The sequence below is a fragment of the Pseudomonas sp. AC112 genome (genome assembly GCF_979253545.1).
In genome coordinates this window covers 1,294,294-1,350,242 of the sequence record NZ_CEEDCM010000001.1, presented here as the reverse complement: position 1 = coordinate 1,350,242, position 55,949 = coordinate 1,294,294, and the positions used below count along the sequence as shown (strand labels likewise).

Sequence of the window (55,949 nt, the reverse complement as noted above, 5' to 3'; positions counted from 1 at the left end):
TACGCTCGCTCAAAGCGATCGAAGACACCCAGTTCGTCCCGGCCTGGGGCCAGGCGCGCCTGCACTCGATGATCGCCAACCGTCCGGACTGGTGCATCTCCCGCCAGCGTAACTGGGGCGTGCCGATCCCGTTCTTCCTGAACAAGGAAAGCGGCGAGCTGCACCCACGCACCGTCGAACTGATGGAAGTCGTGGCCCAGCGCGTTGAACAGGAAGGCATCGAAGCCTGGTTCAAGCTGGACGCCGCCGAACTGCTGGGCGACGAAGCGCCGCAGTACGACAAGATCAGCGACACCCTCGACGTGTGGTTCGACTCCGGCACCACTCACTGGCACGTGCTGCGCGGCTCGCACCCGATGGGTCACGAATCCGGTCCGCGTGCCGACCTGTACCTGGAAGGCTCGGACCAACACCGTGGCTGGTTCCACTCGTCGTTGCTGACCGGTTGCGCCATCGACAACCACGCGCCGTACCGCGAGCTGCTGACCCACGGCTTCACCGTCGACGAGACGGGCCGCAAGATGTCGAAGTCGCTGAAGAACGTGATCGAGCCGAAAAAGATCAACGACACCCTGGGCGCCGACATCATGCGTCTGTGGGTTGCGTCGACCGACTATTCGGGCGAAATCGCCGTGTCGGACCAGATCCTGGCCCGCAGCGCCGATGCCTACCGCCGCATCCGTAATACCGCGCGCTTCCTGCTGTCGAACCTGACCGGTTTCAACCCGGCCACCGACATCCTGGCGGCTGAGGACATGCTCGCCCTCGACCGTTGGGCCGTGGACCGTACCCTGTTGCTGCAACGCGAGTTGCAGGAAAACTACGGCGAGTATCGCTTCTGGAACGTGTACTCGAAGATCCACAACTTCTGCGTGCAGGAGCTGGGTGGTTTCTATCTCGACATCATCAAGGACCGCCAGTACACCACCGGCGCCAACAGCAAGGCGCGCCGCTCGGCGCAGACCGCGCTGTTCCACATCTCCGAAGCGCTGGTGCGCTGGATCGCACCGATCCTGGCCTTCACCGCCGACGAACTGTGGGAATACCTGCCGGGCGAGCGCAACGAGTCCGTGATGCTCAACACCTGGTACGAAGGCCTGACCGAACTGCCGGCCGACTTCGAACTGGGCCGCGAGTACTGGGAAGGTGTGATGGCCGTTAAGGTTGCGGTGAACAAGGAGCTGGAAGTGCAGCGTGCGGCCAAGGCCGTCGGTGGCAACCTGCAAGCCGAAGTCACCCTGTTTGCCGAGGAAGGCCTGACCGCCGACCTGGCCAAGCTGAGCAACGAACTGCGCTTCGTGCTGATCACCTCTACCGCGAGCCTGGCACCGTTTGCCCAGGCCCCGGCGGACGCAGTCGCCACTGAAGTGCCGGGCCTCAAGCTCAAAGTGGTCAAGTCGGCCTTCCCTAAGTGCGCCCGTTGCTGGCACTGCCGTGAAGATGTTGGCGTGAACCCTGAGCATCCGGAGATCTGTGGTCGTTGCGTCGACAACATCTCGGGTGCTGGTGAGGTTCGCCACTATGCCTAATGCAGCCAGTCGCTTTGGACGTCTGGGCTGGCTCGTATTGAGCGTGCTGGTCCTGGTCATCGACCAGGTCAGCAAGGCTCACTTCGAAGGCTCCCTGGAGATGTTCCAGCAGATCGTGGTGATCCCGGATTACTTCAGCTGGACCCTTGCCTACAACACCGGCGCTGCTTTCAGCTTCCTGGCGGATGGCGGCGGCTGGCAGCGCTGGCTGTTCGCGCTGATCGCCGTGGTGGTCAGCGCGGTGCTGGTGGTGTGGCTCAAGCGCCTCGGTCGCGATGACACCTGGCTGGCGATCGCTTTGGCCCTCGTACTGGGCGGCGCGCTGGGCAACCTGTACGACCGCATTGCCCTGGGCCATGTGATCGACTTCATTCTGGTGCATTGGCAGAACCGCTGGTACTTCCCGGCGTTCAACTTTGCCGACAGCGCCATCACCGTCGGTGCAATCATGCTGGCGTTGGACATGTTTAAAAGTAAGAAAACCGGAGAGACCGTCAATGACTGATCAGGTATTGGCTGAGCAACGCATCGGCCAGAACACGGAAGTCACTTTGCATTTCGCATTGCGCCTGGAGAATGGCGACACGGTCGACAGCACGTTCGACAAGGCACCGGCCACCTTCAAGGTCGGTGATGGCAACCTGCTGCCGGGTTTCGAGGCGGCCCTGTTCGGCTTCAAGGCTGGCGACAAGCGTACCCTGCAGATCCTGCCGGAAAACGCCTTTGGCCAACCCAACCCGCAAAACGTGCAGATCATCCCGCGTTCGCAGTTCCAGGACATGGACTTGTCGGAAGGCTTGTTGGTGATCTTCAACGATGCGGCGAATACAGAACTGCCCGGTGTGGTAAAAACCTTCGATGACGCGCAAGTGACCATCGACTTCAACCACCCGTTGGCCGGTAAAACCTTGACCTTTGATGTTGAAATCATCGACGTTAAAGCGATCTAACAGATGAAACCGGCGCCTGCGAGCGCTGGCCTGTGTAGGAGCCGGCTTGCCGGCGATGCAGACGCCTCGGTGTATCGTCGACACCGCGGTGATGTTATCGCCGGCAAGCCGGCTCCTACAGGACTCGGCGCTCGCAAGGGCCCGAGTTGATCCATTTTCTTGCCGAGCAAGACACGAGGCACAGCATGCAAATCAAACTCGCCAACCCCCGTGGCTTCTGCGCCGGTGTGGACCGGGCGATCGAAATCGTCAACCGCGCCTTGGAGGTCTTCGGGCCGCCGATCTACGTGCGCCATGAAGTCGTCCACAACAAGTTCGTGGTCGAAGACCTGCGCGCACGCGGTGCCATCTTTGTCGAAGAGCTGGACCAGGTGCCGGACGACGTCATCGTCATCTTCAGTGCCCACGGTGTCTCCCAGGCAGTGCGCACCGAAGCGGCAGGCCGTGGCCTGAAAGTGTTCGATGCTACCTGCCCGCTGGTTACCAAGGTACACATCGAAGTCGCGCGCTATAGCCGTGACGGTCGCGAGTGCATCCTCATCGGCCATGCCGGTCACCCTGAAGTCGAAGGTACCATGGGGCAGTACGACGCCAGCAATGGTGGGGCGATCTATCTGGTGGAGGACGAAAAAGACGTCGCCAACCTGCAGGTGCAGAACCCCGAGCGCCTGGCATTCGTGACCCAGACCACCTTGTCCATGGACGACACCAGCCGCGTGATCGACGCGCTGCGCAGCCGCTTCCCGGCCATTGGTGGGCCGCGCAAGGACGACATCTGCTACGCCACCCAGAATCGGCAGGACGCGGTCAAGCAATTGGCCGATGAATGCGATGTGGTGCTGGTTGTCGGCAGCCCCAACAGCTCAAACTCCAACCGCCTGCGTGAGCTCGCTGAGCGCATGGCCACACCGGCATACCTGATCGACGGTGCCGAAGACATGCAGCGCAGTTGGTTCGATGGCGTCGAGCGCATTGGCATCACGGCAGGTGCTTCGGCCCCGGAAGTGCTGGTACGTGGGGTTATCCAGCAACTGCACGCCTGGGGCGCTACCGGTGCCGATGAGCTGGCAGGTCGCGAGGAAAACATCACGTTTTCCATGCCCAAGGAGCTGCGGGTTCGCTCGTTGCTCTGAGTGCCGGGTTGCCGGAGCCACTCCGGCACAACGCCTGCTCGGCACTGTCGCTGCGCAGGCTGATGCGCCCGCTGGGCGCCAGCACGATCTGATGCAGGCTCTGCGCCTGATCCCTGGCACACACATGCACGGTGCCGGCACGGAAACCTCCCCCTGAAAATATCGGCTCGCCCAGCCCACTGAAGCGCACCTGGCTCTTGAGCGGCCCATTGCCCACGATCAAGCCATGGCCACTGTCCTGGTGAGTCAGCAATACGGGGTTGTCGTCGTCCAGGTGGCCGCGTCCGCTGGCATCCACGATGACGCGCCAGCCCAGGCTCCAATCATCGTTCAATGCGTGAATGACCACCGCTCGATTGCGTGCAATGGCTTCGGTGCGTGCGTAGCGCAGGCCTGCCGCCAATGTTTGCGCCGCGCTGTGGCGTTGCTGTGAGTCCAGCAGGCTCTTGAAGCTCGGCACTGCCAGGGTCGCCAGAATGCTGCTCAGGGTCAGTCCGAGCAGCAATTCGATCAGGGTAAAACCGTGTTGGTGCATGTGCCTTTCCTCCGTGGATAGGGATGTCATCCTAGGTATAGCGTCCAGGCTGAGGCGCTGGATGATGGCCTTTATGTCCAAAGTATTTCCCTTTGTTCCCGGCGCAGCGTGGGTGAAAAACCGGCGCTAGTCTTGAGCCGCACAGCAGGTTCTACCTGCTCATTTTCGGACCTCGACACGGATGGCGACGGTAATGCTTGCCTGCACGAATACCTGTATTTCTCCTGTTTTATCCCCACGCCAGACCGGAATGACGCTGATCGAAGTGCTCGTCGCCGTGCTGATCCTTGCCATTGGCCTGCTGGGTGCGGCAGTGATCCAGCTCAACGCGCTCAAGTACACCGACAGCTCAAGGATGACCAGCCAGGCCAGCTTCATTGCCTACGACATGCTCGACCGGATCCGCGCCAATTCTGGCGCCGACTACGCCTGGGGTCGGGGTGAGCGTGCCCCTGCCAGTGGCGCTACTGGCAGCGTGCGCGATCTGGACCTGCATGATTTCGAGGCCAATATCCTCGGCTTTGCCGGGGAGAGCGCCAAAGGCTCGGTGTCGATCAGCGGAAGTGAGGTAACGGTCAGTATCAGCTGGGATGACAGCCGGGGGACCAACACACCAGGTGCCCGGGAAACCTTCACCCTGACCAGCCGTATCAGCGATGAGCTGGGGGTGGCGCAATGAGGCGTCGTGCTCGCGGTTTCAGTCTGGTGGAGTTACTGCTGGCGTTGGCCATGGGCTTGGTGCTGGTGCTTGGGGGCAGCCAGGTGGTGATTGATTCCAGAGCTACCCACGCCAGCCAGCAGGCGGCCATGTCGCTGCAGGATGATGCGCGGTTCGTGCTGGGTAAAATCATTCAGGACATCCGCCAGGCGGGCATGTTTGGTTGTTTGGCCACAGGCTTTATCGAGAATGCGCCACCGGCTTTTGATCGGCCCGTCAGTTGGAGTGGTGGGGCGGGCGCCAAGTCGCTGACGTTGGTGACTGCAGATGCCGGCAATGAAAGCGGCAAGCCTGATTGGACCGTATTGTCCGATTGCACGGGTAGCGCCCAGGCTTACATTGGAAACTCCCCTGCGCCTGCTCCGGGCGAGATCCGTTTTGCATTGCGCCAAGTAACCTACACCTTCGAAGCGGGCCAGCTTAAAGTCAGCACCCCCGCAGCACCCGCCAAGGCCGTGCTGGTGGATAACGTGCAGGCGTTCGAGCTTGGCTTTGGCCTGGCCGCCAAGCCCGCATCACTGCAGGTCGTGCGTTACGACGCCGCGCCAGCCGACGCCGCCCTGATACGCAGCGTGCGCATCCAGATGACGCTGCAAGACCCTTCTGGCCGGGTAAAAGCTCAAACCTACAGCGTCGTGGCGGCGTTGCGAAACCAGCTGGGGTAGGGCGGCCATGGTGTTTACCGAGAGTAATCGTCTGCGGCAGGCAGGCATGGTGCTGCTGATCAGCCTGGTGTTCCTGTTGCTGGTGTCGCTGGTCGGCTTGTCCTCGATGCAAGGTGCACTCATCCAGCAAAAGATCGCCGGCAGCGTCTGGCAGCGCAATCAATCGCTGCAACGTGCTGAAAGTGGCTTGAGGCTCGGGGAGTCGGCGGTACAGCGGTCATTTGCGACGCTGCCGTTGTGTCAGTCGATCGCCCGATGTGCGCCGCCGCAGGCTGCATTTTCGGTGTTCGGCCCCGGCGCGGACCCTGTTTCAGGCGTTAGCTGGGTGGCGCTGAAAGGCGGTGTATACGGCCTTCAATCCCTTGGGTCGGCGGTCGGGGTTGCGCATTTACCGCCGCACATGCCGGCTTCGGTGTATCGAGTGACGGCTGTTGGCCTCAGTGGCCAATTGCGCACGGTGCTGGAGAGCGTCTATGCGCGAGTGGAGGAGGAGGGCGGCTCGCGTTTTCGGCGAGTGGCGTGGCGGCAACTTCAATAAGGAGCACTGCAATGGGCATGGACAGCCAGGGGTTTACCTTGATCGAGTTACTGATCGCGGTTGCGATCATCACGGTGTTGGCGGGGATTGCTTACCCCGGATACACCGGCCATATGAAAAAAGTGTATCGCGCTGAAATCGTGGCGCTGTTGACCGGGCAGGCTCAACATCTGGAGCGCTTTTATACGAGGAACGGTACTTTTATTGATGCAAGCGGCGTCAGTGCGGGCAATGATCGCTATAGAATCAGCGCTGCGTTGAACCCTCAGGATTTCCAGTTGGTGGCGACGCCTGCTATCGGCTCGATGATGGCTGGTGACCCTTGCGGTGATTTCGTCCTGACCAACACCGGCACGCGCAGCAACCCCGGTGCAATGCCAGAAATGTCGCGCAGGCTGTGCTGGGGGCAATGATGAGGGTGCTGGACGACTGGGCGCCGGGCGCGCTTGTTCCTATTTATCGGCTGGATCAAATGATGGCAGAGCAACAGCAGGTAGTGATTGTCGGTGGCGGTGTCATCGGCTTGTTGACGGCGTTCAACCTGGCGACCCAAGGGCAAGCGGTGGTGCTATTGGAGCGCGCGGGTTTGGGGCAGGAGTCGTCCTGGGCGGGCGGCGGCATTGTCTCGCCCCTGTATCCGTGGCGCTACAGCCCGGCAGTCACCGCACTCGCCCATTGGTCCCAGGATTTTTATCCACAGTTGGCGGAGCGTCTGTTTGCTGCGACGGGCGTCGATCCGGAGGTTCACACCACAGGCCTGTACTGGCTGGACCTGGAGGATGAGGCCGAAGCCCTGGCGTGGGCTGCACGTGAGGGCCGCCCATTGAGCAAAGTCGACGTGTCGGCCGCCCATGACGCCGTTCCGGTGCTGGGCGGCGGGTACTCCCAGGCGATCTACATGGCCAACGTCGCCAATGTGCGCAACCCACGCTTGGTCAAATCCCTCAAGGCCGCACTGCTGGCGCTGCCCGGCGTAACCCTTCATGAGCATTGCGAAGTGACCGGGTTTGTTCTGGAGGCTGGCAATGTCGTGGGCGTGGACACTGCTGATGGCCCGATTTTTGGCGATCAGGTTGTATTGGCGGCGGGCGCCTGGAGTGGTGAGTTGCTCGGCACATTAGGCCTGTCATTGCCGGTGGAGCCGGTCAAGGGCCAGATGATTTTGTACAAGTGCGCCTCGGACTTCCTATCGAGCATGGTGCTGGCCAAGGGGCGCTATGCGATCCCGCGGCGTGACGGGCATATCCTGATCGGCAGTACCCTGGAGCACGAAGGTTTCGACAAGACCCCGACCCAGAACGCACTGGAAAGCCTCAAGGCATCAGCGGTGGAGTTGATTCCCGCCCTGGCGGACGCTGAAGTGGTGGGGCACTGGGCCGGACTGCGCCCCGGGTCTCCGGAAGGTATTCCGTATATCGGCCAAGTGCCAGGCTTCAAGGGCTTGTGGCTCAACTGCGGGCATTACCGCAATGGCCTGGTGCTTGCGCCGGCCTCCTGCCAGTTGTTTGCCGATTTGCTGCTGGCACGTGCGCCGATCATCGACCCGGCGCCGTATGCACCCGAAGGTCGGATCAACGCTGGATAGACTTCGGCCCCTGCTCCAGATGGGCCTGGGTGCAATACCACTCTTGGCGCAAGCTTAAGGCGCGATCCTGCGGCAAGTGCACGCCGCAGTGGGCGCAGCGCACCATCAGGGCCGCGCCAGGCTCGCTGGCGCGTTGCTGTTTGGCGGCCGGGCTTTTGAATTTGCGCCAGAACCATACTGCGGCGGCAATGACGGCAATCCAGAACAATAGACGAAGCATGATGGGCAGTTTCTCGACAGGGAATGCGCCAGTTTAGCCAAGGACGTGCCAGGCGCACAGCGCAATGATACCGCCCACAAAAAAGGAGCCTCGAAAGGCTCCTTTTTGATGACGCCGGTGTAATCAGTCGAACACACCAAAGGTCATGTAGCTGAACCACGAGCGATCCTGATTGTTGCCCAAGGCCTGCGGTTCTTCCTCTTCGATCACGTCGCCGTTCTCGTCGTGGGGCTTGAGGTCCGAAGGAATGGCATCCTTGGCGTCCTGGTACTGCTTGATCACGTCCTGGTTGGCGCGGGTTTCGCCCGGCGGCAGCGGTGGACGGGACTCGATCAGGCCCAGGGTGTACTTGCTCAGCCACGAACGGTTGTCGGCTTCGTCAACCTGAGGCACGAACTGGCCGTCTTTCAGGCTTGGGTGGTCCGGGTAGTTGAGCTTGAGGGTTTCCAGGCTGGTGCTGGCCAGCTCGTCCAGGTGCAGGCGCTGGTAAGCCTCGGTCATCACCGCCAGGCCGTCACCCACGGATGGGGTTTCCTGGAAGTTCTCAACCACATAACGGCCACGGTTGGCGGAAGCTACGTAAGCCTGACGGGTCAGGTAGTAGTGGGCTACGTGGATCTCGTAGGACGCCAGCAGGTTGCGCAGGTAGATCATGCGCTGCTTGGCGTCCGGCGCGTAGCGGCTGTTGGGGTAGCGGCTGGTCAGCTGGGCGAACTCGTTGTAGGAGTCGCGGGCGGCACCCGGGTCACGCTTGGTCATGTCCAGCGGCAGGAAGCGCGCCAGCAGGCCGACGTCCTGGTCGAACGAGGTCAGGCCCTTCATGTAGTAGGCGTAGTCCACGTTCGGGTGCTGCGGGTGCAAGCGGATGAAACGCTCGGCGGCGGACTTGGCAGCTTCCGGCTCGGCGTTCTTGTAGTTGGCGTAGATCAGCTCGAGCTGGGCCTGGTCGGCGTAGCGCCCGAACGGATAGCGCGACTCCAGTGCCTTCAGCTTCGCTGTGGCGCTGGTGTAGCTATTATTGTCCAAGTCTTTCTGAGCCAGTTGATACAACTCGACTTCGCTCAGGTTTTCGTCGACGACTTCCTTTGTTGACGAGCAAGCAGCAGTCATGGCGAGGATGGCGATCAGCAGCAGGTGTTTCACTTGCATGGCGGCTTGCGTCCCTATGACGGCCGCTGTCTTGGGCGGGGCCGTCCTGTTATGATGAGCGCCCCGTTGAAAGCCTCGGGGCAAAAGACGCCGTATTTAACCACAAGCGCGCAGCCGAAACCAAAGGCTGTGCCACGCCTAGTCTGAGCATGTCCGATAAAATTGAACTTCGCGCAGAGGTGCCGTCCGAATTGGGCGGCCAACGCCTCGATCAAGTCGCCGCACAATTATTCGCTGAGCACTCGCGCTCGCGCCTTTCCGCCTGGATCAAAGACGGCCGCCTGACTGTGGATGGAGCGGTTATCCGCCCGCGAGACATAGTCCATGGTGGTGCGATTCTTGAGCTGACTGCCGAGCAGGAAGCCCAGGGAGAATGGGTTGCCCAGGACATCGAGCTGGATATCGTCTATGAAGACGACGACATCCTGGTCATCAACAAACCCGCAGGCCTGGTGGTTCACCCGGCAGCCGGGCACGCTGATGGCACCTTGCTCAACGCCCTGTTGCACCACGTGCCGGACATCATCAATGTCCCGCGCTGCGGCATCGTGCACCGTCTGGACAAGGACACCACCGGCTTGATGGTGGTGGCCAAGACCATTCAGGCGCAGACGCAGTTGGTCACACAATTGCAAAGCCGCAGCGTCAGCCGGATCTACGAATGCATCGTGATCGGTGTAGTCGTGGCCGGTGGCAAGATCAACGCGCCGATCGGTCGTCACGGCCAGCAGCGCCAGCGTATGGCGGTGATGGAAGGCGGCAAGCAGGCCGTGAGCCACTACCGTGTGCTCGAGCGTTTCCGCTCCCACACCCACGTGCGGGTCAAGCTGGAAACCGGGCGTACCCACCAGATTCGCGTGCACATGGCGCACATCAACTTCCCGTTGGTCGGAGATCCGGCCTACGGCGGTCGCTTCCGTATTCCACCGGCGGCCAGTGCAACCATGGTTGATTCGCTGAAAAACTTCCCGCGCCAGGCACTGCATGCACGTTTCCTGGAACTGGATCATCCGACGAGCGGTAAGCGGATGAGCTGGGAATCGCCTCTGCCGGACGACCTGGTCTGGTTGTTGTCGCTGCTCAAGCAGGATCGCGAGGCGTTTGTCGGGTGAATGACTGGCTGATTCCTGACTGGCCCGCGCCGGCCCAGGTGAAGGCCTGCGTCACAACCCGCGCGGGCGGCGTCAGCCTGGCGCCGTTCGATAGCCTCAATTTGGGCGATCATGTCGAAGACAGCCTGGAGGCCGTGCTTGAAAATCGCCGCCGCCTCACCACGGCCTTCGATATCCAGCCAGCCTGGCTGCGCCAGGTCCATGGCGTGAGCGTGGTCGAGGCCGACCCTGGCCGCACTGCCGAAGCCGATGGCAGCTGGACCAGCACCCCAGGCATCGCCTGCACATCCATGACTGCCGATTGCCTGCCCGCTTTGTTCTGCAACCGTGCAGGCACCCGCGTGGCGGCGGCCCATGCAGGTTGGCGTGGCCTGGCGGCGGGCGTGTTGGAGGCGACTCTAGGAAGCCTCGACGCCGAGCCTGGCGACGTGTTGGTGTGGCTCGGCCCGGCGATTGGCCCGCAAGCCTTTGAAGTCGGCCCGGAAGTGCGTGAAGTCTTCATGCAGCATCTGCCGACAACCGCCGAAGCCTTTGTACCGAGTCGCAATGCGGGCAAGTTCATGGCTGACATCTATAAGCTCGCGCGCCTGCGCCTGGCTGCGTGCGGTGTGAGTGCCGTGTATGGCGGCGGTTTCTGCACGGTGACCGACCCGCGCTTCTTTTCCTACCGGCGCAGCCCCCGCACCGGACGTTTTGCCTCCCTTATCTGGCTCGAACGCTAGACTCTCCTGACCTGGGTCAACACTGACTCACATCAAGCATCTGTCGCTTGAATCTTCCAGAATCCACCCCATCTATAGGGGTATCTGGCAGGTTTCTTCATTCAGGATGTGTTTACTAGCTCCGGCCTGCTCAAAAGGAAGGTGACTAATGCGTATTGATCGTTTAACCAGCAAATTACAGTTGGCACTGTCTGACTCTCAATCCTTGGCGGTGGGCCTCGACCACCCGGCCATCGAGCCTGCGCACTTGATGCAGGCGCTCCTGGAACAGCAAGGTGGTTCAATCAAGCCCTTGCTGATGCAGGTGGGCTTCGACGTCAACAGCCTGCGCAAGGAGTTGAGCAAAGAGCTCGACCAATTGCCGAAAATCCAAAACCCAACCGGCGACGTGAACATGTCGCAGGACTTGGCGCGCCTGCTTAACCAGGCAGATCGCCTGGCCCAGCAGAAGGGTGACCAGTTCATCTCCAGCGAACTGGTGCTGCTCGCCGCCATGGACGAGAACAGCAAGCTCGGCAAGTTGTTACTGGGCCAGGGCGTGAGCAAGAAAGCCCTGGAAAATGCCATCAACAACCTGCGTGGCGGCGACGCGGTGAACGACCCCAACCATGAGGAGTCGCGCCAGGCCCTGGATAAATACACCGTCGACCTGACCAAGCGTGCCGAAGAGGGCAAGCTTGACCCGGTGATCGGCCGTGACGATGAAATCCGCCGCACCATCCAGGTTTTGCAACGTCGCACCAAGAACAACCCGGTACTGATCGGCGAACCTGGTGTGGGTAAAACCGCGATCGCCGAAGGCCTGGCCCAGCGCATCATCAATGGTGAAGTGCCGGATGGCCTTAAAGGCAAGCGTCTGCTGTCCCTGGACATGGGGTCGTTGATCGCCGGTGCCAAGTTCCGCGGCGAGTTCGAAGAGCGCCTTAAATCCCTGCTCAATGAACTGTCGAAACAGGAAGGGCAGATCATTCTGTTTATCGACGAATTGCACACCATGGTCGGCGCCGGTAAAGGCGAAGGCTCGATGGACGCCGGTAACATGCTCAAGCCTGCCTTGGCGCGGGGTGAGTTGCACTGCGTCGGTGCTACTACGCTCAACGAATACCGCCAGTACATTGAAAAGGACGCGGCCCTTGAGCGTCGCTTCCAGAAAGTGCTGGTGGAAGAGCCGAGCGAAGAAGACACCATCGCGATCCTGCGTGGCTTGAAAGAGCGTTATGAGGTCCACCACAAGGTGGCGATCACCGATGGCGCGATCATTGCGGCGGCCAAATTGAGCCATCGCTATATCACTGACCGTCAGTTGCCAGACAAGGCCATCGACTTGATCGACGAAGCGGCCAGCCGTATCCGCATGGAAATCGACTCCAAGCCGGAAGTGCTCGACCGTCTGGATCGGCGCCTGATTCAACTGAAAGTTGAGTCCCAGGCCCTGAAGAAGGAAGAAGACGACGCGGCGAAGAAACGCCTGGAAAAACTCCAGGAAGAAATCGTCCGCCTGGAACGTGAGTATTCGGACCTGGAAGAAATCTGGACCTCGGAAAAAGCCGAAGTGCAGGGCTCGGCCCAGATCCAGCAAAAGATCGAGCAGTCGCGCCAGGAACTCGAAGCTGCCCGCCGTAAAGGCGACCTGAACCGCATGGCTGAGTTGCAGTACGGGGTGATTCCGGACCTGGAACGCAGCCTGCAGATGGTCGACCAGCACGGCAAGCCTGAGAACCAGTTGCTGCGCAGCAAGGTGACGGAGGAAGAAATTGCCGAAGTCGTCTCCAAATGGACCGGCATTCCTGTGTCGAAAATGCTTGAAGGCGAGCGCGACAAGCTGCTGAAGATGGAACACCTGCTGCATCAGCGTGTGATCGGTCAGGAAGAGGCCGTGGTGGCCGTTTCCAACGCGGTACGGCGTTCGCGGGCCGGGTTGTCCGATCCTAACCGTCCGAGCGGCTCCTTCATGTTCCTCGGCCCGACCGGTGTGGGTAAGACCGAGCTGTGCAAGGCTTTGGCCGAGTTCCTCTTTGATACTGAAGAGGCCATGGTGCGGATTGATATGTCCGAATTCATGGAGAAACATTCGGTGGCTCGCTTGATCGGTGCGCCACCAGGCTATGTGGGCTACGAGGAAGGCGGTTACCTGACCGAAGCCGTGCGGCGTAAGCCTTACTCGGTGATCCTGCTGGATGAGGTCGAGAAGGCGCACCCGGATGTGTTCAACATCCTGTTGCAAGTGCTGGAGGACGGCCGCCTGACCGACAGCCATGGGCGTACCGTGGATTTCCGCAATACGGTGATCGTGATGACCTCCAACCTGGGCTCGGCGCAGATCCAGGAGCTGGTGGGGGATCGTGAAGCCCAGCGTGCGGCGGTGATGGATGCACTGACCTCGCATTTCCGCCCGGAATTCATCAACCGGGTCGACGAAGTGGTGATCTTCGAGCCGTTGGCGCGGGATCAGATCGCGGGCATTACCGAGATCCAGTTGGGTCGCCTGCGTGGCCGCCTGGCAGAGCGTGAGCTGTCGCTGGAGCTGAGCCGTGAGGCGTTGGACAAGCTGATCGCTGTGGGCTACGACCCGGTGTATGGCGCACGGCCGTTGAAACGTGCGATCCAGCGCTGGATCGAGAACCCGCTGGCCCAGTTGATCCTGTCGGGCAGCTTCATGCCTGGCACCAGCGTGACAGCGACGGTGGAAAACGACGAAATCGTCTTCCACTGAGCCCTGGCAGCATGGTGACAAGAGAAGGCCCCGCATTGCGGGGCCTTTTTTTTCGATAGGGCGTTGAACTGTAAGGCAAAGGCTTGTAAAGTGCGCCCCGCAGCAACGTCAGCCCACGGGTTTCTTCTCCCCAAGAAGAAATCAGAAACAAGCGCAAATCATTGTCTTAAAAGCAATTTAAAGGGTTGACAGGGGTTTTTAAGATTGTAGAATAGCGCGCCTCAGAGACATGAACGTAGCGATACGGACAAGTCGAAGAGAAGGTAGTAAGCAGCAACGTAGTACTTTGAAATATGTAGTTCCGTGATAGCTCAGTCGGTAGAGCAAATGACTGTTAATCATTGGGTCCCAGGTTCGAGTCCTGGTCACGGAGCCAATTTCAAACCGGGGTATAGCGCAGTCCGGTAGCGCGCCTGCTTTGGGAGCAGGATGTCGGGAGTTCGAATCCCCCTACCCCGACCATATTTGGGTCGTTAGCTCAGTTGGTAGAGCAGTTGGCTTTTAACCAATTGGTCGTAGGTTCGAATCCCACACGACCCACCATTTTTGAGACCAGTTAACGCTGGAATCGAATCTTAAGATCAGAGGCCAAAAGCGCTGATCGAAGAAGGCGACTGAAAGGTCGCCTTTTTTTTACCGGGGTATAGCGCAGTCCGGTAGCGCGCCTGCTTTGGGAGCAGGATGTCAGGAGTTCGAATCCCCTTACCCCGACCATATTAAAAATCCCCGTATCGAAAGATACGGGGATTTTTTTTGTGCACGCAAATCTGACTCACCGCAAAACGAATGTGGGAGCGAGCAAGCCCACTCCCACATTGACCAAGTCCCATCCGGGACCGTGTTGTCAGTGCAGTTTGAGACGTGGCTCGGTGCCGCGCCCGATCTTGCTCCCCAGCATCAGCATCGCGGTGCGGAAGAACCCATACAGCGCCATCTGGTGCATGCGGTACAGCGACACGTAGAACATCCGCGCCAGCCAACCTTCCAGCATCACGCTGCCGGTGAGGTTGCCCATCAAGTTACCCACCGCCGAGAACCGTGACAGCGAGATCAACGAGCCGTAGTCGGTGTACTTGTAGGTCGGCAGGTCCTTGCCCTCGATGCGCAGCTTCAGCGACTTGGCCAGCAACGATGCCTGCTGGTGAGCCGCCTGGGCGCGTGGCGGCACGTTGCGATCAGTGCCCGGTTGCGGACAGGCGGCACAGTCGCCAAACGCGAAGATGTTTTCGTCGCGGGTGGTTTGCAGCGTCGGCAATACCTGCAGTTGATTGATGCGGTTGGTCTCCAGGCCATCGATATCCTTGAGGAACCCTGGCGCGCGAATGCCGGCCGCCCACACCTTGAGGCTGGCGGGGATGACCTGGCCGCTGCTGGTGATCAGCGCATCGGCAGTCACTTCGCTGACCGCCGAATTGGTCAGTACCGTCACGCCGAGCTTTTCCAGGGTTTTATGCACCGGCACGCCGATACGCTCGGGGAGGGCAGGCAATACCCGTGGGCCGGCTTCGATCAGGGTGATGTGCATGTTTTCCGGCTTGATGCGGTCTAGGCCATAAGCGGCCAACTCGTGGGCGGCGTTATGCAGTTCGGCGGCCAGTTCGACCCCAGTGGCACCCGCGCCGACGATGGCAACGCTGATTTTTTCCACCACATCGGTCTGCCCGGCATGGGCGCGCAAGTAGTGATTGAGCAACTGCTGGTGAAAGCGCTCCGCCTGCTTGCGGGTGTCGAGGAACAGACAGTGTTGTGCGGCGCCCTCGGTACCGAAGTCATTGGTGGTGCTGCCGACCGCAATCACCAGGCTGTCATAGCCCAGCACACGCGCCGGCACCAGTTCACGACCTTCTTCGTCGAGGGTGGCGGCCAGCTGGATCTTCTTCTGTTCACGGTCGAGCCCGCTCATGCGCCCCAGTTGGAACTCGAAGTGGTTCCATTTGGCCTGGGCGACATAATTGAGTTCATCTTCCGAGGAGTTCAGCGAGCCGGCTGCGACTTCGTGCAGCAAGGGCTTCCAGATATGGGTCAGGTTGGCGTCCACCAGCGTGATGCTGGCGGTGCCGCGCTTGCCCAGAGTCTTACCCAGGCGGGTAGCCAACTCCAGGCCGCCGGCGCCGCCGCCGACGATAATAATACGATGGGTCATGGGGATATCTCGCAAGGCTAAAAGAAATCGGAGCAGTTACCCCCGCGAGCGCCAGGCAGCTCATAGCGTCAGGTAACTCAAAAGTCGGCTCAGCAAGCCCAGGCCGATCACCACAACAAGCACCACACCCAGGAGCAGCCACGGCCGGAAAGGCTTGCGCTCGACTCGGTTTTGGGAGAGTTGCAGGTACTCTTCGACATGCTGTTGGTCATCGGGGTTCAGGCGGCTAGTCATAAAGGCCTCGTCAGGTAGACGTTGCAAAAGGGCGCCACGTTACAGTCCGGGGGCTCAGAGGCTGATGCCCACATCGAACACTATGCTGCGGCCCAGGTTGTTGCGCAAGAAATCCGGTGCATCCGGGTGGGCGAACAACACCCGTGCAAAGGTCGGCCCCACCAGTGACAGTGAGCGCCAGCCCTGGCGCAGGTATTCGGTCGGCGGCGGGAAATGGCTGTTGAGGTCAAGCACCTCACGCTTGAGGCTGGTGAAGGCGACGATATCCAGCTCCCCCAGGTCCATCCCACGTTCTTTGTAGTTATGCGCCTTCTTGCGCAGCGTGGGCGCCAGGCGCAGTAAAAACTCATGGGCCGGGATGCGTCGCGGCTTGGCTTCGCGCCGCACCAGTTGGCTCAGGGAGAAGGCGCTGCGTCGGCGCAGCAACTCGTCGCGCCATTCGTCATTCAGGCGACGGCCCTCGTCCAGCACAAAAAACACCTCGAAACTGGCATCGCGAAACAGCACGTCCGGTGGCTCTTGCCCGGCGGCGTGGAATTCTTCGGCACGGTAAGGCACGTTCAAGCCTTGCAGCAGGCGCTGGCAGACCCAACGCTCACGCTCCCATTTGCGGGCATTGGACAGGAACGCGTTGGCTTGTTCGGCCGCTACGGTGAGTAGGCGCAAGTAATCTGAGTCATCCATAGCTAGCAGCTTAGCGCCCAAATGATGACCGCAGGAAGTACCCCTGTGAAACGTCGGTGTAGACTGATCATCCGAGCAATATTCGACCCTGGGGAGTGCTGCCGTGATCAGTGCCGCCATGTTGGCGCCAACAACAATGGGCATCGGCTGGCTGCTGTATGCGCCCGTGGTGGTGTGGGCGATCCTGCGTTCACCTTGGCTCGAACTGTTTGCCGACCGGCGGCGTCAGCATCTGCTATTCGGCACCGTGTTCGCGTTATTCATGCTGTGGCTGGTACGGCGTGATTTCGATACCGGCGTGTCCTACCACTTCATCGGCATGACTGCCGTGACCCTGTTGCTGGATTGGCCCCTCGCAATTGTCGGCGGCTTTGTCGCCCAGTTGGGTTTGATGGCGCTGGGGCGCCAGGACCTCGCAGCCCTGGGGGTCAACGGCCTGTTGCTGATTGGGTTGCCGGTGCTGGTCACCGAAACCTGCGCGTTGCTGGTCGAGCGCGCACAACCGCGCAATCCCTTTGTGTATATCTTCTGTTCCGGTTTCTTTGCTGCCGCGCTGTCGGCGCTGCTGTGCCTGCTATTTGGGTTGGGGCTGCTGTGGTTCGACGGCCGTTTCGCCATGCCGGAATGGCTGGAGGATTTTGTCGGCTACTTGTGGCTGATCATCTTTCCCGAAGCCTTTATCAACGGCATGGTCATCAGCGCCCTGGTGGTGTTTTGCCCGGAATGGCTGGAGACGTTCAACCGCACGCGCTACTTGTCGGCACCCTGGAAGGACGACGATTCACAGCGTTGATCCAGATCAAATCCTGGCCGGCCGAGCAGGCCCATGCTCTGCCAAATTTTTCCAGGCAAGGCGGGGAGCACGGATCATGAGTGTGTACGAGTGGGCACGGCAGGAATTGCGCAAAAGCCAGGACGCGGCACAGGAGATCGGTTTTGACCCGGGCCTGACCCTGCGTGCGATGCTCAGTGCGGTGGTGCAACAGAGCAAGGGTGTGCGCAGTTTTGAGGACCTGGCCGACGAGCTGCAATACCTTGCAGAAAACCTCGACGACCAGCAGGAGTACGCCTTTATGCGGCCTTAGTGGCGCGGCGGCAGGTCTTCGGAAAACAGCTCGTCTTCGGCATCCGGGGCCACGGGGATCTTGTGTTCCTCAGCGGCCCAGGCGCCCAGGTCGATGAGCTTGCAGCGGTCCGAGCAGAACGGCCGGTTGAGGTTGGTCGCTTTCCATTCCACGGGTGCACCGCAGGTTGGGCAGTCGACGGTCAAGGGTTGGCTCATGATCGGCCTCCACGCAAAGTAAGGTAAAAGTGGTGCAGTCGCTCGACCTCGCTGTGCAGCCAGGCAAGGTCCTGGTCATTGACCAGCACGTCATCGGCATGGTTCAGGCGGTCTTCGCGGCTGGACTGGGCCTTGAGGATCGCCTGCACCTGTTGCTCGTTGATGCCGTCGCGCTGCAGGGTACGCTGAATCTGCAGCGATTGCGGCACGTCGATCACCAGGATGCGCTGGGTCATGCTGTACTGGCCGGACTCGATCAGCAGCGGCGACACCAATATCGCGTAGGGCGACTTCGCGCGCGCCAGGTGGCTGCGAATCTCCTCGCCAATCAACGGGTGCAGCAAGGCTTCGAGCCAGCGGCGCTCTTCGGGAACTTCAAAGATCAGCTTGCGCAAGGCGCCGCGGTCCAACTGGCCGTCCGGCTGCAGCACGCCGGCACCGAAGTGCTCGGCGATACGCGCCAGCGCCGGCCGTCCAGGCTCGACCACCCAGCGGGCGGCGTGATCGGCGTCCACCAGGTCGATGCCCAGGTCGATAAAGTGCTGGGCCGCGGCGCTTTTACCGCTGCCGATGCCGCCAGTGAGGCCGAGAATCCAGGGTGTTGCAACAGAAGTGGTCATCTGAAACCGACAGACTGCAAATAGAAGTCGGTTATTTGACCACCCCAGAGCAATGCAATCCAGCCGGCAATCGCCAGATACGGACCAAACGGCATTGGTGCCGACGCTTGGGACTTGCGCAGGCGCATCAGGATCAAGCCCACGAACACCCCCACCAGCGACGACATCAACAGGGTCATTGGCAGGATTTGCCAGCCACCCCAGGCGCCGAGCATGGCCAGTAGCTTGAAGTCGCCATGGCCCATGCCGTCCTTGCCAGTGACCAGCTTGAACAGCCAGAACACGCTCCACAGGCTCATGTACCCAATGACCGCGCCCCACAGGGCATCCGGCAGTGTTGTCAGCAGGCCGAAACCGTTGACGATCAGCCCCAGCCACAGTAGCGGCATCACCAGTACATCCGGCAACAGTTGGTGGTCGGCATCGATCAGGCTCATCGCCAACAACCCCCAGCTCAACACCAGCACTGCGCCTGCCTGCCAGCCATAGCCGAAATGCCAGGCCACCCAGGCCGAGATCAGCGCGCACGCCAGTTCCGTGAGCGGATAACGGGCGCTGATCGCACCCTGGCAATGGGCGCAGCGGCCTCGCAGAAACAGGTAGCTGAGCAGTGGGATATTTTCCCTAGGGCGGATCGGATGGTTGCACTGTGGGCAGCAGGAATTAGGCTGCATCAGGGTGTAGGTCGGGCTGGCAGGCTCAGCGGGCAAGCCGAGCACCTCGTGGGCCTGGGCGCGCCATTCCCGCTCAAGCATCTTTGGCAGGCGCCACACCAGCACGTTGAGAAAACTGCCGACGATCAGCCCCAGCACCGACGCCAGTGCAACAAAAGCCCAGGGGTGTACAGCCAATAGCTGGCTCAAAATGCGCTCCCCATCTGGAAGACCGGCAGGTACATGGCGATCACCAATGCGCCGACAATGCCGCCCAGCACTACCATGATCAGGGGCTCCATGAGGTGGGTGAGGTTATCGACCAGGTTGTCCACATCGGCCTCGTAATGGTTGGCGACCTTTTCTAGCATGCGATCCAGCGTGCCCGACTCTTCGCCGATGGCTGTCATCTGGATCGCCATGCCGGGGAACAGGCCGCTGGCGAGCATGGATTGATTCAATGGCATGCCAGTCGCTACATCGCGTCGCATATGTTCGATTGCCTGTCTGAATGGCCCGGAACCGGCGGCACCGGCCACCGAATCCAGCGCCTGCAGTAACGGAACGCCGGCGGCAAACGTGGTGGACAGTGTGCGGGCAAAGCGGGCCACGGCGGATTTGTTCAGCAGTTTGCCTGCCAGGGGCGCTTTCAACAAACAGCGGTCCAACCAAAGACTGAATTCAGGGAGCGTCCGATAGGCATGGCGCAGCCCCATGCTTCCCGCAAGAACGCCCAGCGCCAGCACCCACCACGCTTTCTGCACGAACTCGGAAAGGGCGATGACCTGCAAGGTGAAGCCGGGCAGCGAGCCGTCCACCCCCGCAAACAGATTCTGGAACTGCGGCACGACGTGGATCAACAGCACCCCAGTGACCAGGCTGGCGACCACCAGCACGGTGATCGGATAGGTCATGGCTTTTTTGATCCTGGCCTTTAGCTGCTCGCTCTTTTCCCGGTGGATCGCCACTCGCTCCAGCAGGGTTTCAAGTGCTCCGGCCTGTTCGCCGGCGGCTACCAGGTTGCAGTACAGCGCGTCGAAATAACGAGGCTGTTTGCGCAGCGCCTCGGCAAGGTTGGTGCCGGCGGCGATCGACTGTTTCAACCCTTGCACAAGCTCACGCACGGCGCGGTTGTCGAAGCCCTCGCCGATGATGTCAAAGGCCTGCAATAGAGGAATACCTGCCTTCAGCAGGGTGGCCAGTTGGCGAGTGAGCAGGGTGATGTCCGTCGATTTGATCGAGGTTGCCAGGCTCGGCAGCACTGGGGATTTTTTGCGCACCTGGCCCGGGCTGATGCCCTGTTTTCGCAATTGGGCCTTCACCAGGGCAGGGTTGTGCCCGGTGGTTTGCCCGGACACCCTGCGTCCTTTGCGGTTGATGCCTTCCCAGTCGTAGAGCGTTGAAGCGTTGTCCATGTCCACGGTTCCGCACAGAGGTCGTCGAAGCTTTATAGCGTAGTCAGGTGACGGATTCGGACAGGCCGGCAGTGGCGGATAAAATGTCAGAATGTGCGTCTTGTGCGCGATTGACCGCCTGCGGATGAGTACACTGGCGCCGCTGCACAACACGGGGCGCAGGACGCGCCTTGTCATGAGTTCTATCCTGGAGAGTGAATGTGATACGTCAAAAAGGTTTTACCCTGATCGAGCTGTTGATCGTCGTGGCAATCATCGGCATTTTGGCCACCATCGGCCTGCCCATGTACACCACCCACCAGGCCAAGGCCAAGTTCACCGCCGGCCTGGCGGAGATCACCGCGTTGAAGGCCGGGTACGAAGACACCCTCAACCAGGGCACTGTACCGACCCTGGCATTGATCGGCGGCACCAGCCCAACGGCCAACTGCAAGATCGATGTGGCAGGGGATGTTGCGACGGGCGCGGGCGCCATCAGTTGCGAAATACTCGACGCGCCGGCGCCGGTGCTGGGCAAGACCATCAGCCTGACGCGCAATGCCACCACCGGTTGGAAATGCACCACCACCGCTGACGCAAAATATATCGCTAAAGGCTGCGGCGCCGACGGGGCCTGACGGCTAAACCATCCACAGGGAAGATGAGGTGGCCGATGTCTTTATCCGAACCGCAGCGCGGCAATGTATTTCTGGTAGCAGTGGTGTGCCTGCTGGTCGTCGGTATTTGTGCACCGTTCAGCGGGCATGATTTGCAGCGGGGCATGCAGATTGCCGTCGGGGTTTGTGCGGTGCTGTATGGGTTATCGGTCCCGCGCATGGAACGGCTGCTGGACCGGCCCACGGTGGTGGGCCTGGTGTTGATTGTCGGGTTGGGCCTGGTGTCATCGGTGTTGGCCCACCAGCCGCTCTGGGCGTTTGCCGAAGTCGCGTTGTTTGTCAGTGGCGGGGCAGTTGCCGTGGCGTTTGCCTTGTTGCGTCGCCGGGGCGGTGAGCCATTGGATCGCTACTTGATCATGCTGGTGGTGCTGCTGTGCCTGATCAAGTCGATTCAATACGTTTATGCAGGCACGCTGGCGTTTATCAGCGCCGAACACACCCTGGACCCGGACCTGTTGCTGTCTGGCTTTTCCAACAAACGATTCTATGGTCAATTCCAGACGTTCACGCTGCCGCTGCTAGCACTTCCCTTACTGATCCCGACGCTTTCTCGCTCGCTCAGGGCCGCTGTGTTTGCATTGCTGTGTGTGTGGTGGCTGATCGCGATTGGTGGCGGCACGCGTGGCACCTGGCTAGGCATGGGCGCGGCGGCGCTGGTATTGGCGTTGCTGGGGCCTTGGGGCCGGCGTTGGCTGGGTTGGCAACTGGCCGCAGTGATCGTCGGTCTGTTGCTGTATTGGCTGGTGTTTACGGCGCTGGCGGATTACCTGGGGATCCAGGTCCTCAATGGCGCCAGTGATCGCCTCACCACCTCCCTGTCGGGGCGCGGTCCGATCTGGGGGCAGGCGTGGCACATGCTCGTCGAGCGGCCATGGCTGGGATTCGGGCCGATGCATTTTGCCGATATCGCCAATAGAACTGCCGCGCATCCCCACCAGTCCATCCTGCAATGGGCGAGTGAATGGGGTGTGCCCTCTGCATTGTGCGTTGCAGTGCTGGCGTGGCGGGGCGGTTGGGCCACGTTCGGCCTATTGCGGGAGCGTACGCTGTGCTCTGAACCCGCAGACTTGCTGCGAATGTGCCTGTTTGCAGCCCTCGTCGGTGCGTTGGTGCAGTCCATGGTCGACGGTGTGATTGTGATGCCCAACTCTCAAGTGTGGCTGGCGCTGGTGGTGGGTTGGTTGATGGCGCTGCACCTGTGGAAAACCCCGGAGACGGCTGAGCTGCCATTGGCATGGGGCGCGTGGAAAACGCTGAGTGTACTGGCCGTTGGTCTGCTGGTTTTTATCGCCGTGCGCGATGTACCGCATATCCAGCAAGCCCAGCAGCAGTACCTGGACAGCCATGCCAACTTGCTGCAACCGCGCTTCTGGGCCCAGGGTGTGATTGCCCGGTGACGGCAGCAAGTTGCCGGACTCCCGATGCGGTGCTAGCTTTAGCCCACCGCCCGTGTAGCTCAGCCGGTAGAGCAGCGCACTCGTAACGCGAAGGTCGCAGGTTCGATTCCTGTCTCGGGCACAAAGGCAACAATGGCGTCACCGTTTTCAAAGGCACTGTTTTCAGTTGATCCCAGAATGGTTCTGAAGGCCAGACGAGCCGGCATGTGAGCCTGCTCTTTTGTATCTGCGCAACCTTGATGACCCAGATGCATCCCCATTCCTCGATCTAAGAGAACAACATGACCACGACTGAAATGACCCAGGAAGTTCGGCATCAAGCAGCCCTCGAGAAATACCTCGCGGAGTCGCCGCAGCTCAAAGAAGAGATCAAGGACCTGAGCGCCGATGATCAGCGCGACCAGATCCAGTGGGCATTCGAGGACGAGGCCGAGAGCCAGGGCTATCAGCCCTGGGAGCTGACCCTCAAGTACACCTCGACACCGGAAGAATTCGAAGCAGCACGACTGGCCTTGCACAAAGAGGCAGCCGAGGTGCTGGGTGTCGAATGGGAAGAGTATTGCGAGATGAACAACCTGGTCGTTTAAACACTCATTGCAGGAGCCGGCAAGCCGGCTCCTGCAAATCATCTTAGATGCTGAGCCGCATCGACAAATCCACCGCCTTCACATCCTTGGTCATCGCGCCGATCGAAATGTAGTCCACCCCGGTCTCGGCAATGGGCAGCAGGGTGCTTTCATTGATCCCGCCGCTGGCTTCCAGCTTGGCCTTGCCGCCGTTCAGGCGCACGGCTTCACGCATATCCTCCAGGCTCAACTCGTCGAGCATGATGATATCGGCGCCTGCCGCCAGGGCTTCGCGCAGTTCCCCCAGGCTTTCCACTTCGATTTCCACCGGCTTGCCGGGTGCTATCTTGTGGGCGGCCGTGATCGCCTGGGCAATGCCACCACAGGCCGCGATATGGTTTTCCTTGATCAGGAACGCGTCGTATAGACCGATACGGTGGTTGTGGCAGCCACCGCAGGTGACCGCGTACTTTTGCGCCAGGCGCAGGCCCGGCAGCGTTTTGCGGGTATCCAGCAGCTTGACCTGGGTGCTGGCGACAAAATCCGCCAGGAATTGGGCGCGGGTAGCGACTCCGGACAGCAACTGCAAGAAGTTCAGCGCGCAACGTTCGCCACTGAGCAGCGAACGTGCCGGGCCTTCAAGGTGGAACAGCGCCTGGTTGGGGTTGACGCGTTCACCGTCGGCCACCTGCCAATGCACGGCGACCCTAGGGTCCAATTGGCGAAACACAGCGTCGACCCAGGCTGTGCCGGCGATCACTGCAGCGTCACGGGTAATGATGGTGGCCGTCGCCAGCCGCTCGGCCGGGATCAACTGCGCAGTGATGTCGCCGCTGCCGATGTCTTCCAGCAGTGCGCGGCGCACGTTGGCTTCGATTTCGGCGGTGAGGTCGGCAAGACGGAGATTCGGCATAACAGGCTCCACATACAAAGTGTCCCGATTATAGGGGCAGTGTGCGTTCGAACCCAGGCTCGGCACTCATTTACCGCGCAATGCCAGAGTTTGCTGGCGCAACCCCCCTCATTTGCAAGATAATCTCGCGCCTTGCAATTGGCGTCATAGCTTTGACGTTCAGACCAATACCGCCGTTTCAGGAGGCCAGGATGCACAATGACGGAAAGGTGGTGCCAATCAATCGGGCACAAGCCACGCCATCGCCACTCGCCCGACTGCCGGTGGTGTTGCTGCAGGTCCGTGACAAGGCGGCGCAACAGTTGCAGCAAGGGCTGCAGGACCTGTTCGATAACGCCGACGACACGTTGTTCGAGATGGCCGACAAGGCGCGCAACAACCTGGATCACCATATTTTCTTTGAAGCCATGCGCGACCTGCGCCTTAAGCGCAAGAATTTCGAACGCGTGTTCATGGAGCGTCTGTTCGAAGCCTTTGCCAGCCTGGGTCAGGCGGGGCGAGGCGAGTTGCAACTGGTGCCGGTGGTGTCCTATGACGCCGCACCGGGATCATCCAAGGATGACCTCGAAAAAGCCGTGGCGCTGGAAGCCATGCTGGGTCGGGTCCGGCACCGTGATGGACTGGCCCTGGCGCAACTCACGGCGCGTTTGAGCGTGTTGCTCGGCAACCGCCTGGATGATCGTGAGAATCCCTTGGGACCTGCGCTGCTTTGCGAGTTTTTCCTGCGGGCGGGGCGCAGTCTGGGCGTGGAGATCCGCGTCAAACTGATCATGCTCAAGCTGTTTGAAAAATACGTGCTCAGCGATGCCGACCAACTCTACGGCGAAGCCAATCAACTGCTGGTGGCAACGGGCGTATTGCCCGAGCTCAAGGCCATACCGTCGCGTCGCGCTGATGGGCGTGCGGAACGTGAACATGCGCAAGCAGCAAGCTTGCCGGCCGCCGACCTGCCCGTCGACGAAAATGGCCAGGAAGCGTTCGCCGCGCTCCAACAGCTGCTTACGGCAGTGCGTGGTAGCGTGGCGCCGACGCTTGAGGCCAGCGCCGAGCCGCAGCCCATTTCCACCCGTGACCTGCTGCGCCTGCTCTCTCACTTGCAGCAATACGTACCGGAGCCCGAGGCCGAAGACGACTTCGACCTGCGTAGCCAGCTTGAACAGTTGCTCACCCGCCTCAGTGTCAAGAGTGGCAAGTCGCGGGTGGTAGAGGATGCGGATGAAGACGTGATCAATCTGGTCGCGCTGCTGTTCGAGTTCATCCTCAACGACCGCGCCGTGCCTGATACCTTCAAGGCCTTGATCGGTCGCCTGCAGATCCCGATGCTCAAGGTGGCGTTGCTGGACAAGAGCTTTTTCAGTCGCGCCAGCCACCCGGCGCGGCGCCTGCTCAACGAAATCGCGGCCGCCGCCCTGGGCAGCAGCCCCAGCGAAGACTACCAGCGCGACCACCTCTACCTGCGCATCGAGCAGGTCGTGCAGCGCCTGCTCAACGAATTTGTCGAAGACCCGGCGATTTTTTCCCAGTTGCTCGCCGAATTCAGCACGTTTACCGCCGATGAGCGGCGTCGCAGTGACTTACTTGAACAACACACCCGCGATGCCGAAGCCGGGCGCGTGCGCACCGAAGTTGTTCGCCAGCGTGTGGCGGATGTCATGAATAAGCGATTGTTGGGCAAGGTCCTGCCGCGTCCGGTCGTGCAGTTCCTGCAGCAAGCCTGGAGCCAGGTGCTGTTGCTGGCCAACCTAAAGCACGGCGAGCAGTCTGTGCAGTGGCAGGCGGGGCTGCGCACCATGGACGAGTTGATCTGGAGTGTCGGCCTGCAGCAGGACACCGAGGCCGGGCGCCATTTGCTAGAGCAACTGCCAGGCCTGCTCAAGGCGTTGCGCGACGGTCTGACCAGCGCCGCGTTCGACCCCTTCAGCACGCGCGAATTCTTTGTGCGCTTGCAGGCCCTGCATGTCCAGGCACCTGAAGGCATCGATGAGTGGGTCGAAGTGCGCGAGCCGTTTGTACTGAGTGCGACTTCACCGGATGCCATCGCCGACCTGCCGGACAACGACCCCGACCTGCTCAAGGCTCATCAACTCAAGGTGGGCAGTTGGGTGGTCTTCCAGGAAAGCGACGCCGATACGCTGCGGTGCAAGCTGACGGCGATCATGGCGCCGGCCAATGCCTATGTGTTCACCAGTCGCACGGGGCTCAAAGTCTTGGAGAAGAGCGCCGGCCAACTGGCGTTGGCGTTCAAGCGTGGAGCGCTGCATACCCTGGATGACGGACCGTCGTTCGAGCGCGCGCTGGCCGCGGTGGTGGGCAAGCTGCGTCAACTCAATCGCGGCAAGTGATCGCAACCGGAGGGTCGAACGCGGCATACTGGTCACACTTTGTCTCGTTCAAGGAACCTGTATGCAGTTGGACCCCGCCAGCGGTTGGTGCGAGGGCATCCGCCATTGCCCTTCGCCCAACTTCAACGAGCGCCCCGCAGGCGAAATCTCACTGTTGGTGGTGCATAACATCAGCCTGCCACCGGCGCAGTTTGCCACGGGCAAAGTGCAGGAATTTTTCCAGAATCGCCTGGATGTCACGGAGCATCCCTACTTTGAAGGGATTGCCGACCTACGGGTGTCTGCGCATTTTCTGATTGAGCGCGATGGCGCGGTGACGCAGTTTGTGTCCTGCCTTGACCGGGCCTGGCATGCCGGGATCTCGCAGTTCGAAGGACGGGACACCTGCAATGACTTTTCCCTGGGGATAGAGCTGGAGGGCACGGATGATCAGCCGTTCACGGATGCCCAATATGTGTCCCTGACCGATCTGACCCGCCAACTGCTGGCGGCTTACCCAGGTATCACGCCCCAGCGCATTTGTGGACACAGCGATATCGCGCCGGGACGCAAGTCCGATCCCGGCCCCGCTTTTGATTGGGCGCGCTTTCGCAGCGCCCTGCAGCATGGAGGACACGCACGATGAGTTTCCTGGTGTTGGTGCTGGCCGTATGGATCGAGAAATTCTCGGCCCTGCGCCAGCGTTTGCAGCGTGATGGCGGTTGGCTGCGCGAGCTGGGCAAGCTGGAATCGAGCCCACGCATGGGCAAGCAGCCTTGGCTGATTCTGACCCTGCTGGTGTTGCTGCCGGTGGCCTTGCTGGCGTTGTTGCTGCTGGTGCTGGAACCGGTGGCCTATGGCCTGTTGGCGCTGCCGGTGCACCTGTTGATCGTTATCTACAGCCTGGGCCGCGGTGACCTGCTCGCCGGGCTCGGTCCGTTTCGCGATGCCTGGCGGCGTGGCGACCTGCAGGCCGCCGAGCATGTGGCCGAACGTGACCTGAGCCTGAGCGCCGAGAGTGGCGAGCAATTGCTGGAGCGCGTGCAGGGCCATTTGTTGTGGCAGGCCTACCAGAGCTTTTTCGCAGTGATTTTCTGGTACTTCCTGCTGGGCCCGGTTGCCGCGCTGGCGTATCGCCTGCTCGCTCTGGCCAGTGAACACAGCAAGAACCCGCTGGTGGCCGAGCGTGCGGGCCAATTGCGCCACGCGTTTGACTGGCTGCCGGTACGCTTGCTGGCGGCCAGCTTTGCCTTGGTGGGCAACTTCGTCGCGGTCGGTCGTGTGATGCTGCATGAGTTGTTGAGTTGGGACATCAGTGCCGCCGAGTTGGTGGAGAAAGTCGGCCTGGTTGCCGCCGAAATCCCGCCGCCAGCGGTAGGCCCCGACGGCATCAGTAGCCTCGACCGGCTCTGGGAACTGCTGCTGCGCGCGGCGGTGCTGTGGTATGCCGGGTTTGCGATCTGGACCGTCTTGCCCTGACTGCGAACACGGTCAAAAAAATGTGGGAGCGGGCTTGCTCGCGAATGCGGTATATCAGTCGATGAGTCTTTGACTGACACACTGCATTCGCGAGCAAGCCCGCCCCCACATTTGTTTTTGCCGCGCCCTTCCTGTCGTTAACCTTAAGTTACAAAACTCCCTGTCAAATTGAGCTATACAGATGCTGGCTAACTGCCGCCCTGCGCCTCAATAAAAATAAAAGAAAGGGAGTTCACCTGTGAAGAGCTTGCTCTATCCCGCCGTCGCGCTGATGAATCGCCTGAGCTTCGGCATGAAGTTCAGCTTGATCAGCGTGTTATTCCTGCTGCCCATGCTGGCGACCAACTATTACCTGGTGCGTGATTCATGGCGTGAGTTCCAAGGTACGCGCGTAGAACTGCAAAGCCTCGACTTGCTCGGCAGCAGCCTGGCCCTGCGTCGCGACCTGGAAACGCTCAATAACCAAGTGCAGATCAACGCCACCCTCGGCCAGTCCGGCAAGGCCGGCGACCTTGAAGGCAAGATCAGCGCCCTGGAGCAACACGTGCTGAACCGCCTGCAAGGCCTCGACGCCATGGCCACCGAGCCCGAGCAAATCGCCGCTTTTGACGCCAAGCGCAATGAGTTGATCGCTGCTTTCAAGGCCCAGCAGCAGGAAACGTCGCTGTTGAGCAAAAGTGCGCTGATCGGCAAGTTGCTCAACAAGGCGCAGATGCTCAGCCAGATCATTGCCAGCCAATCCGGTTTGAGCCGCGACCCCCAGAGCGACCTGCGCCAACTCAGCGAGCTGGTCACCAGTGTCACGCCGCACGTCACCCAGACCCTTGGCGAAGGTCGTGCGATGGGCGCGTATTCCCTGGGCCAGGGCTTTCTCAATTCGTCATCCAGCACACGTTTTGACGAATTGTTGCAGCAGTTGGAAAAACTCCAGGCCGAATATGGCCTGAAGTTGCAGGATGCCCTGGGTTCCAGTAACGCTGCTCATACGGCCCTCGACAGCCTGGCCAAGGCCAGCAACGCCAGCCTCAAGCACGCCAGCGAGTTGTTTGAGGAGCAGGTGGTGATGGCCGAAACCCTCGACGCGCCCTGGCAGGGTTTTTACGACAGCGTCAGCCAGTTGATGGCCCAGACCTACCAGCTCGATGACGCCACCCTGACGTTCCTCGGCCAGCAGTTGGAGCAACGCCTGGCGCAGAATCGCACGCACATGGTGGTGCTGGTCTCGGCCCTGACAGCGGTGTTCTTGCTGATCTTCTATCTGTACGCCGGGTTCTACGCCTCCACGCGCACCACGCTGCGCCGCCTGGGCGCGATGATGGACAAAGTGGCGGCCGGTGACATGACCGTCACTTTTGTCGCCCATAGCCGCGACGAGCTGGGTGACCTGGGTCAGGTATTCAATGGCACCGTGGCGAAGATCCATGACCTGATCGAGCGTGTCGGGCATACCGTCACCCAGGTCGAGTTGCAGGCTGGGCAGGTGGAAGCTGTGTCGGCCCAGAGCAATCAGGCGGTGTCGGGCCAACGTACGCAGATCGAGCAGGTGGCGACGGCCATGAACCAGATGTCCTCGACTGCCCAGGAGGTTGCGCGCAATGCGGCGGCGGCGGTCAGCAGTGCCCACAGCGTCAACGATGAAACCGTCAGCGGCCGTGGCCTGGTGCAATCCCAACAGGGCAGCATCGCGCGGCTTGCTTTGGAGATCGATCAGTCAGTGCGGGTGATCAACCAGTTGGCCACCGACAGCCAGTCCATCAGCAGCGTGTTGGAGGTGATCAAAAGCATCGCCGAGCAAACCAACCTGCTGGCGCTCAACGCCGCCATCGAGGCCGCACGCGCCGGTGAGCAGGGGCGGGGTTTTGCGGTGGTCGCCGATGAGGTGCGCACCCTGGCCCGGCGCACCCAGCACTCCACAGAAGAAATCGAACAGATGATCAGCCGCTTGCACGGCGGCGTGGCAGCGGCAGTCAAGGCCATGGGCAGTAGCCATGAAATGGCCAATGGCACCGTGGGTCAGTCGGAAAAGGTCCAGCAGGCCCTGGAAAATATCCTCGGCGCCGTAGGAATGATCGTCGACCAGAACCAGCAGATTGCCGCCGCCGTGGAGCAACAGACCGCTGTCGCCCACGATATCGACCAGAATATCGTTGCAATCAATCGTGCCGGCGAACATGCCGCCGAAGGCGCGCATCAAACCGAAGCGGCGAGCCGGCAGTTGTCGATGCAGGTCATCGAGTTGAAGCAATTGATCGGTGCGTTTCGCGTGTGAGACCTAGTTGTAGGATTTATCGTTTGCTGGCGTGGTGCCCGTCCTGATTTCGCGGCGTCTCTTTTCTGGGTCCCTGAATGGGTGAAAATTGTTTCACTCGATTTCACGCTTAGAGGAGGCACAGCGATGAACGCTGTAATCGGCATCAAGGGGCACTGCGCTCATTGCGACATCACCTTCAATCTCAAGCCTTGGCAAGTGAATGCCATCGCGATTGAGGAGCCATTTGATTGCCCGTATTGCCAGTGGATACTCCAGTTGAACTGTCCTCGGCAGTTGCGCCAGTTCAGGTCCCTGGACCATTGGGCGCTGGTACAGCCGAGCATGGTAGTGCTGACCTGCACGGTGCTGATCGTGGCATTGGTGACCGAGTGGGTAGGGCTGATCAGTGTGATCGGCCAGTTCAACATTTCGCTGGTGGTGGTGCTGGTGCATTTCCTGGTGTTGCGATACGCCCGGTATCGCCAGCGCATAACCCTGGACCTGCAACTGGCTACGCCGTCACTGCCAATTGAACAGCTCGCACGCATTGCGTGTGCTCGCCTCAGCCAGCAATAGGGGGGTGGTGCCCATACGCTCGGCGAGGGCTACGCAAATGTCTGGCAGGTGTTCCGGGCTGTTGCGTTGACCGGGGTACATGGCGGGCGCCATATCGGGTGAGTCGGTTTCCAGCACCACCGCGTCGAGCGGCAGTTGCGCTAGCACCTTGTGCATGCGCAGGGCCTGGGGCCAAGTGGCGGCGCCGCCCAAGCCCAGCTTGAAACCTAGCTTGATGTACTCACGGGCTTCTTCGCGGCTACCGGCAAACGCATGGATGATGCCGCCACGCGGCAGGCGGATGCGCTTGAGGGTGGCGATTACCGCAGCGTGACTGCGACGTACATGCAGCAACGCTGGCAATTGTACGTCCACCGCCAGCTTGAGTTGGGCTTCAAACAGGCGTTGCTGGCGGTCGCGGTCCAGTTGTTCGAGGAAGTAATCCAGGCCGATCTCGCCGACCGCGCACAGTTGTCGGTGGCCCTGCAGGCGCGTCAACCAGTCGCCCAATTCCGTGAGGTCGGCGGGGCGATGCTCATCGAGGTACACCGGGTGCAGGCCAAAGGCAGCGAACAAACCTTCGTCCGCCTGCACCAGGTCCCACAGGCGCTGCCAATTCTGCTGATATACACCCAACACCACCATGCGCCGCACGCCCAGTGTGCGGCTGTTTGCAAGGACGTCCCGGCGGTCGCTGTCGAAATCCGGGAAGTCCAGGTGGGTGTGGGTGTCGATCAGCTCCACGCTCACGCCTCGTGAATACGCTGCTTGAAGGTTCGACCGATGGCATGCACGCCGGGTTGATACTGTTCTTCTTCGATCGCGGCCAGGGCCAGGCGCAGGGCGGTATCGGCGATCAGCTGGTGCTGCTGGGCCATGGCATTGACCGGCAACGGCAGGAAGTCCAGCAACTGCGTGTCACCAAAAGTGCCCAGGCGCAGCGGCCGTGACTTGAGCGGGAAGTCATGCAAGGCGTCGAACACGCCTTGCAGCAGCACGTAGGAGGTGGTCACTAGCGCGTCAGGCAAATGCCCCAGTTGTTGCAGAAGTTGCTCCATCAGCTGTCGGCCGCAGTCGCGGCTGAAGGCTTCAGCGTGTTCGATGATCACTTCGCCGGTGAACCCTTCGAGGGCCTCACGGAAACCCGCGGCACGTTCCTGACTGATGCTCAGCTCGGGCCGTGCGCCGATCAGCACGATTTGCTTGGGCAACGGTTGCAGCAGGCTGCTGGTCAGTTGCTGGCAGGCTTGGCGGTCGTCGCTGACCACCGAGCAAAACTGGTCCGAGCCCATCACCCGGTCGATGGCAATCACCGGCAGGCCCTTGGCTTGTAGCTCGCGGTAACTGTCATCGCTGGCCGGCAGGCAACTGGCGACAAACAGCGCATCACAACGGCGGGCGCGAAACAGTTGCAGCAATTGGCGCTCGCTGTCGGCATCGTCGTCGGAGCTGGCGATCAGCAACTGGTAGCCGCGCGCCCGTGCGCCTTGCTCCAGGAGCTTGGCGATGCGTGCGTAACTGGGGTTTTCCAGGTCGGGCAGGATAAAGCCCAAGGTGCGCGTGTGCCGACTGCGCAGCCCGGCGGCCTGTGGGTTTGGGGTAAAGCCGTGGGCTTGGACCACAGCACGCACCCGTTCAACGGTGGCGTTGCTGATGCGTTGCTGTTCGGCCTTGCCATTGATGACGTAGCTGGCGGTGGTCACGGACACACCGGCGAGACGTGCGATATCACTGAGTTTCAAACCGGGATTTCCTTGTTTTCTGAAGCTTGCCCCGACATTTTGTCCAATCGTAACCGATTCCAGCACCCGACTAATGTCTCAGCTCAAGTGCCGAGTGGTTCTTCAATGAGGCGCAATTAACGCGTAGTCTTCCGTAAACTCTAGATTAAACGTTTCAGCCAGCGTATTTTTACGACGTTCGCGACTGAGTAGCTACTGCCAATTGACTGCTCAGTCAGTTAATCATGAACACCCTTACACTGTTTGTTTAAAACAATACCTAGTGCGCCCCTGCACTAACTAGGAGAACGGCATGCTTGAGCTCACTGTAGAGCAGATTTCCATGGGCCAGGTGGCTGTGGACAAATCTGCTGCCTTGCACCTGCTCGCTGACAAACTGGTGGCCGACGGCCTGGTCGCCGAGGGTTACCTCAGCGGTTTGCAAGCCCGTGAAGCCCAAGGCTCGACCTTCCTCGGCCAAGGTATTGCCATCCCCCACGGCACCCCTGAAACCCGCGACCAGGTGTTTTCCACCGGTGTGCGCCTGCTGCAGTTCCCCGAAGGGGTGGACTGGGGCGACGGCCAGGTTGTGTACCTGGCTATCGGCATTGCAGCCAAGTCCGACGAGCACCTGCGCCTGTTGCAACTGCTCACCCGCGCCCTTGGTGAAACCGACCTGGGCCAGGCCCTGCGCCGCGCCGGCAGCGCCGAAGCCTTGCTGAAACTGTTGCAGGGCGCACCGCAGGAACTGGCGCTGGATGCGCAGATGATCAGCCTGGGCGTGTCCGCCGATGACTTTGAAGAACTGGTATGGCGCGGCGCACGCCTGTTGCGTCAGGCCGATTGTGTGAGCAATGGTTTCGCCGCCGTGTTGCAGCAAGTGGATGCACTGCCCCTTGGTGACGGCTTGTGGTGGCTGCACAGCGAGCAGACCGTCAAGCGCCCGGGCCTGGCGTTTGTCACCCCGGACAAACCCATGCGCTACCTCGGCCAACCGCTTAATGGCCTGTTCTGCCTGGCCAGCCTCGGTGAGGCCCACCAGACCCTGCTCGAACGCTTGTGCGCCTTGCTGATCGAAGGGCGCGGCCACGAACTTGGCCGCGCCACCAGCAGCCGCGCCGTGCTCGAAGTGCTCGGCGGCGAACTGCCGCCCGATTGGCCCAGCGTGCGCATCACCCTCGCCAACGCCCACGGTCTGCATGCGCGGCCGGCGAAGATCCTCGCGCAATTGGCGAAAAGTTTTGAGGGCGATATCCGCGTGCGCATCGTCGATGGCCCGGTAGGCGCGGTGTCGGTGAAAAGCCTGAGCAAGCTGCTGAGCCTCGGCGCGCGGCGCGGCCAGGTGCTGGAATTTGTCGCCGAGCCGAGCATTGCTGGCGACGCACTGCCCGCGCTCTTGGCGGCGGTTGAAGAAGGCCTCGGCGAAGACGTCGAGCCACTGCCGACCCCGGGCGCCCAGCCCGAAGCCCTCGATATCGAACAGGTGATCAGCGCGCCATTGGCCGGCAGCCAGATCCAGGCTATCGCCGCCGCGCCAGGCATCGCCATCGGCCCTGCGCATATTCAGGTTCAGCAAACCTTCGATTACCCGCTGCGCGGCGAGTCCTCGGCCATCGAGCGTCAGCGCCTGCACAGCGCCCTGGCCGAGGTTCGCCGCGACATCCAGCGCCTGATCGAGCGCAGCCAGTCCAAGGCAATCCGCGAGATTTTCATCACCCACCAGGAAATGCTCGACGACCCGGAACTCACCGACGAAGTCGACACCCGTCTCAAGCAAGGCGAAAGCGCTGAAGCGGCGTGGATGAGTGTGATCGAAGCGGCCGCCAAGCAGCAGGAGTCGCTGCAGGATGCTTTGCTCGCCGAACGTGCCGCCGACCTGCGTGACATTGGTCGCCGCGTGCTGGCGCAACTGTGTGGCGTCGAAACCGCCCAGGAGCCGAGCGAACCTTACATTCTGGTGATGGACGAAGTCGGTCCGTCCGATGTGGCCCGCCTGGACCCGGCGCGCGTCGCTGGCATCCTCACCGCCCGTGGCGGCGCGACGGCCCATAGCGCCATTGTCGCCCGTGCGCTGGGTATTCCGGCGTTGGTCGGTGCCGGTCCGACGGTGTTGCTGCTGGCCGCCGGTACGCCGTTGTTGCTGGATGGCCAGCGCGGCCGCCTGCATGTGGACGCCGACGCCGCTACCCTGCAGCGCGCAACGGTCGGGCGCGACACCCGCGAACAACGCTTGCAAGCCGCCTCGGCGCAGCGCCATGAGCCGGCCCTGACCCGCGACGGGCATGCCGTGGAAGTGTTCGCCAACATCGGCGAAAGCGCTGGCGTGGCGAGCGCGGTGGAGCAGGGTGCCGAAGGCATTGGCTTGCTGCGCACCGAACTGATTTTCATGGCCCACCCGCAAGCGCCGGACGAGGCCACCCAGGAAGCTGAATACCGTCGCGTCCTCGATGGCCTCGCCGGTCGCCCGCTGGTGGTGCGCACCCTCGATGTGGGCGGCGACAAACCGCTGCCGTATTGGCCGATTGCCCAGGAAGAAAACCCCTTCCTTGGCGTGCGCGGCATTCGACTGACCTTGCAGCGCCCGCAGATCATGGAAGCGCAGTTGCGTGCGCTGCTGCGTTCTGCGGATAACCGCCCGCTGCGCATCATGTTTCCCATGGTCGGCAGCGTCGATGAATGGCGCGCAGCCCGCGACATGACCGAGCGCCTGCGCCTGGAGATCCCGGTGGCGGACCTGCAACTGGGCATCATGATCGAAGTGCCGTCGGCGGCATTGCTCGCGCCGGTCTTGGCCAAGGAAGTCGACTTTTTCAGCGTCGGCACCAACGACCTGACCCAGTACACCCTGGCCATCGACCGTGGCCACCCGACCCTGTCGGCCCAGGCCGATGGCCTGCACCCGGCGGTGCTGCAACTGATCGACATCACCGTGCGCGCCGCCCATGCCCATGGCAAATGGGTCGGCGTGTGCGGCGAGCTGGCAGCGGACCCGTTGGCGGTGCCGGTGCTGATCGGCCTGGGCGTTGATGAGCTGAGCGTGTCGGCTCGCAGCATTCCCGAAGTGAAGGCGCGCGTGCGCGAATTCAGTCTGAGCGAGGCCCAGGGCCTGGCGCAACAAGCACTGGCGGTGGGCTCGCCCGCCGAAGTGCGAGCCCTAGTGGAGGCCGTGTAGATGGCAAGGATTCTGACCCTGACGCTGAACCCGGCGTTGGACCTGACGGTACGCCTGGCGCGCCTGGAGCCGGGTGAAGTCAACCGCAGCGAAACCCTGCTGACGCATGCGGCCGGCAAGGGGGTGAATGTGGCTCAGGTGTTGGCCGATCTGGGCCATGAACTGACCGTGGGCGGCTTCCTCGGCGACGGCAACCCGCAGGCCTTCGAAGCGCTGATTGCACAGCGTGGTTTTACTGATGCGTTTATCCGCGTGCCCGGTGAAACCCGCAGCAATATCAAGATTGCCGAGCAGGATGGCCGGGTCACCGACATCAATGCACCGGGGCCGCAGGTGACGGAGCAGGCGCAAAGCGCGTTGCTGGAAAAACTGGCGCAGATTGCCCCCGACTTTAATGCCGTGGTGGTGGCCGGCAGCTTGCCGCGCGGTGTTAGCCCGCAGTGGTTTCAAGGGCTGTTGGAACAGTTGAAACGCTGTGGCTTGAAAATCGCCCTGGACACCAGCGGCGAAGCGCTGCGCGCCGGTTTGAAAGCGGGCCCGTGGCTGGTCAAACCCAATACCGAAGAACTGGCCGATGCGCTGGGTAATGCCCCGGATGCCATCAGCCAATTGCATCAACAAGGTGTGGAACACGTGGTGGTTTCCGACGGTGCCGCCGGCGTGAGCTGGTACAGCCCAGGCGCATCGCTGCACGCCACACCGCCCAAGGTCGCGGTCGCCAGCACCGTCGGCGCCGGCGACTCGCTACTGGCCGGGATGCTCCACGGTCTGCTCACGGGTGATACGCCGGAGCAAACCTTGCGCCGCGCCACGGCGATTGCCGCGCTGGCGGTGACGCAAATCGGTTTTGGCATCAGCGATGACGCGCAATTGGTGCGCCTCGAAAGCGGCGTTCTTGTGCGCACGCTGACAGAACAATAAGAGGGTTTGTGATGAAGTTAGCCATTGTTACTGCCTGCCCGAACGGCATGGTCACCAGTGTGCTGTGCGCCCGCTTGTTGGACGCCGCCGCGCAGCGCCAGGGCTGGAGCACCAGTGTGGAAGTGGTGGATGTGCAGCGCCCAGAGCGTCAATTGTCCCAGGCGGTCATTGATGACGCCGAATGGGTGTTGCTGGTCAGCAGCACCCCGGTCGATATGCAGCGGTTTGTCGGCAAGCGTGTGTTCCAGAGCACACCGGCCCAGGCCCTGGCAGATGTCGACGCCGTACTGCGTCGCGGCGCTGAAGAAGCCCAGGTGTATGTCGCTACGCAGCAGGCGGCCAAGAATGCACCGCGTATCGTTGCCATCACCGCCTGCCCAACCGGCGTGGCACACACCTTTATGGCCGCCGAAGCCTTGCAGCAGACGGCCAAGCGGCTGGGCTACGACTTGCAGGTCGAGACTCAAGGTTCGGTCGGTGCGCGCACGCCCTTGAGTCCGCAGGCTATCGCCGACGCCGACGTGGTGTTGTTGGCGGCGGATATCGAAGTCGCCACCGAGCGCTTTGCCGGCAAAAAGATCTACCGTTGCGGCACTGGCATTGCCCTCAAGCAATCCGAAGCCACCCTCAACAAGGCCCTTGCTGAAGGCGCGGTGGAAAGCGCGGCCAGCGGTGCCGTGGCCAAGAAGGAAAAAACCGGCGTCTACAAACACCTGCTCACCGGGGTGTCGTTCATGTTGCCGATGGTGGTGGCGGGCGGGTTGTTGATTGCCTTGTCCTATATGTTCGGCATCACGGCGTTTGAAGAGCAAGGCACCCTGGCCGCCGCGTTGAAAACGGTGGGTAACCAGGCCTTCATGTTGATGGTGCCGCTGCTGGCAGGCTACATCGCCTACTCCATTGCCGATCGTCCCGCCCTGGCCCCCGGTATGATCGGCGGGTTGCTGGCGACGACCCTGGGTGCAGGCTTCATCGGTGGGATATTTGCCGGTTTCCTGGCCGGTTATTGCGTCAAGCTGATCACCCGCGCGGTCAAATTGCCGCAAAGCCTGGATGCGCTCAAACCGATCCTGATCATTCCGTTGCTGGCGAGCCTGTTCACCGGCCTTGCGATGATCTATCTGGTCGGGCCGCCGGTGGCGCGCATGCTGGTGAGCCTGACGGGATTCCTCAACAATATGGGCACCGCCAACGCCGTGCTACTGGGTGTGCTGTTGGGCGGCATGATGTGCGTCGACCTTGGCGGGCCGATCAACAAGGCCGCCTACGCGTTCTCGGTCGGCATGCTCGCCGAGCACAGTGGCGCGCCGATAGCCGCGGTGATGGCCGCGGGCATGGTGCCGCCGATCGGCATGGGCATCGCCACCTTCCTGGCGCGCCGTAAGTTTGCCCAGACGGAGCGTGAGGCCGGCAAGGCGGCGATCATTCTCGGCATGGTGTTTATTTCCGAGGGCGCCATTCCCTTCGCGGCCAAAGATCCGCTGCGCGTGATCCCGGCCAGCATCGCCGGTGGCGCGTTGGCCGGTGCCTTGTCGATGTACTTTGGTTGCAAACTGGCAGCGCCCCACGGCGGGCTGGCGGTGCTGGTGATCCCGAATGCGATGAACCATGCGTTGCTGTATTTGCTGGCAATCGTTGCCGGTAGCCTGCTGACGGGGTTGGTGTACGCGCTGATCAAACGCCCCGAAGCGCAAGAGCTGGCCGTCGCCCCCGCCTGACCCTGTAGGAGCCGGCTTGCCGGCGATGGCGATCTTGCAATTCATGCAGGATCCAAGGGCCTCATCGCCGGCAAGCCGGCTCCTACAGAGGGGTGTCATCTGGCTTTCATCCCGACGTGGTTAAGTTTCCCTTTTGATACTCAAGAGGGCACCTGCATGAGCCACTTCGATCTCGGCCGCCGCCGCGTGATGCAAGCCGTCGGCGCCGGCCTGTTGTTGCCGGGCCTGGCCCCGGCGGTGATCGCCTCGGTCAAGGACCGGCCGCAACTCACCGACGGCGTGCAGTCCGGCGACCTGCTCGGTGATCGCGCCATGATCTGGAGCCGCAGCGACCGCCCGGCCCGCATGGTGGTGGAGTGGGACACCCGCAGCGTCTTCAGCAACCCGCGCCGGTTCATCTCGCCCCTGGCTGACAATCGCACCGACTTCACCGCCCGCGTCGAACTCACCGGGCTGCCCGCCGACCAGGCGATTTTCTATCGCGTGCACTTCGAAGACGCCCAGACCGGCGTCGCCAGTGAACCCTGGTTCGGCCACCTGCGCAGCGTGCCGCAACAGCGCCGCGATATCCGTTTTGTGTGGAGCGGCGACACCGTCGGCCAGGGCTTCGGCATCAACCCGGACATCGGCGGCATGCGTATCTATGAAGCCATGCGCCTGCGCTTGCCGGATTTCTTTATCCACAGCGGCGACACCATCTACGCCGACGGTCCGGTGCCGGCACAGCTTACGGTCGAAGACGGGCGTATCTGGCGCAACATCACCACCGAAGCCAAGAGCAAGGTTGCCGAAACCCTGGATGAGTATCGCGGTAATTACCGCTACAACCTGATGGATGAAAACGTCCGTCGCTTCAACGCCGAAGTGCCGCAGATCTGGCAATGGGACGACCACGAAGTGGTGAACAACTGGTCGCCGAGCAAGCAACTGGACGAGCGTTACCAGACAAAGGACATCAACACCTTGGTGGGCCGTGCGCGCCAGGCCTGGCTGGAATATTCACCGATGCGCCGGCAGAGCGCCGACGGCGGCGGGCGGATTTATCGCAAGCTCAGTTATGGTCCGCTGCTGGATGTGTTCGTGCTGGACATGCGCAGCTATCGCGGACCGAACGATGACAACCTGGGCGGTGAAAAACCCTTCCTTGGCCGCGAGCAGTTGGATTGGCTCAAGCGTGAACTCAAGGCGTCTCAGGCGCAGTGGAAGGTGATCGCCGCCGACATGCCCATCGGCCTCGGCGTGCCCGACGGTGAGGTCAGCCCCGGTGTGGCGCGTTGGGAAGCCATCGCCAACAACGATCCGGGTGCGCCGCAAGGGCGCGAGCTGGAAATTGCCGAGTTGCTGGGCTTTTTAAGGGCGCAAAAAGTACGCAACCATGTGTGGCTGACGGCCGACGTGCATTACTGCGCCGCGCACCACTATCACCCGGATCGCGCGGCGTTCCAGGATTTCGAACCGTTCTGGGAATTTGTCGCCGGGCCTTTGAATGCGGGGAGTTTCGGGCCTAATCCGCTGGATAAGACCTTTGGGCCTGAGGTGGTGTTCGAGAAGGCGCCGCCGGCGCAGAACACTTCGCCGTTTGCGGGCTTTCAGTTTTTTGGTGAGGTGCAGATTGATGGGCAGACGGCGGAGTTGACCGTAATCCTGCGCGACCTGGATGGCGTCTCGGTATTCGAACAAAAGCTACAACCCGCCTAAACCCCGCCCCCTGTAGGCGCCGGCAAGCCGGCTCCTACAGTAGAGGGGGGAGGTCAGTAGACGTCGCGGCGATAGCGGCCTTGCTCGATCAGCCGATCCACCGCTTCACTGCCGAGTATGTCCACCAGCGCCTGGTCCACCCCAGCCGCCATTCCCTGCAAACTCCCGCACACATAAATCGCCGCGCCTTCCGACAGCCACTTGCGCAGTACATCTGCCGATTCACGCAGGCGATCCTGCACGTAGATTTTCTCTTCCTGATCGCGGGAAAACGCCAGGTCCAGCAACGCCAGATCACCACTGGCGAGCCAGCCTTGCAGCTCGTCCTGGCACAGGAAGTCATGCTGGATATTACGTTCGCCGAACAGCAACCAGTTGCGCTGCTGGCCGTCAGCAATACGCGCCTTGAGCAAACTGCGCAGGCCGGCCAGGCCGGTGCCGTTGCCCAGCAGGATGAGTGGCACGGGTACGTCTGGTAGATGGAAACCACTGTTGCGGCGCAGGCGCAGGCTGATGCTAGAGCCGAGGGCGGCATGTTCGGTGAGCCAGCCTGAACCGAGACCCAGGCTACCGTCGGGGTGGCGTTCCTGGCGCACGATCAATTCGAGTACGCCATCGCTGGCAATCGAGGCGATGGAGTATTCGCGCATCCCCAGCGGTACCAGCGCGTCCACCAGCGCCTGGGCATGCAGGCCGACCAGGTGGGCGCGATGCGTCGGCAATTGGCGAGTGGCCAAGGCTTGATCGAGGGTGTGCGCCATGCCGTCGATCAGCACGCCGTCACTGCCGGCCAGGCCCAGGCCTTCGAGGAAGTGCTCGATGGCCCAGGGGCAGTTGCGCGGCAGCACTTCCACCAGGTCGCCGGCCTGCCAGCTTTGCGGTGAAGGCGAGGTAAGGCCCAGCAAATAAACATCCGAGCCCGCGCTGTCGCGGTTGAGCAGGGAGCGTTGGCTCAGTGTCCAGTTTTCGTACTGGGCGGTCGGCCAAGCGGCCGCCGGGGCGTGGCCGGTCAGCTCGCCCAGTTGTTGTTGCCAGTGCAGCAGGGCGGTGGTGTCGCCGCTGTCGACTTCCACCGGGGCAAACAGTGCGTTGCCGCCCTGGTTGGTCAGCCAGAAGTTCAGACGGCGCGCGAAGCCGCAGAAGTGTTCATATTGACGGTCGCCCAGGGCCAGGACCGAGTAGTTCAAACCCTTTAGGGACAGGTCTTGGCCGAGCACACTGCGCTCGAAACCGCGGGCACTGTCGGGCGCTTCGCCGTCGCCGAAGGTGCTGACCACGAACAGCGCATTTTCCGACTGGCGCAGATCATCCTGGCTGACGCTGCCAAGGGACTGCACCTTCACCGGCAAACCAGCCGCCTGCAATTGGCCTGCTGTTTGCCAGGCAAGCTGCTCGGCAAAACCGCTCTGGCTGGCAAAGCCGATCAGCCAGGCTGGCGCATCGCTGGCGTTGGCCGAGAGGCCTTTACGCGCGTCACGCACCTGGCGTTTCTTGCGACGACGGTCCAGGTAAAGCAGCCAACCGGTGATGAAGAACAGCGGCATCAGCACCGAGCTGAGCGTGAGGATGATCCGCCCCGCCAGGCCAAAGTAACTGCCGGTGTGCAGCGCGTAGACGCTGGTCAGCAGTTGCGAGCCGAAGGTCTTGCTGGCGTAGCGGTCATGGGATTTCACCTCGCCGGTCGCCGGGTCCAAGTTGATCTGGTTTAGGGCGCGGTCATGCGGCGAATTGTCCAGCAGGTAGTAGACGGTGGCCGGTTGCCCGGCGACGGCCGGCATGCGGATGTTGTAGGCACTCAAGCCTGGGCCGGCGTTGCTGTAGATGCTGCTCCAGATCGCATCGTAATTGGCTACGGGCGCCGGGCCTTCGGGGGCTGGGCCGCGTTTGCGCACCCGTTCATTCTGTGGGGCGTCGGACAGCAGCTTGGTCAGGCCCTGGCTGTACCAGTCGTAGGACCAATACAAACCGGTCAGTGCCGACAACAGATAGGCCAGCAGGCACCAGGTGCCGAATACCGAGTGCAGGTCCCAGTTGAAGGCCCGGCCCTTTTTGCGCCAGTCCAGGGTCAGCCAGGCCCGCCAGCTCGCCACTTGGCGCGGCCAGCGCAGGTACAGGCCGGAGAGGCAGAAGAACACCAGGATCAGTGTGCAGGCGCCGGTGATGTTGCGCCCGGTATCGCCCATCACCAGGAAACGGTGGAATTGCAGCAGGAAACCGAAGACGTCCTGGCCGACCACGTCGCCCAGGTAGTCGCCGGTGTAGGGGTCGAAATAGCGCAACTGGCCACGGCGTTCGCCGGGTGGCGGGGTGAAGAACACGCGGGCAGCGTTGCCGCTATCGCTCTCGACGAACAGCATGGCCACGGTTTGGCCTTCGATGGCTTCCAGCTTGCGCACCAGCTCGGCGGGCGGCAGTACGCCGGCGTCGCGTTTTTGCACGGTCAGTACGCTGGGGTTGAGCGCCCGCAGTATTTCATCCTGAAACGAGACCGCAGCCCCGGTGATCCCCATCAAGGCCAGCACCAGCCCGGCGGTAATGCCGAAGAACCAGTGCAACTGGAACAGGGTTTTCTTCAACACGTCTGACCGCCTCGTCTATCTGAATATGTAGGGCACGGCGCGCATTATGCCGTGGCTTGTCGAGAAACATTCTGTTTTACACGCAAAAGCCCCACGCATCCGATGCGTGGGGCTTTTGGCTGCGTGGCGCAGCTGTCTAGAAGTGGAAGTTGGTGGAGAACAGGGCCGTCCGACCGGCCGCCTGGTTGGCGAAGTGGGTCGAGAAGGCCTTGTCGTAGTAAGTCTTGTCCGTCAGGTTTTGCACGTTCAATTGCAGGTCGACGTTCTTGGTCAGTTTGTAGCTGGCCATGGCGTCGTAGCGTGTGTAGGACGGTACATAAACAGTGTTGCCGGCATCGCCGTAGACTTGGTCTACATAGAACGCGCCGCCACCGATGGTGAGCTTGGAGGTGACGTCGTAAGTGGTCCACAGGCTGAAGGTGTTCTTCGGCGTGTTGGGCATTTGATTGCCTTTGCTCGACCCCGAGCTGACCACACCGTTGCGACCATTCAGGCCGGATTTGACCAGTTCGCTGTCGAGGTAGCTGTAGCCCGCGAACACCTGCCATTGGTCGGTGATCTTGCCGCTGGCAGACAATTCCAGGCCGTCGACCTGGGACTCACCTGCGTTCTGATAGGTCAGGGCATCGACCAGGATGCGCGTGTTTTTCTTCTCGGTACGGAACACCGCGGCGGTCAGGGACAGTCGATCGTGGAACAGGTCCCATTTGGTGCCCAGCTCGTAGTTGACGGTTTCTTCCGGCTGCAGGTCGCTGGTGGCGGCACCGGCTGACAATGGGTTGCCGTCCGACCCTTCACCGACCAGGCCGCCGGCAGGCGTTGCCGAGGTGGCGTAGGACGCGTAGACGCTGGCGTTTTCCACTGGCTTCCAGACCAGGCCGGCCTGCCAGTTGAAGAATTGGCTGTCCTCTTTGATTTTGCTACGGCCTGTGGCGGAATCGGTGTTGGCAACGGTGTCGAAGGTGTCATAGCGCAGGCCGACGTTCAGCAGCCATTTCGGGTCCAGCTCAATGGTGTCGAATACATAGGCGCCACGGCTGGTGGCCTTGGTGGCGGTGCCGTAGTAGTTGCGTGCGATGCTGCCGGTCCAGGCGTCATCCGGGTTCGGGTTGCTCAGGGAGGTGCACTGGCCGCCCAGGCTGCCTTTGGCCACGGTGCAGATCGGGTTGGCGTTGGGGCTGAGGGTGTAGCTGCTCACGCGGGTTTCTTCGCCGGTGAACTCCAGGCCGGTGGAATAGCTGTGCTTGAAGCCCAGGGCCTGGAAGCTGCCGAACAGGTCGGTCTGGTTGGTGGTAGTGGTTGTGGTCGAGACCCGGCTGTTGGCGCGGCGCCACACCGTGCCGAACCGGTTGACGTTGAGTTTGCTGTCATCCGGTTGCGTCAGGATGTAATCCTGGCCAGTGCTGCCGTGACGCAGGGTGTTTTTCAGCGTCATGGTGTCGTTCAGGTCGTGCTCGATGGAGAACGTGCTGATATCGGCGCGGGTCTTGCGGAAGTCACGGTCCTTGAGGCCGTAGAAGTTGTTGCTGTCGCCGCCGTCGTTGGGTTTGTCATGCACATGCGCAGTCGCGGTCGACGAGCCGTAGCCGTACGGAATCCCCGAGTCCGGCAGGTCATTGCTTTCCAGGTGGTAGTAGCTGAGGTTGACGCGGGTCGGGGTGCCCAGGCCAAAGGTCAGCGACGGTGCCACGCCCCAGCGGTCGTAATTGATCGCGTCGCGACCGGCTACGTTCTGTTCGTGGCTCATCAGGTTCAGGCGGAACGCGGCGCTGTCGTCGAGGAACTGGCGGTTCACGTCGAGCACGTAGCGGCGGGTCTGGTCGGAACCGTAGGTGAAGCCGCCGTCGGTGAAGTCCCGCGCTTGTGGGGTCTTGCTCACCAGGTTGAGGCTGCCACCGGCCGAGCCACGACCGCCGAACGAAGAGTTCGGGCCCTTGCTCACTTCAATCGACTCGATGTCGAAGATCTCGCGGCTCTGGCCGCCCGTGTCGCGCACGCCGTCCAGGTAGGTGTCGCCTTGGGCGTCAAAACCACGGATGAACGGGCGGTCGCCCTGGGGGTTGCCGCCTTCGCCGGCACCGAACGTAATGCCCGGGACGGTGCGCAAGGCATCCTGCAGCGAAGTGGCGGCGGTGTCCTTGAGCACTTGCTGCGGCACCACGGTGACCGAGCGCGGCGTGTCGACCAGTGGCGCGGTGTATTTCTGCGACGAAGCTTTTTCGACCTGGTAGGAGGTGTTGTCCTGCTCTTCCCCGGTGATGCTGGTGGCGCCGAGGGAGATGCTGTTGCGCTGGCCTTTTTGTTCAGTGTCTTCGGCCGCTTGCGCCAGGTGGGCGACAGAGCTGGCGCTGAGGGCCACGCCGATGGCAGAGGCCAGCATGCGAGGTGAACTGGCAGGTATTTTTGTAATGGTGCGCGACATGACGTGTCCTTTCCCCAAGGATGTGAGGCCGCGGAATATAGGGTGAACAAGACTTTCTATCAATTGCGATACATTGCTAATTGCATTGAATTTACATTCTTTACACTTTTTGCTTACGGTTTTTACGAACTCGTTCGTCTGCCACGTTTTACAGGCCGGATAAGAATCAATACCATTGACGCCTCTCCGAATTCAGGTGTTGCCCTATGCTGCTGCACATTCCCGGCCTGTTCTCTCGTGAGGAGGTGCAGCGCATTCGCCAGGCTTTGGAAAACACCGACTGGGCCGACGGCAAAATCACCGCCGGGCACCAGTCCGCCAAGGCCAAGCACAACCTGCAATTGCCCGAGGGCCACCCGCTGGCCAAGGAAATCGGCGCGGCGATGCTCGAACGGTTGTGGAAAAACCCGCTGTTCATGTCAGCGGCGTTACCGCATAAAGTCTTCCCGCCATTGCTCAATTGCTACACGGCCGGTGGCAGCTTCGACTTCCACATCGACAATGCCGTGCGCCAGGCGCGGGGCAGTCATGAGCGGGTGCGCACCGACCTGTCGTCCACGTTGTTCTTCAGCGATCCGGACGAATACGACGGCGGCGAACTGGAGATCCAGGACACCTTTGGCCTGCAGCGCGTGAAGTTGCCGGCCGGCGACCTGGTGCTGTACCCCGGTTCCAGCCTGCATAAAGTCAACGCTGTGACCCGCGGCGCACGCTATGCCTCGTTCTTCTGGACCCAGAGCCTGGTGCGCGAAGACAGCCAGCGCACCCTGCTGTTCGAAATGGACGGCGCCATCCAGCAACTCACCCGCGACGTCCCCGACCATCCGGCGCTGATCCAACTCACCGGCACGTATCACAACCTGCTGCGCCGCTGGGTCGAGGTCTGACGTGGGCTTTTTATTGCGCCGTGAAGAAGTACTCAACGTCGAACAACTCCAATCCATGCTCGACGACTCCCCGGTGCGTGCAGCCCAGGCGATCCTGATCGCGGCCAAGGCAGGCGTGGTGGATGCCCAGGCGCTGCTCGGGCAAATCCTGCTGGAAGGGCGTGGTATTGAGCGCGATGAAGCCTTGGCGCTGCGCTGGTTCCAGATTGCGGCGCAGGGCGGTCACCTGATGGCGCGCAATATGACCGGGCGCTGTTTGGAACATGGCTGGGGGTGTGCGGCGGATGAAGCGGCAGCGGCGCGCAATTACCGTTTGGCCGCCGAGGCAGGGTTGGATTGGGCGCAATACAACTACGCCAATCTGCTGGCGACCGGGCGTGGTATTGCCCAAGACCAGCAACTAGCGCTGAGCCTATATCGCCAGGCAGCGGAACAAGGCCATGCCAAGTCGATGAACCTGTTGGGCCGCTATTTGGAAGACGGACAATGCTGCCCAAGAGATTTGGATGCTGCCGTGGATTGGTATCGACGCTCGGCCGAAGCCGGGGATTTTCGCGGGCAGTTCAGCTATGCGGCGGTGTTGGCTGACAGAGGTCAAATCGAAGCGGCGCTGGAGTGGTTGCGAGAGGCGTTGGTAGGCGGGAATTTGAAGTTTTTGCGCACGGCGCAGAAGGCGTTGGAGGCGGCAGACAATGCGCAAATCCGCGCGATGGCCGAACTATACAAAGGTCGCGCTATGCACCTCAACCCGTAGGAGCCGGCTTGCCGGCGATGGCGATCTTAAGGACGCCATCGCCGGCAAGCCGGCTCCTACAAAGGTTGAACGTTCCCGGGCGGGAAGATCAGACGTAGAACGATTTCAGCGGCGGGAAGCCATTGAACTCAACCGCGCTGTAGCTGGTGGTGTAGGCACCGGTCGACAACCAGTACAAGCGGTCACCAATCGCCAGGTTCAGCGGCAGGCCGTACTTGTAGTTTTCGTACATGATGTCGGCGCTGTCGCAGGTCGGGCCGGCGATGACCACTTCTTCCATCTCGCCTTTCTTCTCGGTCCAGATCGGGAACTTGATGGCTTCGTCCATGGTTTCGATCAGGCCGGAGAACTTGCCCACATCCGTGTACACCCAACGCTCGACGGCGGTACGGGATTTACGCGCCACCAGCACCACTTCGCTGACCAGGATACCGGCGTTGGCGATCAACGAACGGCCCGGCTCCAGGATGATTTCCGGCAGGTCGTCGCCGAAATCTTCCTTGAGGAAGCGGATGATTTCTTCAGCGTAGGTTTCCAGGCTGTTGGTACGGGTGATGTAATTGGCCGGGAAGCCGCCGCCCATGTTGATCAGCTTGAGGTGGATGCCGTCTTCTTCCTTCAGGCGCTCGAAGATCACTTTGACCTTGGCGATCGCCGCGTCCCACACGCTGATGTCGCGCTGCTGCGAGCCCACGTGGAACGAGATGCCGTAAGGCACCAGGCCCAGGTCACGGGCGAGGATCAGCAGGTCCATGGCCATGTCGGTCTGGCAGCCGAATTTGCGCGACAAAGGCCAGTCGGCCGTGGTCGAGCCTTCGGTGAGGATACGCACATACACTTTCGAACCCGGCGCGGCCTTGGCGATGTTGCGCAAGTCGGCTTCGGAGTCGGTGGAGAACAGGCGCACGCCCTTCTCGTAGAAGTAGCGGATGTCCTTGGATTTCTTGATGGTGTTGCCGTAGCTGATACGGTCGGCGCTGACGCCACGGTCCATGACCTTGTCCAGCTCGTAGATCGAGGCGATGTCGAAGCTCGAACCCTTGTCTTTCAACAGGTCGATGATCTCGACAGCCGGGTTGGCCTTGACCGCGTAATAGACCTTGGCGAATTCGAAACCGGCGCGCAGGTCATCGTAGGCCTGGCTGATCATCGCGGTGTCGATCACCACGAACGGGGTTTCTTGCTTGTCGGCGAACGCCTTCATTTTGTCAAAAGTGGCGCGCGCGAAATAATCTTCGACGTTGATCGACATGCTGGGAACTCCTAAGGGCAAACTAATTTGATCAATGGGTGCAAATGAACGTCCTCCGTATCCCCACTTTGGTTCGCCTACTTCCCAAGGCATGTCGCCGAAAGCAAAAAGGCCATGGGAACAACCGCTTCCCTTGGCCTTGCTGTCTCGTCGTCAGTACTTGAGCCGGATGGATCGTTTCCAGCATGGACGTTCGGCGCGAACTTTAGGACGTGAGGGGCCATAGATCAACTAAAAATGTCGCGTTTTTGCACGCGTTCGTCGCGGAGCCACGTGCAGCTACTTATGTAACCGACAGGTGTGACGGAATGATGTTCCCCGGAGGGGGCAAATCAGGAGGATTTGTGGTGCCTTCATCGCAGGCAAGCCAGCTCCCACAGGGGAGTGCATTTCAACAGATCAATGCAATTCACTGTGGGAGCCGGGCTTGCCCGCGATAGCGGTCTATCAGGCCAGCGCGGTTTCGGCAGGCGAGACGATGCTGGTCTTGCCCCCACGCGACTTACCAGAGCTCAGGTACTCGGCAATCGACTCCTGGGTCACTTCCCCGAGGAATACCCGCTCCGCATCCATCACCGGCAACCACGAGCGGTTGAACTCGTACATGCGTGACAGCAGGATGCGCAAATGCTCGTCGTACGCCGCCGTGGCGTTGAACTCGCGCAGGTACTGGCCGCAGGTACCGGTCTGACGGTGCAGGTCGCGACGTCGTACATAACCCAGCGCTTTGTTCTCGGCACAGGTGACCACCACGTAGCGGCGGTCATGTTCGTCCATCAGCTCCAGCGCATCGGCCACCGGGGTTTCCGGGCTGACTGACGGGGCGTTGTCCGCCGCGTCTTCGGCTTTCACCAGCAGCAGACGCTTGAGGGTGCTGTCCTGGCCCACGAAGTTGCTGACGAACTCGTCGGCCGGGTGCGCCAGCAGCGTGTCCGGATGGTCGATCTGCAGCAGCTTGCCGGCGCGGAAAATCGCGATTTTGTCGCCCAGCTTGATCGCCTCGTCGATGTCATGGCTGACCATGATCACGGTCTTGTTCAGCGCGCGTTGCATCTCGAAGAATTCGTTCTGGATCATCTCGCGGTTGATCGGGTCGACCGCGCCGAACGGTTCGTCCATCAGCAGCAACGGCGCATCGGCCGCCAGTGCACGGATCACGCCGATACGCTGTTGCTGGCCACCGGACAGCTCACGCGGGTAGCGATGCAGGTACTGCTTGGGCTCCAGCTTGATCATGCTCATCAACTCGCGGGCGCGGTCATGGCATTTCTGTTTGTCCCAGCCAAGCAGCTTGGGCACCACCACGATGTTTTCCTCGATGGTCATGTTCGGGAACAGGCCGATTTGCTGGATCACATAACCGATGTTGCGACGCAGGGTCACTTCATCGAGGTCGGTGGTGTCTTCGCCGTTGATCAGGATCTTGCCCGAGGTGGGCTTGATCAGGCGGTTGATCATCTTCAGCGTGGTGCTCTTGCCGCAGCCCGACGGGCCGAGGAATACGCAAATCTCGCCTTCGTTGACGGTCAGGCTTACGTCGTTCACGGCAGAGACAGTCTTGCCGTTGCTTTGAAAAGTCTTGGTCAGGTTTTGAAGTTCGATCATTTGAGCAGTCCTTTTGGAGTCAGCGAGCGTTGCAGCCATTGCAGAAGCAGGTCGGCGAAGATGGCCAGGAGACTGACCAGCACGGCGCCAACGATCAGCATCGACATGTCGCTGCGGCTGATGGAAGCCAGAATAAGTACACCCAGGCCACCGGCGCCGATGGTGGCGGCGATGGTCATCACACCAATGTTCATCACCACGGCGGTGCGCACGCCGGCGAGGATCACCGGCACGGCGATGGGCAGTTCGACCATGCGCAGGCGCTGGCCGAAGGTCATGCCGATGCCGCGTGCGGCTTCGCGAATACCCGGTTCCACGCCGGTGAGGGCGAGGTAGGTGTTACGCATGATCGGCAGCAGGGAGTAGAGGAACACGGCGGTGATCGCCGGCATCGGCCCCAGGCCCTGGCCGAACTTGGAGTAGAACGGCAGCAGCAGGCCGAACAGCGCGATGGACGGCACGGTCAGCAACACCGTGGCGCTGGCCTGCAATGGGCCAGCGAGGGGCGGGAAGCGCGTCATCAGAATGCCCAGGGGCACACCGATAAAAATCGCCAGCAGCACGGCGATGCCGACCAGGGTGATGTGCTGCCAGGTCAGGTGCAGGACTTGGGCCCAATCAAGATGGGAAAAGGCGTTCAGGAATTCCATGTCTTCTCCTCTTATTGATTGATGGGATGTTGGCGCAGGAAATCGGCGGCAACAGCGGAAGGGCTTTCATGGTCGACGTCGACGCGCGCGTTCAGTTGGCGCATGGTTTCGTCGTCGAACAGGTCGGCCAGCGGTTTGAGTTCAGCCGCGAGGGTTGGATGCTGGTCGAGGTATTCCTGGCGGATCACCGGTGCGGCGGTGTAGTCCGGGAAGTAGTGCTTGTCGTCTTCCAGCAGCTTCAATTTGAAGGCGTTCAGGCGACCGTCGGTGGTGTAGACCAAACCGGCAAACACTTGGCCGTTACGCAGGGCCGTGTAGACCAGGCCGGCGTCCATCTGCCGGGTGTTTTTGCGCGTGAGGTTCATGTCATACAGCTTGACCATGCCGCCCATGCCGTCGGAACGGTTGGCGAACTCGGTGTCCAAGGCCACCAGGCGCGTGCCTTTGGTTTTCTCTGCCAGGGCTTGGGTGAGGTCGCTGATGCTATTGATCTGCGGGAACTCCTCGGCCACATTCTCGGGCAGGGCCAGGGCGTAGGTGTTGCTGAAGCGCGACGGTGAGAGCCAGACCAGGCCTTTTTTCGCGTCGAGTTCTTTCACCCGAGCGTAGGACTGTTCGCTGTCGAGTTTCTCGTCGACATGGTTGTAGGCCACCAGCGACACGCCGGTGTATTCCCAGATGAGATCCAGTTGCCCGCTTTCCTGGGCACTGCGCGCCAGGTTGCTGCCCAGTCCGCCGGTCACACGGGCGTCATAGCCCTTGGTGCGCAGGTACTGGGACGTGATTTCGGCCAGCAGGGTCTGTTCGGTGAACACCCGGGCGCCGATGCGGATCACCGGTTTTTCGGCAGCTTGCGCAATACCTGCAAACAGCAGGACGCAGCTCAGTATCAGGGTCAGTCTTTTCATGTGATTTCCTTTGCCAAGCCTTAAGACGGACGCAACCCGCGTTCCAGCCAGAGGCGGCTGGCCATGGTCACCAGACCGTCGAGCAGCAATGCCAGCAACGCGGTGCACGCGGCGCCAAGCAGCAATTGCGGCTGATTGTTCAGGGCGATGCCGGGGAAGATCAGGCTGCCCAGGCTGTTGGCGCCGATCAGGAAAGCCAGCGGGGCGGTCCCCACGTTGATCGCCAGGGCCACGCGCACACCGCCGATGATGATCGGCACGGCGTTGGGCAATTCCACGCGAAACAGCACCTGGCGCGGCGTCATGCCGATGCCGGTGGCGGCTTCTTTCAGCGAGCCTTGAACGTTTTTGAGGCCTTCGTAGGTGTTGCGCACGATGGGCAGCAACGAGGCGAGGAACAGCGCGAAGATGGCCGGGCCGCTGCCGATGCCAAGGACGCCGAGGGCGATGGCCAGTACGGCCAGGGGAGGGACGGTGTTGCCGATGTTGAAGATCTGCATGAAGCGTTCTGCACGCCCGACCATGTTCGGTCGGCTGAGCAGGATACCGGCGGGGATGCCCACAATCAGGGCGGCCAGCATGGAGACAAGAACGAGGATCAGATGAGCTTGCAGGTAAAACAACAAATCGTCGCGGTACAGTTCGATCGTGTTGATGCCGATCCAGTGGACCAGCAGGGCCAAGAGGGCGACGACAACCGCTCCTCCTATCAGCCCTTTGCCATAGCGAATAGCCACAGGCGGACTCCTTTTTTCTTTTGTCGGCGAACACATTTCCGAGCGGCAATGCCATTCCTGGCTGTCGGCGAATGTGGTCGCGAAATGCAGCTCGTCGATACCGGCAATGCGGTATGTATTCGAGCCATGAGCGCAGCCTCGTCAGGCTAACTTGCTGATTTATCAGCCCCTGTTCCGAGTGCGGCAACAGGGGAGTGGACGTCTCTACCTTTTAAAAGGTTCCACACTTGGCAGCAATTAGCCACCCCCAATCGGGTGAACGGTGGTCCGGCCCCTGGGGTTTGCGCTATACTCGCCGCCCTTTTTTGACTCACCTGCCAGGCGATTTCCCATGACCCACCAGGCCGCCGAAGTCGCGAAACGCCGCACTTTCGCCATTATTTCCCACCCCGATGCCGGTAAAACCACCATCACCGAGAAGCTCTTGCTGATGGGCAAGGCAATCGCGGTGGCCGGCACGGTGAAATCCCGCAAATCCGACCGCCATGCCACCTCCGACTGGATGGAAATGGAAAAACAACGGGGTATCTCCATTACCACGTCGGTCATGCAGTTCCCGTATCGCGACCACATGGTCAACCTGCTCGATACCCCGGGCCACGAAGATTTCTCCGAAGACACCTACCGCACCCTGACCGCGGTGGACTCGGCGCTGATGGTCCTCGACGGCGGTAAAGGCGTAGAGCCCCGCACCATCGCGCTGATGGACGTGTGCCGTCTGCGTGATACGCCGATCGTCAGCTTCATCAACAAACTCGACCGCGACATCCGCGACCCCATCGAGCTGCTGGATGAAATCGAGGCCGTCCTGAAGATCAAGGCCGCGCCGATCACCTGGCCGATTGGTTGCTACCGCGACTTCAAGGGCGTGTACCACCTGGCCGACGACTACATCATTGTCTACACCGCCGGCCATGGTCACGAGCGCACCGAAACCAAGATCATCGAGAAACTCGACTCCGACGAAGCCCGCGCCCACTTGGGTGACGAGTACGACCGCTTCGTCGACCAACTGGAGCTGGTGCAGGGCGCCTGCCACGAATTCAACCAGCAGGAGTTCCTCGACGGCCAACTGACCCCGGTGTTCTTCGGGACCGCCCTGGGCAACTTCGGTGTCGACCATGTACTCGACGCCGTTGTCGACTGGGCGCCCAAGCCTCTGGCCCGTGTTGCCAACGAGCGCACCGTGGAACCGGTGGAAGAGAAATTCACCGGCTTCGTGTTCAAGATCCAGGCGAACATGGACCCAAAACACCGCGACCGTATCGCCTTCATGCGTATCTGCTCCGGCAAGTACGAAAAAGGCATGAAGATGCGCCACGTGCGCACCGGCAAGGACGTGCGCATTGGCGACGCCCTGACGTTCTTCTCCTCCGAGCGTGAACAACTCGAAGAAGCCTACGCTGGCGACATCATCGGCCTGCACAACCACGGCACTATCCAGATCGGCGACACCTTCACCGAAGGCGAAGCGCTGGGCTTTACCGGTATCCCGCACTTCGCCCCGGAACTCTTCCGCCGCGTGCGCCTGCGTGACCCGCTCAAGTCCAAGCAACTGCGCCAGGGCCTGCAGCAACTGGCGGAAGAGGGCGCCACCCAGGTGTTCTTCCCCGAGCGCAGCAACGACATCATCCTCGGCGCCGTCGGCGTGCTGCAGTTCGACGTGGTCGCCAGCCGCTTGAAAGAGGAATACAAGGTCGAATGCTCCTACGAGCCAATCACCGTGTACTCCGCGCGTTGGATCGAGTGCAGCGATAAGAAGAAGTTGGAAGAGTTCTCCAACAAAGCCGTGGAAAACCTCGCGGTGGACGGCGGCGGTCACCTGACCTACCTGGCGCCGACCCGGGTCAACCTGGCGCTGATGGAAGAGCGCTGGCCAGATGTGAAATTCCGCGCGACCCGCGAGCACCATTAAGGTCCAAGCGGTCGATGAAGGGCGAAGCTGTGATGGCGTCGCCCTTTTTTGTGCGCGCTGCACAACCCACCTGTAGGCGCTGGCTTGCCAGCGATAACGGTCTACCAGGCGATATGGATGTTGAGTATGAATTAGTTGGCGGGATGCCCACATCCGGTCTAGCGTTTCGAGTATTACATCCATTCACCGACGGATCAGGAGGCGATCTTGCGTATATCTCAACGCGCCATTCATCTGGTGCTGCTGGGGTGCCTTGGGGTGGCGTGTACTTCAGCGCTGGCCGGCGCCGGAACCCCTCAATGGAAAGACACCGGACCTGTCACCAAGAAGAAGCAGCAGGAGGTCAACTCCGGCAGCTGGCAGCCCCAGGCTCAGCCTGCGCCCAAGGAGGATGCAGAAAACCCCTATAACGAAGGGGAAGACAGCGAAACCTATGATGACGGTGACACCTGATAGCTGGCGCAAACCCTGTATCACAACTAGCTTCAAGGACTGGCGACGGTGGATCACTGTCGTACGGGCTTCATCTACTGACGGGACGGAAATCGACCATGAGTATTTTTCAACGAGTAGTGCTGTTGATAAAGGTGCTGGTGCTGATGTCTTTGGGAATGTCGGCGGCCTGGGCACATAACCCGATGCAGAGCGGCCAGGCGAGCTTTTCTGCGTCGCATGACGCGGGGCTGCTGCTGGCCAAGTCGGAAGCCGAGCCTGGGGACAAGGACCAGGGTGGTAGCAAGGACGACGATGATTCCACCACGAACGAACCGGACAGTGACGATCCGGACGACGATGATGGCGACAGCCAAACGTAGGTCCTGACCAAAAGAAAGCCCCTCCCACCAGGCTGATGCGCAACCTGATGGGAAGGGCTGTAGAACACGTGCAATGCCCTGGGCTTAGTCACCCAGGGCATTTTTGTTGCGGTGTCACGCCACAAACTGCTCCGCGTAATGGCAAGCCACCTGGCGGTTATCCAACGGCCGCAACTGCGGCTCCTCGGTGCTGCAGCGGGCGGTCGCGTACGGGCAGCGCTTGTGGAACGCGCAGCCAGGCGGTGGGTTCAGTGGGTTGGGCAACTCGCCGACAATCTTGATCTTCGGCTTGTTCGGGTCCGGGTGGATGGTCGGGGTCGCCGACAGCAGCGCCTGGGTGTACGGGTGCAGGGGACGCGCGTAGATGTCCTCCTTGGGGCCCACTTCCACCGGGCGACCGAGGTACATCACCATCACATCATCGGCAACGTGCTGGACCACCGCCAGGTTGTGGGAAATGAACACGTAGGCCGTGTTGAACTCCTGCTGCAGGTCCATGAACAGGTTGAGCACCTGGGCCTGGATCGACACGTCCAGTGCCGAGGTTGGCTCATCCGCCACCAGCACTTTGGGTTGCAGCATCATGGCGCGGGCCAGGGCGATGCGCTGGCGCTGACCACCGGAGAACATGTGCGGGTAGCGCTGATAATGCTCGGGGCGCAGGCCCACTTGCTTCATCATCGCCTGCACTTTCTCGCGGCGTTCGGCGGCGGAGAGGTTGGTGTTGATCAACAGCGGCTCGCCGAGTTGATCACCGACTTTCTGGCGTGGGTTGAGCGAGGCGTACGGGCTCTGGAACACCATCTGCACGTCTTTGCGCAGTTGCTTGCGCTGGGCCTTGTCGGCGCCGGCAACTTCCTGGCCGGCGATTTTCAAGGAACCGGAAGACGGCTCTTCAATCAAGGTGAGCGCACGGGCCAGGGTGGATTTGCCGCAACCCGACTCGCCTACGACGGCGAGGGTCTTGCCGGCTTCCAACTCAAAGGACACGCCATTGAGGGCACGCACCGTGGCGTGGCCCTTGAACAAGCCACGGGACACTTCGTAGTGACGGGTCAGGTCGCGGGCGGTAAGAACGACGGCCATTACGCCACCTCCTGGTTCAAGGGGTAGAAGCAGCGCGCGAGGCTGTTGGTTTTCGGGTCAAGGCCGGGGCGCTGGGTACGGCAGTTTTCCTGCACGTACGGGCAGCGCGGCGACAACAGGCAACCCTGCGGACGGTCATAACGACCGGGCACGATACCCGGCAGCGTGGCCAGGCGCGTGGCGCCCAGGCTGTGCTCGGGAATCGCCTTGAGCAAGGCTTCGCTGTACGGGTGCGCCGGAATGTCGAACAGTTGCGGCACCTGGCCGACTTCCACGGCTTGGCCGGCGTACATCACACACACGCGCTGGGCGGTTTCGGCCACGACCGCGAGGTCGTGGGTAATCAGCACCAGGCCCATGTTCTGCTCTTT

General features: G+C 61.3%; 53 protein-coding genes, 5 tRNA genes and 1 pseudogene (2 of these 59 only partly in view). 37 read left to right on the top strand and 22 right to left on the bottom strand.

The window, feature by feature from the left end:
• The 4 genes from ileS to ispH all read left to right on the top strand — a co-directional run.
• Window positions 1–1,529: the 3' portion of an isoleucine--tRNA ligase gene (gene ileS / locus AC0IYN_RS06415; RefSeq protein WP_457239312.1), read on the top strand. Its footprint begins 1,303 nt before the window's first position; only the last 1,529 of its 2,832 coding nucleotides appear in the window; the start codon falls outside the window, past its left edge; it ends in the stop codon at window positions 1,527–1,529.
• Window positions 1,522–2,034, top strand: a complete 513-nt coding sequence (gene lspA, locus AC0IYN_RS06410; protein ID WP_406599102.1) for a signal peptidase II — start codon at window positions 1,522–1,524, stop codon at window positions 2,032–2,034. The genes ileS and lspA overlap by 8 nt, the downstream gene beginning before the upstream one ends.
• A 7-nt stretch (window positions 2,035–2,041) precedes the next feature.
• Window positions 2,042–2,479 carry an FKBP-type peptidyl-prolyl cis-trans isomerase gene (fkpB, locus tag AC0IYN_RS06405; protein ID WP_173390393.1) on the top strand — a complete coding sequence of 146 codons (438 nt, stop codon included), beginning with the start codon at window positions 2,042–2,044 and terminating at the stop codon, window positions 2,477–2,479.
• A gap of 185 nt (window positions 2,480–2,664) precedes the next feature.
• Complete coding sequence (gene ispH / locus AC0IYN_RS06400) at window positions 2,665–3,612, top strand: 4-hydroxy-3-methylbut-2-enyl diphosphate reductase (protein WP_012722142.1); 948 nt, start codon at window positions 2,665–2,667, stop codon at window positions 3,610–3,612.
• On the opposite strand, the gene AC0IYN_RS06395 is transcribed toward ispH, so the two are convergent.
• Complete coding sequence (locus AC0IYN_RS06395) at window positions 3,566–4,147, bottom strand: GspH/FimT family pseudopilin (protein WP_471840827.1); 582 nt, start codon at window positions 4,145–4,147, stop codon at window positions 3,566–3,568. The genes ispH and AC0IYN_RS06395 overlap by 47 nt on opposite strands.
• A 193-nt stretch (window positions 4,148–4,340) precedes the next feature.
• On the opposite strand from AC0IYN_RS06395, the gene pilV reads away from it, so the two are divergent.
• From pilV to thiO, 5 genes are all read left to right on the top strand, one after another.
• On the top strand, window positions 4,341–4,826 hold the full coding sequence (pilV, locus tag AC0IYN_RS06390) for a type IV pilus modification protein PilV (RefSeq protein WP_406599100.1): 486 nt from the start codon (window positions 4,341–4,343) through the stop codon (window positions 4,824–4,826).
• Window positions 4,823–5,530, top strand: coding sequence for a PilW family protein (locus AC0IYN_RS06385; protein WP_471840826.1), 708 nt, complete (start codon window positions 4,823–4,825; stop codon window positions 5,528–5,530). The genes pilV and AC0IYN_RS06385 overlap by 4 nt, the downstream gene beginning before the upstream one ends.
• 7 nt (window positions 5,531–5,537) lie before the next feature.
• Entirely contained in the window at window positions 5,538–6,068 is a 531-nt protein-coding gene (locus AC0IYN_RS06380; RefSeq protein ID WP_471840824.1) for a PilX N-terminal domain-containing pilus assembly protein, read from the top strand.
• Window positions 6,069–6,079: 11 nt separating this feature from the next.
• Window positions 6,080–6,481, top strand: a complete 402-nt coding sequence (locus tag AC0IYN_RS06375; protein ID WP_457239310.1) for a type IV pilin protein — start codon at window positions 6,080–6,082, stop codon at window positions 6,479–6,481.
• 62 nt (window positions 6,482–6,543) lie between these two features.
• Entirely contained in the window at window positions 6,544–7,653 is a 1,110-nt protein-coding gene (thiO, locus tag AC0IYN_RS06370; protein WP_458376372.1) for a glycine oxidase ThiO, read from the top strand.
• On the opposite strand, the gene AC0IYN_RS06365 is transcribed toward thiO, so the two are convergent.
• Together AC0IYN_RS06365 and AC0IYN_RS06360 are read right to left on the bottom strand one after the other, a co-directional pair.
• Window positions 7,640–7,873 (bottom strand): PP0621 family protein, encoded by a 234-nt coding sequence (locus AC0IYN_RS06365; RefSeq protein ID WP_003171665.1) that lies wholly within the window; start codon window positions 7,871–7,873, stop codon window positions 7,640–7,642. The two genes, thiO and AC0IYN_RS06365, sit on opposite strands and share 14 nt — an antisense overlap.
• Window positions 7,874–7,996: 123 nt before the next feature.
• A complete protein-coding gene (locus AC0IYN_RS06360; RefSeq protein ID WP_471840821.1) occupies window positions 7,997–9,022 on the bottom strand; it encodes an outer membrane protein assembly factor BamD in 1,026 nt (341 codons plus the stop codon).
• A gap of 149 nt (window positions 9,023–9,171) precedes the next feature.
• Here AC0IYN_RS06360 and rluD point away from each other — a divergent pair, with 149 nt between their 5' ends.
• From rluD to AC0IYN_RS06325, 7 genes are all read left to right on the top strand, one after another.
• Window positions 9,172–10,134: a 23S rRNA pseudouridine(1911/1915/1917) synthase RluD gene (gene rluD / locus AC0IYN_RS06355; RefSeq protein WP_034102080.1), complete on the top strand. Its 963-nt coding sequence runs from the start codon at window positions 9,172–9,174 to the stop codon at window positions 10,132–10,134.
• Entirely contained in the window at window positions 10,131–10,856 is a 726-nt protein-coding gene (pgeF, locus tag AC0IYN_RS06350; RefSeq protein WP_457239308.1) for a peptidoglycan editing factor PgeF, read from the top strand. The genes rluD and pgeF overlap by 4 nt, the downstream gene beginning before the upstream one ends.
• 148 nt (window positions 10,857–11,004) lie before the next feature.
• On the top strand, window positions 11,005–13,569 hold the full coding sequence (gene clpB / locus AC0IYN_RS06345) for an ATP-dependent chaperone ClpB (RefSeq protein WP_406599093.1): 2,565 nt from the start codon (window positions 11,005–11,007) through the stop codon (window positions 13,567–13,569).
• A 300-nt stretch (window positions 13,570–13,869) separates the two neighbouring features.
• Window positions 13,870–13,945, top strand: a tRNA-Asn gene (locus AC0IYN_RS06340).
• A gap of 9 nt (window positions 13,946–13,954) precedes the next feature.
• Window positions 13,955–14,031: transfer RNA gene (locus AC0IYN_RS06335), tRNA-Pro, on the top strand.
• Window positions 14,032–14,036: 5 nt separating this feature from the next.
• A tRNA-Lys gene (locus AC0IYN_RS06330) sits at window positions 14,037–14,112 on the top strand.
• Between the two features lie 94 nt (window positions 14,113–14,206).
• Window positions 14,207–14,283: transfer RNA gene (locus AC0IYN_RS06325), tRNA-Pro, on the top strand.
• Between the two features lie 130 nt (window positions 14,284–14,413).
• Here the strand turns inward: AC0IYN_RS06325 and AC0IYN_RS06320 are convergent.
• From AC0IYN_RS06320 to AC0IYN_RS06310, 3 genes are read right to left on the bottom strand one after another with little or no spacing between them, the layout of a single operon-like run.
• The gene (locus tag AC0IYN_RS06320) at window positions 14,414–15,712 is read right to left on the bottom strand and encodes an NAD(P)/FAD-dependent oxidoreductase (RefSeq protein ID WP_078046821.1); all 1,299 of its coding nucleotides are present in this window, start codon (window positions 15,710–15,712) and stop codon (window positions 14,414–14,416) included.
• 60 nt (window positions 15,713–15,772) lie between these two features.
• Entirely contained in the window at window positions 15,773–15,946 is a 174-nt protein-coding gene (locus AC0IYN_RS06315) for a DUF3094 family protein (RefSeq protein ID WP_016976295.1), read from the bottom strand.
• A 54-nt stretch (window positions 15,947–16,000) separates the two neighbouring features.
• Window positions 16,001–16,630, bottom strand: coding sequence for a DUF1780 domain-containing protein (locus AC0IYN_RS06310; protein WP_010213242.1), 630 nt, complete (start codon window positions 16,628–16,630; stop codon window positions 16,001–16,003).
• Between the two features lie 103 nt (window positions 16,631–16,733).
• Here AC0IYN_RS06310 and AC0IYN_RS06305 point away from each other — a divergent pair, with 103 nt between their 5' ends.
• Both AC0IYN_RS06305 and AC0IYN_RS06300 read left to right on the top strand, forming a co-directional pair.
• A complete protein-coding gene (locus AC0IYN_RS06305) occupies window positions 16,734–17,423 on the top strand; it encodes an energy-coupling factor ABC transporter permease (RefSeq protein WP_406599092.1) in 690 nt (229 codons plus the stop codon).
• Window positions 17,424–17,499: 76 nt separating this feature from the next.
• Window positions 17,500–17,715, top strand: a complete 216-nt coding sequence (locus AC0IYN_RS06300; protein WP_471840818.1) for a hypothetical protein — start codon at window positions 17,500–17,502, stop codon at window positions 17,713–17,715.
• Here AC0IYN_RS06300 and yacG read toward each other — a convergent pair.
• From yacG to AC0IYN_RS06280, 4 genes are read right to left on the bottom strand one after another with little or no spacing between them, the layout of a single operon-like run.
• Window positions 17,712–17,912, bottom strand: a complete 201-nt coding sequence (gene yacG, locus AC0IYN_RS06295) for a DNA gyrase inhibitor YacG (RefSeq protein ID WP_003188437.1) — start codon at window positions 17,910–17,912, stop codon at window positions 17,712–17,714. The two genes, AC0IYN_RS06300 and yacG, sit on opposite strands and share 4 nt — an antisense overlap.
• Window positions 17,909–18,532: a dephospho-CoA kinase gene (gene coaE / locus AC0IYN_RS06290; RefSeq protein WP_078046824.1), complete on the bottom strand. Its 624-nt coding sequence runs from the start codon at window positions 18,530–18,532 to the stop codon at window positions 17,909–17,911. Before coaE ends, yacG begins: the two co-directional genes overlap by 4 nt.
• Window positions 18,529–19,395, bottom strand: a complete 867-nt coding sequence (locus AC0IYN_RS06285; RefSeq protein WP_471840816.1) for a prepilin peptidase — start codon at window positions 19,393–19,395, stop codon at window positions 18,529–18,531. Before AC0IYN_RS06285 ends, coaE begins: the two co-directional genes overlap by 4 nt.
• Window positions 19,392–20,600 (bottom strand): type II secretion system F family protein, encoded by a 1,209-nt coding sequence (locus AC0IYN_RS06280; RefSeq protein ID WP_457239316.1) that lies wholly within the window; start codon window positions 20,598–20,600, stop codon window positions 19,392–19,394. Before AC0IYN_RS06280 ends, AC0IYN_RS06285 begins: the two co-directional genes overlap by 4 nt.
• Window positions 20,601–20,803: 203 nt before the next feature.
• Between AC0IYN_RS06280 and AC0IYN_RS06275 the strand changes: the two genes are divergently transcribed.
• The 4 genes from AC0IYN_RS06275 (at window position 20,804) to AC0IYN_RS06260 (ending at window position 23,240) form a co-directional block, all read left to right on the top strand.
• On the top strand, window positions 20,804–21,217 hold the full coding sequence (locus AC0IYN_RS06275; protein ID WP_406599106.1) for a pilin: 414 nt from the start codon (window positions 20,804–20,806) through the stop codon (window positions 21,215–21,217).
• 35 nt (window positions 21,218–21,252) lie between these two features.
• The gene (locus tag AC0IYN_RS06270) at window positions 21,253–22,653 is read left to right on the top strand and encodes an O-antigen ligase family protein (protein WP_457248587.1); all 1,401 of its coding nucleotides are present in this window, start codon (window positions 21,253–21,255) and stop codon (window positions 22,651–22,653) included.
• Window positions 22,654–22,701: 48 nt separating this feature from the next.
• Window positions 22,702–22,774, top strand: a tRNA-Thr gene (locus AC0IYN_RS06265).
• Between the two features lie 160 nt (window positions 22,775–22,934).
• Window positions 22,935–23,240, top strand: a complete 306-nt coding sequence (locus AC0IYN_RS06260; RefSeq protein WP_406599089.1) for a DUF6388 family protein — start codon at window positions 22,935–22,937, stop codon at window positions 23,238–23,240.
• Between the two features lie 43 nt (window positions 23,241–23,283).
• Here the strand turns inward: AC0IYN_RS06260 and nadC are convergent, their stop codons facing one another.
• The gene (gene nadC / locus AC0IYN_RS06255) at window positions 23,284–24,132 is read right to left on the bottom strand and encodes a carboxylating nicotinate-nucleotide diphosphorylase (protein WP_406599088.1); all 849 of its coding nucleotides are present in this window, start codon (window positions 24,130–24,132) and stop codon (window positions 23,284–23,286) included.
• Between the two features lie 191 nt (window positions 24,133–24,323).
• Here nadC and AC0IYN_RS06250 point away from each other — a divergent pair, with 191 nt between their 5' ends.
• The 6 genes and pseudogenes from AC0IYN_RS06250 to AC0IYN_RS06225 all read left to right on the top strand — a co-directional run bounded on the left by AC0IYN_RS06250 (window position 24,324) and on the right by AC0IYN_RS06225 (window position 30,759).
• On the top strand, window positions 24,324–26,474 hold the full coding sequence (locus tag AC0IYN_RS06250; RefSeq protein WP_471840813.1) for a DUF1631 domain-containing protein: 2,151 nt from the start codon (window positions 24,324–24,326) through the stop codon (window positions 26,472–26,474).
• A 61-nt stretch (window positions 26,475–26,535) separates the two neighbouring features.
• The gene (ampD, locus tag AC0IYN_RS06245; RefSeq protein ID WP_406599086.1) at window positions 26,536–27,099 is read left to right on the top strand and encodes a 1,6-anhydro-N-acetylmuramyl-L-alanine amidase AmpD; all 564 of its coding nucleotides are present in this window, start codon (window positions 26,536–26,538) and stop codon (window positions 27,097–27,099) included.
• Window positions 27,096–27,932 (top strand): regulatory signaling modulator protein AmpE, encoded by an 837-nt coding sequence (ampE, locus tag AC0IYN_RS06240; RefSeq protein ID WP_471840812.1) that lies wholly within the window; start codon window positions 27,096–27,098, stop codon window positions 27,930–27,932. The genes ampD and ampE overlap by 4 nt, the downstream gene beginning before the upstream one ends.
• Window positions 27,933–28,203: 271 nt before the next feature.
• A pseudogene (locus AC0IYN_RS06235) lies at window positions 28,204–29,295 on the top strand (methyl-accepting chemotaxis protein); the annotation flags it as partial.
• Window positions 29,272–30,201: a methyl-accepting chemotaxis protein gene (locus tag AC0IYN_RS06230; RefSeq protein WP_406599105.1), complete on the top strand. Its 930-nt coding sequence runs from the start codon at window positions 29,272–29,274 to the stop codon at window positions 30,199–30,201. The pseudogene AC0IYN_RS06235 and the gene AC0IYN_RS06230, both read left to right, overlap by 24 nt.
• A 126-nt stretch (window positions 30,202–30,327) precedes the next feature.
• Window positions 30,328–30,759 (top strand): hypothetical protein, encoded by a 432-nt coding sequence (locus AC0IYN_RS06225; RefSeq protein WP_368984209.1) that lies wholly within the window; start codon window positions 30,328–30,330, stop codon window positions 30,757–30,759.
• Here the strand turns inward: AC0IYN_RS06225 and AC0IYN_RS06220 are convergent.
• Together AC0IYN_RS06220 and cra are read right to left on the bottom strand one after the other, a co-directional pair.
• Window positions 30,703–31,482 (bottom strand): TatD family hydrolase, encoded by a 780-nt coding sequence (locus tag AC0IYN_RS06220; protein ID WP_457239303.1) that lies wholly within the window; start codon window positions 31,480–31,482, stop codon window positions 30,703–30,705. The genes AC0IYN_RS06225 and AC0IYN_RS06220 overlap by 57 nt on opposite strands.
• Before the next feature lie 2 nt (window positions 31,483–31,484).
• Window positions 31,485–32,480 (bottom strand): catabolite repressor/activator, encoded by a 996-nt coding sequence (cra, locus tag AC0IYN_RS06215; RefSeq protein ID WP_406599083.1) that lies wholly within the window; start codon window positions 32,478–32,480, stop codon window positions 31,485–31,487.
• Between the two features lie 292 nt (window positions 32,481–32,772).
• Here cra and ptsP point away from each other — a divergent pair, with 292 nt between their 5' ends.
• The 4 genes from ptsP (at window position 32,773) to AC0IYN_RS06195 (ending at window position 39,968) form a co-directional block, all read left to right on the top strand.
• Window positions 32,773–35,631 carry a phosphoenolpyruvate--protein phosphotransferase gene (gene ptsP, locus AC0IYN_RS06210; protein ID WP_471840809.1) on the top strand — a complete coding sequence of 953 codons (2,859 nt, stop codon included), beginning with the start codon at window positions 32,773–32,775 and terminating at the stop codon, window positions 35,629–35,631.
• On the top strand, window positions 35,632–36,552 hold the full coding sequence (gene pfkB, locus AC0IYN_RS06205) for a 1-phosphofructokinase (protein ID WP_406599081.1): 921 nt from the start codon (window positions 35,632–35,634) through the stop codon (window positions 36,550–36,552).
• 11 nt (window positions 36,553–36,563) lie between these two features.
• Complete coding sequence (locus AC0IYN_RS06200) at window positions 36,564–38,270, top strand: PTS fructose-like transporter subunit IIB (RefSeq protein WP_457239300.1); 1,707 nt, start codon at window positions 36,564–36,566, stop codon at window positions 38,268–38,270.
• 156 nt (window positions 38,271–38,426) lie between these two features.
• Window positions 38,427–39,968 (top strand): alkaline phosphatase D family protein, encoded by a 1,542-nt coding sequence (locus tag AC0IYN_RS06195; protein WP_406599079.1) that lies wholly within the window; start codon window positions 38,427–38,429, stop codon window positions 39,966–39,968.
• Window positions 39,969–40,021: 53 nt separating this feature from the next.
• Here the strand turns inward: AC0IYN_RS06195 and AC0IYN_RS06190 are convergent, their stop codons facing one another.
• Window positions 40,022–42,547, bottom strand: coding sequence for a PepSY domain-containing protein (locus tag AC0IYN_RS06190; protein WP_471840808.1), 2,526 nt, complete (start codon window positions 42,545–42,547; stop codon window positions 40,022–40,024).
• Between the two features lie 136 nt (window positions 42,548–42,683).
• Window positions 42,684–44,969, bottom strand: a complete 2,286-nt coding sequence (locus AC0IYN_RS06185; protein ID WP_471840806.1) for a TonB-dependent receptor — start codon at window positions 44,967–44,969, stop codon at window positions 42,684–42,686.
• Window positions 44,970–45,175: 206 nt separating this feature from the next.
• Between AC0IYN_RS06185 and AC0IYN_RS06180 the strand changes: the two genes are divergently transcribed.
• Both AC0IYN_RS06180 and AC0IYN_RS06175 read left to right on the top strand, forming a co-directional pair.
• A complete protein-coding gene (locus AC0IYN_RS06180) occupies window positions 45,176–45,856 on the top strand; it encodes a Fe2+-dependent dioxygenase (protein WP_406599076.1) in 681 nt (226 codons plus the stop codon).
• A 1-nt stretch (window position 45,857) separates the two neighbouring features.
• On the top strand, window positions 45,858–46,610 hold the full coding sequence (locus tag AC0IYN_RS06175) for a tetratricopeptide repeat protein (RefSeq protein WP_457239297.1): 753 nt from the start codon (window positions 45,858–45,860) through the stop codon (window positions 46,608–46,610).
• Window positions 46,611–46,698: 88 nt separating this feature from the next.
• On the opposite strand, the gene AC0IYN_RS06170 is transcribed toward AC0IYN_RS06175, so the two are convergent.
• The 5 genes from AC0IYN_RS06170 to AC0IYN_RS06150 all read right to left on the bottom strand — a co-directional run bounded on the left by AC0IYN_RS06170 (window position 46,699) and on the right by AC0IYN_RS06150 (window position 51,798).
• A complete protein-coding gene (locus AC0IYN_RS06170) occupies window positions 46,699–47,862 on the bottom strand; it encodes a type III PLP-dependent enzyme (protein ID WP_014716890.1) in 1,164 nt (387 codons plus the stop codon).
• Between the two features lie 447 nt (window positions 47,863–48,309).
• Window positions 48,310–49,467, bottom strand: coding sequence for an osmoprotectant ABC transporter ATP-binding protein OsmV (locus tag AC0IYN_RS06165; protein ID WP_025856259.1), 1,158 nt, complete (start codon window positions 49,465–49,467; stop codon window positions 48,310–48,312).
• Window positions 49,464–50,117, bottom strand: a complete 654-nt coding sequence (locus tag AC0IYN_RS06160) for an ABC transporter permease (RefSeq protein WP_457267286.1) — start codon at window positions 50,115–50,117, stop codon at window positions 49,464–49,466. Before AC0IYN_RS06160 ends, AC0IYN_RS06165 begins: the two co-directional genes overlap by 4 nt.
• Window positions 50,118–50,128: 11 nt before the next feature.
• Window positions 50,129–51,025: a glycine betaine ABC transporter substrate-binding protein gene (locus AC0IYN_RS06155; RefSeq protein ID WP_457239583.1), complete on the bottom strand. Its 897-nt coding sequence runs from the start codon at window positions 51,023–51,025 to the stop codon at window positions 50,129–50,131.
• Window positions 51,026–51,045: 20 nt separating this feature from the next.
• Window positions 51,046–51,798 (bottom strand): ABC transporter permease, encoded by a 753-nt coding sequence (locus tag AC0IYN_RS06150; protein WP_234454787.1) that lies wholly within the window; start codon window positions 51,796–51,798, stop codon window positions 51,046–51,048.
• A gap of 295 nt (window positions 51,799–52,093) precedes the next feature.
• On the opposite strand from AC0IYN_RS06150, the gene AC0IYN_RS06145 reads away from it, so the two are divergent.
• From AC0IYN_RS06145 to AC0IYN_RS06135, 3 genes are all read left to right on the top strand, one after another.
• Entirely contained in the window at window positions 52,094–53,677 is a 1,584-nt protein-coding gene (locus AC0IYN_RS06145; RefSeq protein ID WP_078046847.1) for a peptide chain release factor 3, read from the top strand.
• A 207-nt stretch (window positions 53,678–53,884) separates the two neighbouring features.
• The gene (locus AC0IYN_RS06140) at window positions 53,885–54,130 is read left to right on the top strand and encodes a hypothetical protein (RefSeq protein ID WP_406596914.1); all 246 of its coding nucleotides are present in this window, start codon (window positions 53,885–53,887) and stop codon (window positions 54,128–54,130) included.
• A gap of 98 nt (window positions 54,131–54,228) precedes the next feature.
• Window positions 54,229–54,492 (top strand): hypothetical protein, encoded by a 264-nt coding sequence (locus AC0IYN_RS06135; protein ID WP_406596915.1) that lies wholly within the window; start codon window positions 54,229–54,231, stop codon window positions 54,490–54,492.
• 114 nt (window positions 54,493–54,606) lie between these two features.
• On the opposite strand, the gene AC0IYN_RS06130 is transcribed toward AC0IYN_RS06135, so the two are convergent.
• Together AC0IYN_RS06130 and AC0IYN_RS06125 are read right to left on the bottom strand one after the other, a co-directional pair.
• Entirely contained in the window at window positions 54,607–55,578 is a 972-nt protein-coding gene (locus AC0IYN_RS06130; protein ID WP_078046854.1) for a peptide ABC transporter ATP-binding protein, read from the bottom strand.
• Window positions 55,578–55,949: the end of an ABC transporter ATP-binding protein gene (locus tag AC0IYN_RS06125; RefSeq protein ID WP_406596916.1), read on the bottom strand. Its footprint extends 597 nt past the window's final position; 372 of the gene's 969 nt are visible here — the last part of the coding sequence; its start codon lies off the right edge, out of view; it ends in the stop codon at window positions 55,578–55,580. The genes AC0IYN_RS06130 and AC0IYN_RS06125 overlap by 1 nt, the downstream gene beginning before the upstream one ends.

Bases quoted from the DNA above. Each gene is read 5' to 3' on its own strand.
- lspA (WP_406599102.1), top strand. From the start codon at position 1,522: ATGCCTAATGCAGCCAGTCGCTTTGGACGTCTGGGCTGGCTCGTATTG.
- ispH (WP_012722142.1), top strand. From the start codon at position 2,665: ATGCAAATCAAACTCGCCAACCCCCGTGGCTTCTGCGCCGGTGTGGAC.
- AC0IYN_RS06395 (WP_471840827.1), bottom strand. From the start codon at position 4,147: ATGCACCAACACGGTTTTACCCTGATCGAATTGCTGCTCGGACTGACC.
- pilV (WP_406599100.1), top strand. From the start codon at position 4,341: ATGCTTGCCTGCACGAATACCTGTATTTCTCCTGTTTTATCCCCACGC.
- AC0IYN_RS06385 (WP_471840826.1), top strand. From the start codon at position 4,823: ATGAGGCGTCGTGCTCGCGGTTTCAGTCTGGTGGAGTTACTGCTGGCG.
- AC0IYN_RS06380 (WP_471840824.1), top strand. From the start codon at position 5,538: ATGGTGTTTACCGAGAGTAATCGTCTGCGGCAGGCAGGCATGGTGCTG.
- AC0IYN_RS06375 (WP_457239310.1), top strand. From the start codon at position 6,080: ATGGGCATGGACAGCCAGGGGTTTACCTTGATCGAGTTACTGATCGCG.
- thiO (WP_458376372.1), top strand. From the start codon at position 6,544: ATGGCAGAGCAACAGCAGGTAGTGATTGTCGGTGGCGGTGTCATCGGC.
- AC0IYN_RS06365 (WP_003171665.1), bottom strand. From the start codon at position 7,873: ATGCTTCGTCTATTGTTCTGGATTGCCGTCATTGCCGCCGCAGTATGG.
- AC0IYN_RS06360 (WP_471840821.1), bottom strand. From the start codon at position 9,022: ATGCAAGTGAAACACCTGCTGCTGATCGCCATCCTCGCCATGACTGCT.
- rluD (WP_034102080.1), top strand. From the start codon at position 9,172: ATGTCCGATAAAATTGAACTTCGCGCAGAGGTGCCGTCCGAATTGGGC.
- clpB (WP_406599093.1), top strand. From the start codon at position 11,005: ATGCGTATTGATCGTTTAACCAGCAAATTACAGTTGGCACTGTCTGAC.
- AC0IYN_RS06320 (WP_078046821.1), bottom strand. From the start codon at position 15,712: ATGACCCATCGTATTATTATCGTCGGCGGCGGCGCCGGCGGCCTGGAG.
- AC0IYN_RS06315 (WP_016976295.1), bottom strand. From the start codon at position 15,946: ATGACTAGCCGCCTGAACCCCGATGACCAACAGCATGTCGAAGAGTAC.
- AC0IYN_RS06310 (WP_010213242.1), bottom strand. From the start codon at position 16,630: ATGGATGACTCAGATTACTTGCGCCTACTCACCGTAGCGGCCGAACAA.
- AC0IYN_RS06300 (WP_471840818.1), top strand. From the start codon at position 17,500: ATGAGTGTGTACGAGTGGGCACGGCAGGAATTGCGCAAAAGCCAGGAC.
- yacG (WP_003188437.1), bottom strand. From the start codon at position 17,912: ATGAGCCAACCCTTGACCGTCGACTGCCCAACCTGCGGTGCACCCGTG.
- coaE (WP_078046824.1), bottom strand. From the start codon at position 18,532: ATGACCACTTCTGTTGCAACACCCTGGATTCTCGGCCTCACTGGCGGC.
- AC0IYN_RS06280 (WP_457239316.1), bottom strand. From the start codon at position 20,600: ATGGACAACGCTTCAACGCTCTACGACTGGGAAGGCATCAACCGCAAA.
- AC0IYN_RS06270 (WP_457248587.1), top strand. From the start codon at position 21,253: ATGTCTTTATCCGAACCGCAGCGCGGCAATGTATTTCTGGTAGCAGTG.
- AC0IYN_RS06260 (WP_406599089.1), top strand. From the start codon at position 22,935: ATGACCACGACTGAAATGACCCAGGAAGTTCGGCATCAAGCAGCCCTC.
- nadC (WP_406599088.1), bottom strand. From the start codon at position 24,132: ATGCCGAATCTCCGTCTTGCCGACCTCACCGCCGAAATCGAAGCCAAC.
- AC0IYN_RS06250 (WP_471840813.1), top strand. From the start codon at position 24,324: ATGCACAATGACGGAAAGGTGGTGCCAATCAATCGGGCACAAGCCACG.
- ampD (WP_406599086.1), top strand. From the start codon at position 26,536: ATGCAGTTGGACCCCGCCAGCGGTTGGTGCGAGGGCATCCGCCATTGC.
- ampE (WP_471840812.1), top strand. From the start codon at position 27,096: ATGAGTTTCCTGGTGTTGGTGCTGGCCGTATGGATCGAGAAATTCTCG.
- AC0IYN_RS06230 (WP_406599105.1), top strand. From the start codon at position 29,272: ATGACCGTCACTTTTGTCGCCCATAGCCGCGACGAGCTGGGTGACCTG.
- AC0IYN_RS06225 (WP_368984209.1), top strand. From the start codon at position 30,328: ATGAACGCTGTAATCGGCATCAAGGGGCACTGCGCTCATTGCGACATC.
- ptsP (WP_471840809.1), top strand. From the start codon at position 32,773: ATGCTTGAGCTCACTGTAGAGCAGATTTCCATGGGCCAGGTGGCTGTG.
- pfkB (WP_406599081.1), top strand. From the start codon at position 35,632: ATGGCAAGGATTCTGACCCTGACGCTGAACCCGGCGTTGGACCTGACG.
- AC0IYN_RS06200 (WP_457239300.1), top strand. From the start codon at position 36,564: ATGAAGTTAGCCATTGTTACTGCCTGCCCGAACGGCATGGTCACCAGT.
- AC0IYN_RS06195 (WP_406599079.1), top strand. From the start codon at position 38,427: ATGAGCCACTTCGATCTCGGCCGCCGCCGCGTGATGCAAGCCGTCGGC.
- AC0IYN_RS06185 (WP_471840806.1), bottom strand. From the start codon at position 44,969: ATGTCGCGCACCATTACAAAAATACCTGCCAGTTCACCTCGCATGCTG.
- AC0IYN_RS06180 (WP_406599076.1), top strand. From the start codon at position 45,176: ATGCTGCTGCACATTCCCGGCCTGTTCTCTCGTGAGGAGGTGCAGCGC.
- AC0IYN_RS06170 (WP_014716890.1), bottom strand. From the start codon at position 47,862: ATGTCGATCAACGTCGAAGATTATTTCGCGCGCGCCACTTTTGACAAA.
- AC0IYN_RS06165 (WP_025856259.1), bottom strand. From the start codon at position 49,467: ATGATCGAACTTCAAAACCTGACCAAGACTTTTCAAAGCAACGGCAAG.
- AC0IYN_RS06160 (WP_457267286.1), bottom strand. From the start codon at position 50,117: ATGGAATTCCTGAACGCCTTTTCCCATCTTGATTGGGCCCAAGTCCTG.
- AC0IYN_RS06155 (WP_457239583.1), bottom strand. From the start codon at position 51,025: ATGAAAAGACTGACCCTGATACTGAGCTGCGTCCTGCTGTTTGCAGGT.
- AC0IYN_RS06150 (WP_234454787.1), bottom strand. From the start codon at position 51,798: ATGTGTTCGCCGACAAAAGAAAAAAGGAGTCCGCCTGTGGCTATTCGC.
- AC0IYN_RS06145 (WP_078046847.1), top strand. From the start codon at position 52,094: ATGACCCACCAGGCCGCCGAAGTCGCGAAACGCCGCACTTTCGCCATT.
- AC0IYN_RS06135 (WP_406596915.1), top strand. From the start codon at position 54,229: ATGAGTATTTTTCAACGAGTAGTGCTGTTGATAAAGGTGCTGGTGCTG.
- AC0IYN_RS06130 (WP_078046854.1), bottom strand. From the start codon at position 55,578: ATGGCCGTCGTTCTTACCGCCCGCGACCTGACCCGTCACTACGAAGTG.